Raw genomic sequence first — 54,831 nt, 5'->3', positions numbered from 1 at the left:
CAGCATGTCGTGTGCCTCCTGGCGGGATGAGCAGGGAGGCATGTGCTTCAACTGGTTCAGCAGGGTGAAGAACCGTTCCTCTGCGCTGATTTCGAGTGCCATGTCTGCCTCCTGTGTGCCTGGATATGCATCAAAGTGTAGGCAGGCCCGGTTCCGCGAAGGCGCGGCGTTTGGCGACAGCGCCGGTGGCGTTTTTTCCTGCGTGTTTGCAGGATTTCTGCCTGGGCGGCTGTCATGGCCCATGCCAGCCGTGTCAGTGCGACTGCATGCCCATGAGATTGCACGACATGGCGCATTGCTGGCAGGCTGCCGCGCAGGTCTGGCAATGGTCGTGGGAATGCTTGCTGCATTCGTCGGCGCAGGCCTGGCAGATCTGGGCGCACAGGCGGCAGATGTCCGGCGCATGCGGGCTCTGGCGCGCCATTGCGGCCACGGCCAGTTCACAGATCTGCGCGCATTCCAGGTCCTGGGCAATGCAGGCGGCCATCATCTGGACGTCTGACTCCTCCAGGCAGGCGGCGGCGCAGGTATTGCAGGCAATGACGCAGGCCTGGCAGGCGTCCATGCAGGCCTTGTAGTCGATGGCAGGTGGGGTGGTATTCATGGCAGTTCTCCAGGAATGAGGGAGTGAAGTTGCGCAGGGCGTTCTTCCTTGGCCATTCGCTGGCAGCTATCCGCACCAAAGAAAACGCCCCGCGAACGGGGCTGTGTCAAAGACCGCAAGGGTCGGGATTTACAGGTAGGGCACGCCGTAGTAATCGTTCACGCGGCGGCCATATTCATCGGTGTATGCCGGAGCCGTATCGCGCTCGTAGCGTGGAGCGTTGTCCAGTTGCTCGCGCGTCAGCGACACCACGTAGCCATTCATGTTGGGCTCGTACTTGAGGGATTCCCAGGGCAGCGGATAGCGATCCGTTCCGATGCCCAGGAAGCCGCCGAACTCCATGACGGCATAGCGCACCTTGCCGGACAGCTTGTCGATCATCAGCGTGTCTATGGTCCCCAGCTTGTCGCCTGCCGGGTTGTAGACATTGGTGCCGCTGACGGTTTCGGAAGAAATGACGCTCGATGCGGTGTTGGGTGTGACCATGACGTTCTCCAGTGAGTGGGTTTGTGCTGACCCGCCAGCGCGGTGCGTCTGGCGGCTGAGCGATGCGGCTTTGAATGGGCGCGGTAGCCGGCCTGTCAAGAAAACCTGTGCATCGCCTGGCGAAGTCGAAGCCTGTGTGCTTCTGGGTTCTAGCTTAGGACGGCATCTGCGGGCACCGGGTAGTCGGGCCGCCGCGACGGGCGTAGGAGGTGCCTTGGGCGGCGGAGGCCAGTTCCTACGAGCCCCTGTAGTCAAGGTCGGCGGGGCTGCGGGCCTTGGCTGACGCGGGGCAGTAGCCTGGGCCGGCTGCGGCGCGGCAGGGCGAGGCGTACAACAAAAACGACAGGGCAATGAAGCGCAGGCAGTCCCGCATGCGTGTGGCATGCCCCGAAGGAGAGCCCCATGAATGCAAGCAACAAGCCATCCATCCAGCCCATCCAGCCGGTGTCCACGGATGCCCCCGAGGATGAAGACCTTGCCGAGCAGGCACGCCCCGGCCACGGTGTTCCTTCGCAGGACCCCGATGCGTCCGCGCAGTTCGAACTGTCGCCCGAGGATGCAGAGCGCGAGTCGCGCTCGGTATTCATAGGCGGCGGCGTGCTGGCCGGAGCCGCTGCAGGCGCTGCGGCGGGTGCTGCGATTGCCGGCCCGGTGGGCGTGGTGGTCGGCGGCACGGTAGGCAGTGTGGCCGGTGCGCTGGGCGGCGCGGCCGCTGGCGCCGTGGCACCTGCGCAGGGCGCGGAAAAACCGTCGCACCCCGGCAACAAGTCTTCCGGGTGACAGGGAAGGGGTGGTGGCAGGCCCTGTGTAGCGCAGCGGCAATGGACGGGTGTGGGTGCATCCCGTATACAGAGGCCTGTCCACTTTCTTCCCACCCCAGATGGCCAACGTACTCATCGGCATCGTCGCCGCAATCCATGTCTACATCCTCGTGTTGGAGATGTTTCTCTGGGACAAGCCGGCCGGACGCCGCGCGTTTGGCCTGACGCCCGAATTTGCCCTGCAGACCAGGACACTGGCCGCCAACCAGGGCCTGTACAACGGCTTTCTCGCCGCCGGGCTGATCTGGGGGCTGGCGCAGGGGGCCGATGGCCTGAGTTTCAAGTACTTCTTCCTGATCTGCGTGCTGGTGGCCGGCGTGTATGGCGCCGCCACGGCCAGCCGCAAGATCCTCTGGGTGCAGGCCGTGCCGGCTGCTGTGTCGCTGATTGCGCTGTACCTGGGCCTTTGAGCGCGCCCGAAGCGCCCAAATCGCCCAAAGCTCCCAAAGCGCTCAGGGCGAGCTGGCCGTGAAGGTGACCTGCCCGGTGTAGGTGCCTGCCCTGCGGGAGGCCAGGTTGGCATAGGACAGGGTCCAGTTCGCCGTGCGCTGGGTGACCAGCCCCGCAAAGGCGGTGGCCACCACGTTGACCGCTGCGCCCGTTCCCGTATTGGGTATCAGCGGTGCGGGCAGGTTGCTGTCGCTGGTGGCGATGGTGATCTCCGACAGCGGGATGGTATTGGCCCCGCTGGCCAGCGCCGTGGTGGCGGTGGCGCGCAGCGTGACCTGGCCTGCGTTGCTGCGCACCTCCACCGGCAGCACATTGCCGCTGGGCGTGATGCTGAAGCTGGGGGCCGCGCCGCTCCAGTTCACCGAGGTGTTGCTGCCCGCCACGGGCGTGGTGGGCACGCCAGGGATGGACGGGGCGAGCACAAAGGCCACGCTGCTGGTCGTGCCGCCGGGCGTGGGCCAGGTGCCGTCGCCTATGCGAAAGAAGATGAACTTGTCGATGGCGATGGTGAAGTCCAGGTTCACTGAGGTGCTCAGCGGCACCAGCAGGCTGGGGCCTGTGGTGCTGGACGCCGCATGCACGGTGTGGCCCAGGCCGCCCAACGCCATGGACAGGGCCAGCCACGCGATCGGCCTGGTTGCCATCACTTCAGTTCCACATCGATCTTGAAGCTGCCTTTTTCCCAGTCCAGGCTGCCCTTGGCCTTGACCGGATACGCGGGCGGCGGGGCGGGCTGGCCGTCTTCGCCCTTGGGCATGAGGGCCAGTGTGCGTGTCTGGCCGGGCAGTATGGGCGTGCCTTCCGGCACCAGTTCGAAGCGGCGGCCCTTGTTGTCCACGGCGTCCAGGCTGCCTTCCAGCCGGCCATGGGCATCGCCGGTGTTGCTGACGGTGACCAGGGCGCGGCGCGTCTTGCCGTCTTCGGCCATGGAAAGCTGGCGAATGTCCAGCTGGGGCGCAGCACCTCCCAGCGTCACGTAGACGGCCACCGCGATGCGGCCCGTGACAGGCAGGCTCAGGCTGGCGCCGCCGCTGCGTATGACGGTCTGCTGCGCGGGCTCCACGCCTTCGATGGCGATCATGAAGCGGCATTCGCCGCGCGGCGCATCGGCAGGCGGCTCCACCTGGAAGCGGAAGGCCTTCTTGCTGCGGCCTGCAATCGTGACGCTGCGCCGCTCCAGCAGCACCCAGGGCCGGCAGCTGCCGGGCAGCAGTTCGTCGTGGTAGGTGATGTCGCCCGTGTCGGAATAGGTCCAGTCGATGGTGCGCATTGCCACCTCGGTGGGTGCCGAGGCCAGGTTGTGGATGTCCAGCGATTGGCCCGTGCGCGCACCCGGCTTGGCCGACAGCTCGAAACGCGAGGGCGCCACGGCCAGCTCGAACGGTGCGGCGGCGGCGCCGCTGCAGGCGATCAGCAGGGCCAGTGAAACGGCGATGGGAGGAGCTTTCATGGCAGGGTCTCGATCTCGAAGTAGGACTCGAAGCTCAGTGCCGAGCCCCGGGTCAGGCGCAGCTCGGCAGGGTCGATGTGCAGCGTGAGGTCAAAAACCTCGGCCATCCAGGGCGTGCGGACCATGCCGTTCCAGACCTGGACCCGGTCGCCGGGCCGGCCCGTGCCGCCCGCAAAGACGCCGTTGCCGCGCCACTGCACCTGCATGCCCGCAGGCGAGCGCAGGCCCGTGACCAGGGCGGGAATCACATAGAAGATGCGCGCCGTGCGGCCGACATGGGGCGCCATGGCCAGCCGGTATTCGATGCGTCCCATGGGCAGCTCCAGCAGCCGCTCGCCGACGACCCTGGCCCGGGCGAAGTCGCTGCGGACCTGGGACCGGGGCGAAGCCGAGTCGTCCAGCCGCGCCACTTCGGCATGCGCCGCGAGGGCCGTGGCCCAGGCCAGCGCCATGCACAGGAGCGGCCACGCCAACCGCCTCATACCATCGATGCCGTGAAGCGCACGGTGCCCTTGTAGTTGCCGCCCGGGTAGACCACGTCGTTGTCGTAGGTGAACTGCAGCACGGTGCCGGTCAGTTGCCGTGACTGGACGGTCCAGCCAGCGACCGGGCACAGCGCGCCAGAACAGACGGATGCGTTCGCGTTGTAGCTGGCGATGGATTGGCCGGCGCTGGCGGTGAAGCGCCCGTTCTGTATGTCGCCGGACGCAGCATTGCCGTTGTTCGATGCCACCCAACTGATCTTGCTGAACGGAATGGTCGCGCTGCCGCAGCCACCCGACTGGCAGGAAAGTGCGGTGGATGAATCGACGACCAGGGTGACTGGCCGGGCCACGGCGGTGCCCAGCGCGGGACGTGTGGGAGACACCGAGACACTGATGCTGGGCGTGCCCGTCACGGCCACGGGCGTGAGGCCGGCGTTGGCTCCCGTCACGCTGAAGGCCACGGTGTCCACGGTTGCCCCGGTCGTGCCCACGCGCAGTGTCAGGCTGTAGTTGAGCAGGTCTGTGTCGGTCACGATGGTGAACACGGCCTGCGCGGGCGGCTGCACAACGCAGAGGGCCGCTGCGGCCAGCAGGCGAGGCAATGCCTTGTCCATCAGATGCCCTGGGCCGTATACGTGATGACGTTGGTATAGGTATTGGCAGCCCAGCTGGCCGGCGTACCTCCCAGCGCATATGCCCAGGTTCCCGTAGCAACCACGTTGGAGGGGAACGAGGTGGATGCGCAGGCACCCAGATTGGGCCCGGGGTGGGGCAGGGTGCCGGTGGTCGTGACGGTGAAGTCCGCGTTGGCGGGGCCGCCCGTGGCATTCCAGGCGCCGACCGCGCAGTTGATGGTGCCGGCGCCGGCATTGGTCCAGGCATAGACCGTGAGCGTGGCGGCAGCCGAGGCGGTGGCCACGGTGGGCGCGGCGCCGTTCCAGTCCACGTTGGTGTTGTTGACCGAGGCCAGCGGCGTGGTGGGTACGCCTGGGATGCTCAGCGTCGAGGTCCAGGTCACCGTGTCCACCGTGGTATTGGTCGAGCCCACGCGCAGCAAGATGAGCTTGGGCACGGTCACGCTGAGGTTGACCTTGGCCTGGGCCGTGATGGTTCCGGTGCCCGATCCGTACTGGCTCTCGGCCATGGCAGGCAACGCGGTCAGGGCCAGGCCGAGGCCGCCGAGCGATGCGGCCAGCAGGCGTTGGGCGATGGGTGTTCGTTTCATGGAATCTCCTTGGATGGAACGGGTTGCCTGGGAAGCCTGTGCGCCTTGATCAGTCATTCATTCACTCATTCACTCATTCACTCACTCGCCCACCTTGACCACGGCAATCGACGCCGAGGCCTGGCCGCGCAGGGGCACGTGCACGCTGCTGGTGTTGTCGCCGGAGGCGCCCCAGGGCAGCGGTACGCTTTCCTGGGTGAGCGACAGCCGGTGGTGGCCGGTGGGCACCACCGGGAATTCGAACTGGCCATCGCGGTCGGTCACCGTGCGGTAGCGGCCGTCAAGCACCACCTCGACGCCGGCCACGCCCACCTCGCCCGCCTGCTGTTCGCCGTCGCGGTTGGCGTCGTAGAACACGCGGCCGGACAGGCTGCCGCCGCCCACGCCTTCACCGGGTGCGCCTGCGGCCGCATAGGCCGTGCCCGCGCTGCCTTCCCAGCGCAGGTAGACATAGGCGGTCTTATCGTCGCTGCGGTAGAGGTTGGGCAGGGAAGAGGGCGTCGGCAGCAGCGAGGACCGGGCCTGGTTGAAGTGCGCCATGACGCCCATGCGCCAGCCCCGGCCCAGTTCCTTCTCGGCCGACAGCGAGCCCGACAGGCCCCGGCTGGTGTAGAGGCTGCCGCTTTGCGAGGTGTAGCGCAGGTTGCCGGCCAGCTGCAGCCCGCTTTCCAGCCAGTAGCGCCATTGCAGCCCGGCCGTTGGATAGTTGCGCGACATGCCGCCGCTGCGGTCGCGCGCATAGCCCAGCGTGGTGGTGAGCTCGGACCGCAGCGTTGCCTGGCGTGCACCGGCCCAGTCCTGCTCCCACTGCACCTCCTGGCCCGTGGCGGAGGAGTCGCCCAGCACGATGAGCTCGTTGCGCCGCACGGTCAGCATGAAGCGGCTGCGCGGCCAGTCGAAAAAGCGGGTCTGGTAGAACGCGCTGCCATAAAGGCTGCGCGATTGGCCGCCGCCTGCGGTGCCCGCATCGTTGCGCGTCTGGTAGGCGCTGAAGCTGCCGCCCACGGCCGTGTGCCGGTCGAACTGGTATTGGGCATTGCCATTCGCTCCCAGGCGGCGGTAGCCCGACAGTTGAAAGCCTGCATCCTGCGCCGTGGTTTGCGGCGTGCGTTCGTAGTCCAGCCCCATGCCCCAGCTCAGGCGGGTGACATGGCGGTCCACGCGCCAATAGGCGCCGCGCGCCGCGCTGGACAGCGCGTAGTCGCCAAAGTGCAGCTGGGGCTGGGCTGCATGCAGGCCGAATTCATGGCGGTAGGCGCCAGCGCGCGCGCTGGCCTCGATGAACAGGCCATGGGCGCTGCGGCCCTCCGTGCCGGCGGTGCCTGCCGCTGGAGAGGACAGGGGCGCGCTGGTACGGCTGCCCAGCAGCGTGGTGCGGAGCCTGAAGTCGCCATCGCGCAGCACGCCGCGCCCGTAGCCCAGCGAGGCGGCCCAGCTGGTCACGCGCTTGCTGCCCAGGCCCAGGGCGGAGCCGGGGTCGTATTGCGTGTCATCGCCGGGGTAGTGCCTGGGACTGTAGTAGGCGGGAATATCGTCGGCCTGGTCCAGCTGGAAGGCGGCAAACCAGGGGCCATCCAGCCGCACGGTGGCGCCCAGCCAGCCCAGCGTGCCCTGGTTTTTCTCGAACCCGGGGTAGGGCCCTCCCGTGAGAAGGCCGCGCTGGCCGTAGCCCGCGCGCAGGTCCAGATCCGGGCGGAAGATGCGCGCCGAGGCGCCGCGCACCGTGGTCGAGCCCAGCGACAGCCGGTAGTTGCGCGCCAGGCCATCGGTCAGCTCGCTGTAGAGGTCGCCCACGGCCGTGTCGGCGAAGGTCTGCGTGGTCAGCGGAAAGCCAAGGTTGCGCAGCGTGAAGCGCTCGCTCGTGGCTTGCCGGGCATAGCCCAGGCCGCCAATGCTCAAGCCACCCATACCCAGGCCATTGCCAAAGTTGTCGCCGCTCAGGTGCCGGCCTTCGGCCTGCAGGGTGAACTCGCCGTAGTTCAGTGTCTCGCGGCGGTATTCGAGGCGCTGGCCGATTTCTGTGGCGCGCTGGCGGCCATGGCCGGTGGTGCGGGATTCGCCCAGGCCCAGGCGGCTTTCCACCACCCAGGCGCGAAAGCCCTCGGGCTGCTCGGCTTCGGGCTCGGCGGCAGCGGACTGTGCGATCTCGTCCGGATCCATGAAACGGTCCTGGTAGGCGGGGGCGGCCCCTTCGGAGAGTGCCTTGAGCCGGGCCTGCTCGGCCTGGTCGCGGTCCAGGGATTCGATGCGTGCCTCAGCCATGGAGGTACCGGCAACGGCCGCCGAAGAAGGTGTTTGCGCCTGTGCGCCGCACAGGAAGACGGGAGCGGCTGCCAGGCTCCATCCAAGGCACGCGAGCGGCAGGCGCGACCAGACTCCAGCGGGGCCGGCAACGGTCCGCGGCAGCGTTCGAATCATCAACCAAGATCCCTGCTTTATTCATCGGATGCCAAGCCATCTGGCCAAAACAACTGATCACAAAACTGCGGAAAATGGCTGAATGCGTGCAGCCATCGATTGGTCCCTGCAAATACCGGCGCTGCACTTCAAAGACCGGCCGTTGTCAATGGTGTGCCGAATGAGAGGTATTCAGGGTGAATATCATCGTTCCCTAAATGGCATGGTTTATCCAGTAGGACGACATGCTGCCGGATGGTAGGGGAAAGAGTGATGCCATTCGATGTTCATCTGTAGCGCTGCGGTGCCTGGCTGGCAGTGCCCAGAGGGCAGTTGGCAGGCTTTGCTTTTTTGGCCATGGATGGATTTCAGGTTTTCTATTGATAGCAATGAATCATTTGTTTTCATGCGGCAATATAGGCTGCTGGGCGTTATCTCCGTATTCAGGCAATGCATCTGTTGGAAAACGAGGGTTCTCATCAGATTCCGGCTGCTGGAGAATCAAGGAATGGCGCAACTGAAGTGCGCCAGGTTCTGATTGGTTTTTGGACTGGTATCAGGCCAGGTTCATTGATGCAGGCTAAAGCACCTGCACCAATGCAAGCTGCCGCAATCATTTGCCCTGTCTTCATGAACTCTCAGGCGCATCACAGGCAAGGCCAACGCAGGCCCCGGGCACCCTGGAGGGCGCTCGTGGTCATGGCGTTGGCTGTCGTTGTGACCCTGGTGGCAGGCCTGTACCCCTGGAATGCCCCGCAGCATGGCAAGGCGGCAAGCCGCATGGAAGGCTTTGCAGGCGGCGCGTCCCTCATGGCCAAGAAGCGCCAGTTCCATGTGGTCCAGCGGCTGAAGACCCACCGCCTGGCCGAAGCCGAGCGGCGCCAGTTGCTGGCCCGTGACACCGGCGCGCGGAATGTGCGGGAGGCGTGGCAGGCGCGAGAGTTGCGGGAGGTGCGCGCGATGGCCGGCCCGCTCTCAGTCCACCAGCGCCTGTATGGCCTGCAACTGCGCCGCCAGCCCGGGCCGCGCGGCTGGAAAAGTCTCCTCGAAGGCGGCGGTGCCTACCGTGAAACCCGCGGCACCGCTGGCAAGCACGGCCGCGATGCGTTCGCTGCGATCAATGGAGCCGGCCACGACCACGGGCTTGTCCACCGCATCGCAGACCGCCTTGATCAGGGCCGGCACGTCGCCCCGGAAACGGTAGGCCAGCAGGTCCAGGCCATGAACGCCCTCCAGCCCCGCGATGCGGCGCGCGCTGGCCACGATGTCCTCGGCCGGCCCTGAAAGCACGCTCGGATGCCCGCTGATCCTGCCGGGAAACGGATAGTAGGCAATGCCGCTGCCGCGCAGCACGGGCAGCACTGCCTCGGGGCGCGTGCCGCCCATGAGAACGTCCACACCGAGCTCGACCGCCGCGCGGGCCGAAGCCACCTCGCTGGCCTCGTCCAGGCTGACGACTTCCAGATAGACCCTGGCACCGCCCGCGCGGATGTCCCGGGCCAGCTCGCGCAGCTGGGGCAGGGGCAGGCCTATGTCCTTGAAGCCCACATGGCGCACGCCCTGGGCCAGCACTTCGCGCAGCCGCTCGCGCGCATCGGCAATGGTCTTGTCCTGCTGCGTGAGCATGAAGATGAAGTCCGGGCGCTGCGCCTGCCCGCTGGCGCCGGAGCGGCCCGCCTGCACCATGGCCGCCGCCTGGCGCAGCGCGCAGGCCAGGCTGGCATGGTCAGCACGGCCCGTGCCGGCGATGTCGAAGGCCGTGCCGTGGTCCACCGAGGTGCGCACGAAGGGCAGGCCCACGGTAATGTTCACGCCCTGCTCGACGCCCAGGTACTTCACGGGAATCAGCCCCTGGTCATGGTATTGGGCGACCACCACGTCGAACTCGCCCCGGCGTGCCCGCATGAAGACCGTGTCGCCCGGCCAGGGGCCGTTGGCGTCTATGCCCTCGGCACGTGCGGCCGCAATGGCGGGGATGATCACCGAGCGGTCCTCGTCCCCGAACAGCCCGTTCTCGCCGGCATGCGGATTGAGGCCCGCCACGGCCACACGGGGCCGGGCGATGCCGAACGCCCGGCAGGCCCGGTGCGCAAGGCGGATGGCACGCAGTTCGTTGTCCGGCGTGACTGCGGCAATGGCCTGCTGCAGCGGCACGTGGATGGAGACCAGCAGCACCCGCAGCTCGTCATTGGCGAGCATCATGGCGAAGTCGCGCGTGCCCGAGCGCTCGGCCAGCATCTCGGTATGGCCGGGGTGGGGGCAGCCCGCGGCGCGCAGCGCCTCCTTGTGGATGGGGGCGGTCACCAGGCCTGCGACTTCGCCGGCCAGGGCCAGGTCAATGCCGCGCTGTATGTAGGCATGGCAGGCGGCCCCGGCGCGCGCATCGATGCGTCCCCAGGCCAGGTCCTCGGGCAGCCGGTCCCCGGTCTGGAGCACGAAGAGGGTGGCGGTTGGCACGGTGGCGGGAACCTGGGCCGGCGCATCGATGGCTTGGATGCGCGGGTGCACGCCCAGCATGTCGGCTGCCCGCTGCAGCCGCCCCGTGTCGCCGATGACGAAAAAAGGCGCATGGGGCCGGGCAGGGTCCATGGCCAGTTTGACGATGATCTCGGGGCCTATGCCCACGGGATCGCCCATGGTGATGGCCAGGGGTGCGGGGGCGATGGCGGGGGCTTCGTTCATGGTCATTGCTGAAAGCTCAATCGATGGAGGTACTTTGCATGAAAATCGCACTGCAGAAAATCGATATGGATTCAGTATTCAGTTGATCAAAAGTCAATTGAAATCTCTCCCCACGCCCTTTCTTCGATGTGTCCGATGTGTCCGATGCCGCCCTCCAGTCCCATGGCCCCACCCACCCATATGCCGCCGCTGTCCGCCCTGCGTGCCTTCGAGGCCACGGTGCGCCACGGCAGCGTTTCCAAGGCCGCGCGCGAGCTGCACCTGACCGATGGCGCCGTGAGCCGCGCCGTGCGCGACATGGAAGAGGCGCTGGGCTTCGCGCTGTTCCAGCGCAGCAACCGCAGCATCATTGCCACCCCCACGGCGCGTGTGCTGGCCGAGGAGGTGGCCCTGGCGCTGGAGCGCCTGCGCGGCGCGCTGGGCCGTGCGCGGCAGGCCGCCGGGCCGGACCGGCCGCTGGTGCTGTCCTGCGAGCCCACCTTTCTGATGCGCTGGTTGATTCCCCGCCTGGGCGGTTTGCAGGAAGCGATCGGCACGCAGCGCGAGCTGCGCCTGGTGTCGGCCGGCGGCTCGGTGCCCTTTGCGCGTGAAGGCATCGATCTGGCCATACGCCGCGCGGATTTCGACATGGGCGCCGATGTGGTTGCCGAGCCCTTTTTGCAGGAGCACGTGGGCCCCGTCTGCAGGCCTGCACTTGCGAAGACGCTGGCACGCTCCGGGCCGCTGGGCGGCGTGCTGCTGCACACGGCATCGCGCCCGGACGCATGGCGGCATTGGAGCGAGCTGACCGGCGTGCCGCTGCAGCCCGGGCGCGAGGCCCGCTTCGAGCATTTCTACCTGAGCCTGCAGGCCGCCGTTGCCGGGGCGGGCATTGCCATCGGGCCGCTGGCGCTGGTGGCCGACGATCTGGCCAGCGGCACCCTGTGCGCGCCGCGCGGCTTTGTGGCCGACGGCTCGCACTACGTGCTCATGTCACCCAGGCCGGTGCATGACGAGGCCCGCTTCGCCCTGGTGCTGGAGTGGCTGCGCACGCAGACATTGCCGCTGGCGCGGGCCGATGCATGACTTGCGCCTGCCCGGCTTCACTGGTCGTGCTCGGACAGCTCCCGCCAGTGCGTGCGGGTGAATGCATAGACGGTTTCCAGCGCCGGTGACAGGCTGCGCGCGCCCATGCGCGCCATGCCGTAGCGGCCGCAGCGCCGGGGATCGGCGGGCAGGGGCACTTCGGCCATGGTGCCGCTGGCGCGCTCCTGGCGCGTGATGGACAGCACGCCGAACAGCAAGGTGTCCGTGGCCAGGGTCACGCTGCGCAGCAGTTCCAGGTTGTTGCAGTGCAGGGTGAACAGCTTGTCGGGCTCGGCTCCCTCGCCCCACAGCTCGGCCAGCTGCCGCGCCATGGCCGTGCTCAGCGTGGTGGTGGCCAGGGGGTAGCGGCGGATCTCGTCCATGCCGGGGTTTTGCAGCACGGGGTGGCCCGCGCGGCAGACCAGGCCGGCGGGCAACTCGCCCAGCAGCTCCATGTCCACGTCCTCGGCGGCGCGCAGCACATAGGCGTCGCCGACGATGGCGTCTATCGACTCATTGCGCAGCAGCTCCAGCAGGGCGCTGGTGGCGCCCATCTCGGTGCGCACCTTGATGCGCGGATGCGCCTGCGCCATGTGGATCAGAAAGGGCTTGAGCAGCAGTGCGGCCGGGGCCGGCGCCACGCCTATGGCCAGTGCGCCCTCCTGGCCGCCGCGCAGCAGCTCCAGGTCGCGTCGCAGCTGGGTTTCCTCCAGCCGCATGCGGCGTGCGCGCTCGGCCACCAGTTCGCCGAAGACCGTCAGCCGGGCGCGCCGCGCGCCCCGGTCGAACAGCTGCGCCCGGAGCTCGTCTTCCAGCGCGCGGATGCTGCGGCTCAGCGCCGGCTGGGTCAGGTGCACGGCGCGCGCCGCGTCCGAAAAAGTGCCGTGCTCGACGATGGCCAGCAAGTGCCGCAGCTTCTGGGTATCCATGCGTGTTCCTCATGGTTTGTTAGCAGATTTCTCATTTGAATTATAGGTAGGCACTTCCTAAGATCGCATCCATGGACATTGAAACGTCCTATAGAGCGGCCACAACCGCCAACTCTTTCATCGGAGCAAAAGGAGACAAATCATGCTCAAGCTGTTCATCGGCATAGGCATCCCGTACATCGCGGTGATCGGCCTGCTTCCCTGGGTCGCGTCCGTCGATCGCTTCGTGTTCGGCGTGCCCTTCATCTACCTGTGGATCTTCATGTGGTTCGTGCTGACGTCGCTGTGCATGCTCGTGTGCTGGCTGATGTTCGACCGCCACGAAGCCGACGACGTGCAGTCGGCCTGAACGGAGCACCGCCATGACCACCGCAGTCTTTCTGGGCTTCATCGCACTGTCCCTGTACCTGGCCATCCGTTCCCGCACCGGCAAGGGTGCGCAAAGCGTGCATGACTTCTTCGTCGCCTCGCGCCAGTTCGGCGCCTACCTGGTGTTCTTCCTCGCCGCCGGCGAGATCTACAGCATCGGCACCATGGTCGGCTTTCCGGGCGGCATCTACGCCAAGGGGCCGACCTATGGTGTCTGGTTCCTGGGTTACATCCTGCTGGCCTATCCGCTGGGCTACTTCCTCGGCCCCATGATCTGGAAGGCCGGCCTGCGCCACAACGCCATCACCCTGCCGGACCTGTTCAAGGGCCACTTCGGCAGCCGCGCGCTGGAGCTGATCGTGGCCGGCTCGGCCATCCTGTTCCTGCTGCCCTGGGGCCAGCTGCAGTTCACGGGGCTGGTGGCGGCGCTCAAGGGGCTGGGCTGGAACTTCCAGCCGCTGCACCTGCTGCTGATCTCGGCGGGCCTGGCCTTCACCTACATCGCCATCTCGGGCGTGCGTGCCTCGGCCTATATCGCCATCCTCAAGGACATCCTCATGGTGGTGGCCATCATCGCCACGGGCGTGGCCGTGGGCTGGCATGCCGGGGTGGGCGATGTGTTCGCCGCCGCCAGTGCCAAGGTCAGCAACCACATGACCGATACGCAGCTGCGCTTTTCCATGAGCACCATGCTGTTCCAGGCGCTTGGCTTCTACATGATGCCGTTTGCCGTGCAGAACTTCTTCACGGCCAAGAGTTCGCACACCATCCGCCGCACGCAGATCGCCATGCCGCTGTACATGCTGATGTACCCGTTCCTGGTGCTGGCCTCGTACTACGCCATCAGCCAGAACCTGGAACTGGCATCGCCCAACGAGGCTTTCTTCGCCGCTGCCGTGCGCCTGCTGCCCGACTGGCTGCTGGGCCTGGTCGCCGCAGGCGCCGCGCTGTCGGGCCTGCTGGTGCTGGCGGGCATCTGCCTGGCCATCGGCCCCATCGTGGCGCGCAACCTGCTGCCAGGCCTGCCCGAGGCCAAGCAAAAGCAGGGCGCCAAGGTGGTGATCGTCATCTACCTGCTGCTGTCCATCGTGATGACGCTGCTCACCCCCAACCTGATGCTGACCCTGATCAACACCACCTACTACGGCGTGACGCAGTTCTTCCCGGGAATGATGGCCATCCTGTTTGGCTGGCGCATCCGGCCCCTGGCCATTGCCCTGGGCATCGTCTGCGGGCAGGCGCTGGCCATCGTGCTGTACCTGCAGCAACCGGACTTCGGCGGCATCAACCTGGGCTTCATCAGCCTGGCGCTGAATCTGCTGGTCACGGCCATCGTCCACTGCCTGCCGCGTGCGGCGCACGTCAAGACCGCCTGAGGGAAACATCCCCATGAACCACGAAACCAGCGAGCGCGTGCGCATCTTCGCGGCGCGCACCATCCTCACCATGAACCCGGCCCAGCCACAGGCCACCCATGTGGCCGTGCGGGGCAGCACGGTGCTGGCGGTGGGCGGGGAGGCCGACATGGCCGCCTGGCCCGATGCCGAGCGCATCGACCACCTGCGCGGCAAGGTGCTCATGCCCGGCCTGATCGAGGCCCACAGCCACCTGATGGAAGGCGCCATGTGGGATGCGGTCTACCTGGGCTACTTTGACCGCCGCGATCCCGACGGGCGGCTGTGGCCCGGCCTGCGCACGCTGGACGCCGTGCTGGCCCGCCTGGCCGAGGCCGAGCGTGCCCTGCCCGACGCGCAGGCCACGCTGCTGGCCTGGGGGTTCGATCCCATCCTCTTTGGCAGCAGCCGGCTGTCGGTGCGCGAGCTGGACCGCGTCTCGCGCACGCGGCCCATCGTCATCCTGCACGCCAGCGTGCACCTGATGAATGTGAACTCGGCCATGCTGGCGCTGGCCGGCATCGACGAGGACACCGATATCGACGGCATCCACAAGGACGCCGAGGGCCAGCCCACGGGCGAGCTGCAGGAGTTCGCCGCCATGTATCCGGTACAGAAGGTGATCGGCAGCGCGCTGTCGCTGGCCGCTGCCGAGCAGCGCGAGGCGATCTGGAAGTTCGGCCGCGTGGCCCAGCTCGCGGGCGTGACCACGGCCACCGACCTGGTCAGCGATCTCTCGCCCCAGGGCCTGGCCGCGCTGCGCGAAGTGACGGGCGACGCGGCCTATCCGCTGCGCATCGTCCCGGCCTTTGCGCCGCAGCGCAACCCGGAAGGCGGCACCGCGCGCGTGCACGCCGCTGCCGCATCGTCGGCCAGCGACAAGCTGCAGTTCGGCCCCGTCAAGTTCATCGTGGATGGCTCCATCCAGGGCTTCACCGCGCGCCTGCGCGCTCCTGGCTACGCCGGCGGGCAGCCCAACGGCCTGTGGCTGATTCCGCCGTCGCAGCTGCCCGCGCTGTTCGAGCCCTTCCACCTGGCCGGGCTGCAACTACACATCCACACCAACGGAGACGAGGCCACCGAGGTGGTGCTGGATGTGATCGAGGACCTGCTGGCCAGGCACCCGCGCGCCGACCATCGCCACACCCTGCAGCACTGCCAGCTGGCCAGCAGCGCCCAGCTGCAGCGGGCCGCGCGCCTGGGAATGTGCGTCAACTTCTTCTCCAACCATCTCTATTACTGGGGCGATGCGCACGCCGGGCAGACCGTGGGTATCGAGTGGGCGTCGCGCATGAATGCGGCGGGCACGGCACGGCGCCTGGGCATGGACTTTTCCATGCACTCCGATGCACCCATCACCCCCATCAACCCCTTGTTCACCGCCTGGTGCGCCGTGCAGCGCGAAACCGCTTCAGGCCGCGTGCTGGGCGAGGCCGAGCGCCTGTCGGTGGACGATGCCTTGCACGCCATCACCATGGGCGCGGCCCGCACCCTCAAGCTGGAGCAGCGCGTGGGCAGCATCGAGCCCGGCAAGCTGGCGGACTTCGCCGTGCTGGAGGACGATCCCCGCGCGGTGGCGCCAGCGACGCTCAAGGACGTGAAGGTCTGGGGCACCGTGCTGGGCGGCCGCATCTTCCCCGCGCCCGGGTCCCAGCCATGAGCACGCCGGCCGCCGCGGCGCAGCGGGCGCCCATTCCCATGGTCGTCGTGGGCGGCTACCTGGGCGCGGGCAAGACCACCTTGCTCAACCGGCTGCTGGAGCGCGCCGATGGCCTGCGCGTGGCCGTGCTGGTCAACGACTTCGGCGAGATCAACATCGACGCCGCCCTGATCCGCACACGCAGCAGCGACGTGCTGCAGCTGGAAAACGGCTGCATCTGCTGCTCCATCGGCGGGCGGCTGGCCGAGGCCCTGGCCGCCGTGGGCGCGCGGCCCGACCGTCCGGACCTGCTGGTCATCGAGGCCAGCGGCGTCTCCGACCCCGTGCGCATCGCCCAGGTCGGCATGCTCGACCCCGCGCTGCAGCTCAACGCCATCCTGGTGGCGGTGGATGTCCAGGACGTCGATGAGCAACTGTGCGACCCGCTGGTCGGCGACATGGTCCGCCGCCAGATCGCCGGCGCGACGGCGCTGGTGCTGACCAAGACCGACCTGGCCAGCGCGCCGATGATCGGCAAGGCAAGGCAGCGCCTGGCCGAGATCGCCCCGCACACCATGGTGCTGACCGCACAGGGCGGCGAGATTCCCCTGGCCGTCTTCCTGGACGCTGTGCCCCTGCCACGCCAACCGCAGCACCCGCAGCGCCTGCTGGGTGCGCTTGCGGGTGAAGGTGGCGCCTGGAAGAGGGCCGTGGATGGCTCGGCAGGTCTCGCCGGGATGGCAGGAATCACCAGTTTCTCGTACACCACGCACCGGCAATTCGACAAGCAGCGCCTCAGGCAGGCACTGCGCGCCCTGTCGGTGCCGCTGCTGCGGGCCAAGGGCATCGTGCGGCTGCGGGGGCAGCAGCCTTTGCAAGAAATCCATGTGGTGGGAGGCCGGCTGCGCGTGGCGGATCTGGGCGCGGCGCAGGTGGCCGGGTCCGCCTTTGTCTTCATTGGCTGCTTCACGGCGGCGGGGCAGCAGGCGATTCGTGGCCAGCTGGATGCCGCGTTGGCGCCGGAATGATTGAAGAACGTTTTGGACCAAATTTTCTGAATTTTGGATTTCGGCCCAAAAAAACGTATTAGAATTTACGTCTTCTAGGGGAGTCGCCAAGTTGGTAAAGGCACCGGATTTTGATTCCGGCATGCGAGGGTTCGAGTCCTTCCTCCCCTGCCAGATAGACAAAAGCCCTGACAGTTCTGCTGTCAGGGCTTTTTTGTTTTCAGGCCGTGGCCTGCTGCGGGCTGGAGCGCGCACCTGAACCCGCGCCCGCCCTGGCGGCATCCAGCGTGGCGCGTATGCCCTGGGCGTAGGGGGTCTTGGCAATGGGGCCCAGCAGGGCGTGCAGGGCCGAGTCGTCCATGATCAGCGGATCGGTCAGCAGGTAGTGCATCTCGGCCAGTTCGCGCATCAAGGGGCTGAACAGGCCGGCCAGGCGCAGCGCGGTCTTGCCCGCGATGCGCAGTTTCAACGGCCTGCCGCTCAGGCGTTCGATCTCCGAGACGATGTCGCGCTGCGTGGTCGCCCCCGCGCCAGCCAGGTGCCAGACCCTGCCGAATGCCTGCGGTGTGTCGATGAGGCGCGCCACGACGGGGCCCACATCAGGCACATAGACAAACTCGTGCGGCCTGTCCAGCGGGCCGATCATGTCGGCCCGGCCGCCGTGGGCCGCCGCCTCGAAGGCGCCGTGCAGCAGGCTGTTGTGCACTCCGGGGCCGTAGAAGTCGGGCAGGCGCAGCACGGTGGCCTCGATGTGGCCCTGTGCATGGGCTTGCAGCAGCAGGTCCTCCTGGGCTTTGCGCATGCGGCCCTTGAAGGTATGGGGATCGCGCGGATGGTCTTCCGCCACGGGCAGGGTGCGGGCCTTTCCGTAGGGATAGACGGTGCCGATCAGCACGATGCGGCGCACGCCCGCGGAAATGGCGCCTTCCAGCGTCTTGCGCATCAGTTCGGGATGCAATTCAAACTGCCAGTAGTTCACGCCCACCAGGTAGATCAGCGTGTCCACGCCGTGGGCGGCAGCCTCGATGGAGCCGGCGACATCCGGGGTCCAGGTGGCGATCTCGGCCAGGGGATCGGCGCCGAAGGTCTGGCGCAGGCTGGCTGCGTTGCGGCCGACCACGCGATAGGCGCGGCCCTGTTGTCTGAGCGCGGCGGCCAGGCTCTGGCCGATGGCGCCTGCGGCGCCGAAAAGTGCAATGGATGGCATGGTGCGGGTCCTGTGTTGACCATGCCAGTGTCCGCAACACGCTGCAAAAGGAAAATTGCCTAGAATCTTCTGGTGTCCATGCATAAATGAATGGATCAGTGATGTCGGAACCCCATTGGGAGTGGTATCGCAGCTTTTTGCAGGTGCTGGAGTCCGGGTCGCTGTCAGCGGCAGGCCGGGCCATGGGCTTGGCGCAGCCAACCGTGGGCCGGCACATCGACGGGCTGGAGTCGGCGCTGGGCCTGCAACTGTTCACCCGTTCGTCCGATGGCTTCGCACCCACCGAGGCGGCCTATGAATTGCAGCCCTATGCGGCCAGCATGGCCGCGACGGCTGCCGCGCTGCGCCGCGTGGCGGCCAGCCATGGCGCGGGCGTGCGCGGCACGGTGCGCCTGACGGCCAGCGAGGTCGTGGGCGTGGAGCTGCTGCCGCCCGTGCTGGCGCAATTGCGCGCGGCCCATCCTGAATTGCGCATTGAACTGGTGCTGTCCAACGCGGTCGATGACCTGCTGCGCCGCGAGGCCGATGTGGCCGTGCGCATGTTCCGGCCGCAGCAGGAGGCGCTGGTGGCTCGCCATATCGGCGCCATCGAACTGGGGCTGCATGCCCATGAGAGCTATCTGGCCAGGCATGGCGTGCCGGCTTCGCTGCAGGAGCTGGCCGGGCATTCGCTGATCGGCTTCGACCATGAGAACGCCTTCATCCGCAGGTTTCAGCAGCAGTTTCCGATGTTCACGCGCGAGGCCATGGCGCTGAGCTCGGACAGCGACCTGGCACAACTGGGCGCCATCCGCGCTGGCTTTGGCATCGGCATCTGCCAGTCGGCGCTGGCGGCCAGGGACGCGGGCCTGGTGCGGGTGCTGCCGCAGGCATTCTCATGGAAGCTCGATACCTGGGTGGCCATGCATGAGGACCTGCGCAAGAGCGAGCGCTGCGCCGTGGTCTTCAAGGCGGTCGCGCAGGCGCTGACGGCCTATGCCAGCAGCGGTGCCTGACGACCCGGACGCCTGTGTTTCATTGGGCGTGCAGCAGGCAGCAGCGCGCGAGATGGCGCAGCATGGATTTCCTGCGCTGGGATGCAACAAACGCCTGGCAGTTGTGGGCGATGTAGCCCGCCATGACCCCGGTCAGACCGGCGACGGCCCACAGCGGGATGGGCACCAGGGAGTCCAGCAGCACGGCGCAGCCGGCCAGCAGCAGCAGGCACGGAAGCAGCCGCAGCAAGGCAGCTTGCAGGGGTTGTTGCCTGCGCAGGAGGGCGAGGACCTGGATGGCAGTGCGTCTGCGGAATCTGCCGGCTTGCTTGCGAAGAACGTTCACGGCTCGTGTCGGGCGTTGATGTGCGTCAAAAAATTGTGTGCAAATGTATCACCTCGCTGCGTGAACATCAAATGCGCCGGTTCCATGAGAAATGAAAAGGGCCCGCGCATGGCGGGCCCTGGAAAACTGCCGTGTTGCGCCTGGGCTCACCGCATCTCGAACTCGATGGCGATCAGCACGAAGGCCGCCATCCACAGCGTCTCCACCACCAGCAGTGCAAAAGGCCGCCAGCCGGCCTGGGCCAGTTGCTGGAACGAGGTCTTCAGGCCCAGGGCCGCAATGGCCAGCACCAGGCAGTTGCGCGACAGGTCGCTCAACTGGTGCTGCAGGCCCGGCGGCACCCAGCCCAGCGAGTTGATGGCCACCAGCGCGACGAACACCCACAGGAACCAGGGCACCAGGCCCGGCTTCTTGCCGTGGTGCTGCTCGGCCGCAGCCTCGCGCTGGCGCTTGAACAGGGCCGAGACCATGACCACCACCACGGCCAGCATGGACACGCGGAACAGCTTGACGATGGTGGCGTAGTCCCCGGTGGCCTGGTCGATGGTGTAGCCCGCGCCCACCACCTGGGCCACATCGTGGATGGTGCCGCCGATGAACAGGCCCGCCAGCTCGGGCGGCAGGTGCAGTGCGCGCGCCACCAGCGGGTACAGCACCATGGCGGCCGTGGACAGCACGGTGACCGTGACCACCACGGTGAGCGTGAAGCGGTCGCTGTCCTTGTCGCGCGGCAGCACCGACGAGATGGCCAGCGCCGCCGAGGCGCCGCAGATGGCCACCGCGCCGCCCGACAGCACGCCCTGCGGCCGCGTCAGGCCCAGGCGCCGGCCCAGCAGCGTGCCGCACAGCAGCGTGGTGACCACGGCCGCGATGACGATCAGCGCCGTGGTCCAGCCCAGGCCCGCGATCTGCGTGGCCGTGATGCGCGCGCCCAGCAGGCCCACGCCAAGGCGCAGCACGCCGCGTGCACAGAACTCGATGCCCGGCTTGGCGCGCGCGTCCTGGCTCAGGAAGTGGAAGGCCACGCCGAAGAACAGCGCGAACAGCAGCTGCGGCCCGCCGTGCAGCGTGGAGACGAAGGTGGCTGCCAGCGCAATCACGCCCGACAGGCCCGTGCCGGGCAGGAGCTTCAGCCATTGCAGCATGCGCGGCACGGGCGGCTGTGCTGCCAACGGGGCTTGAACCTGGCTCATGGCTGCTCCTTGCCGCCCGCCGCATCGGCCAGCACGGCCAGCGCGCAGGACGCGATGCGGCTGGCCACCGAGTCCGAACGGCTGGTCAGCACGATGGGCACGCGCATGCCCAGCACCAGGCCCGCGCACTCGGCATCGGCCATGTAGACCAGCTGCTTGTAGATCATGTTGCCGGCCTCCAGGCTGGGCACCAGCAGCACGTCGGGCTGGCCGGCCACATCGGAGACGATGCCCTTGTGATGCGCCGAGCGCAGCGAGATGGCGTTGTCGTAGGCCAGCGGCCCGTCGAGGATGGCGCCGCTGATCTGCCCCCGGTCGGCCATCTTGCACAGCGCGGCCGCGTCGATGGTGCCGGGAATGGCGGGGTTGACCGTCTCCACCGCCGAGAGCACGGCCACGCGCGGCCGGGCGATGCCGATGGCACGGGCCAGGTCGATGGCGTTCTGCGCAATGTCGCGCTTGTCCATCAGCGTGGGGAAGATGTTGACCACGCAGTCGGTCATCAGCAGCGGGCGCTCGAAGCCCGGCAGGTCCATCACGAACACATGGCTGGCGCGGCGGCTGCCGCGCAGGCCGGCCTCGCGCGCCACGGCAGCGCCCAGCAACTCGTCACTGTGCAGGCTGCCCTTCATCAGTGCGCGGGCCTGGCCGCTGCCGCACAGCGCCGCCGCCTGGGCCGCCGCCGCGCGCGGATCGTCGGCGGTGGAATGGATGGACGCGCCCGCCAGATCCAGCCCGGCCGACTGGGCCGATGCCCGGATGCGTGCCTCGGGGCCCACCAGCAGCGGCGTGATCAGGCCCGCCTGCGCGGCCTGCATGGCGGCCTGCAGCGAGCCCGCATCACAGGGATAGGCGACGGCCACCGGAATGGGGCCTTGCGCCTTGGCCTGGTCGAGCAAGTGCTGGAGATGGGGACGGGGCGTGGCGGGCGCATCATCGGCGGCCACGGCGAGTGAAAGTGGGGGCATGGGAGAACTCCTGGCTGCAAGGCTGGAAACCCGCGTTGTGCGTGGAGAAGCCCGGGGGGCAAGGCCCCGGGCCGTAAGCGCAGCCTGCGCAACCGGCGCGGCCCAGGCGCGAGACAGCGAGCAAGGGCCGCCCCGCCGCGAGGCTGTCGTCCCCCTTTCAGGGGGAAGGCGCGCAGCGCCTCAGGGGGTATCAGACGGCGTCAGACGAAGTCTTTGTACTTTTCGAGGAAGCGCACGGGCTTGGCCAGCGCATCGCGGCGGAACGGGTCGCCCAGTTCGCGCGTGCACATCACCTCGATCACGCAGGTCTTGCCATGGTTCATCTGCAGGTCGATGGCCTTTTGCAGCGCCGGGCCCACGTCCTCGATCTGGTCGACCACGATGCTCTCGGCGCCCATGGCGCTGGCAATGGCCGCGAAGCTCTCGCTTTCCAGCTCGCCGGCCACGAAGCGGCGGTTGTAGAAGTCCACCTGGTTCTTCTTCTCCGCGCCCCACTGGCGGTTGTGGAAGACCACGGCCGTGACGGGAATGTCATGGCGCACGGCGGTCATGATCTCCACCATGCTCATGCCCCAGGCGCCGTCGCCGGCGTAGGCGATGGCCGGACGGTCGGGCGCTGCGCACTTGGCACCGATGATGGTGGGCAGGGCATAGCCGCAGTTGCCGAAGCTCATGGGCGCGAAGAAGCTGCGCGGCTCGTCGAAGCGCAGGTAGCTGTTGGCCACGGAGTTGATGTTGCCGATGTCGGTGGAGACCATCACGCGCGGCGGCATGGCCTTCTCCAGCTCGCGCAGCACCTGGCGCGGGTGCAGGTACTGGCCGCCCGTGGGCGTGCGCTCGCCCTTGGCCTCTTCGATCATGTCCAGGCTGTAGGGGTCGCGCTCATGCGTCCACTCGTCCAGCTCCTTCTCCCATGCGGCCTTCTCGGTGGCGATGGTGTCGGCGCGCGCGGCCTTGGTGGCGTCGCAGGCCAGGGTCTGGCCCTGCAGGCGGCGGCCCAGCTCGCGTGCCACGGCCTTGGCGTCGCCGTGGATGCCCACCGAGATCTTCTTGACCAGGCCCAGGTTGGTGTGGTCGGCCTCGACCTGGATGATCTTGGCGTTCTTGGGCCAGTAGTCCATGCCGTGCTGGGGCAGGGTGCCGAAGGGGCCCATGCGCGAGCCCAGCGCGATCACCACGTCGGCCTGGGCGATGAGCTTCATCGCGGCCTTGGAGCCCTGGTAGCCCAGCGGGCCGGCCCACAGCGGGTGCTTGGCGGGGAAGGCGTCATTGCGCAGATAGCCCGTGACCACGGGTGCGCCCAGGCGCTCGGCCAGCTGCCTGCATTCCTCGACCGCATCGCCCATGACCACGCCGCCGCCGGCCAGGATCACGGGAAACTTGGCCGTGGCCAGCAGTTCCGTGGCGGCCTGCAGGCTGTTTTCGCCGCCCGAGCCGCGCTCCACGCGCATGGGCTTGGGGATTTCGCACTGCACTTCGCCGTAGAAATAGTCGCGCGGAATGTTCAGCTGGGTGGGACCCATCTCGGAGATGGCGCGGTCGAAGCAGCGGGCCGTGAACTCGGCCATGCGCTTGGGGTTGCAGACATGGCCCTGGTACTTGGTGAACTCCTGGAACATGGGCAGCTGGTTGGCTTCCTGGAAGCCTCCCAGGCCCATGCCCATGGTGCCGGTCTCGGGCGTGATCATGACCACGGGGCTGTGGGCCCAGTAGGCGGCGGCGATGGCGGTCACGCAGTTGCTGATGCCGGGGCCGTTCTGGCCGATCACCACGCCGTGGCGGCCCGAGACGCGCGCATAGCCGTCGGCCATGTGGGCGGCGCCCTGCTCGTGCACCACGGGGATCAGGCGGATGCCGGCGGGCGCGAAGATGTCCATGGCATCCATGAAGGCCGAGCCCATGATGCCGAACATCTCCGTGACGCCGTTGGCCACGCAGGTCTCCACAAAGGCTTCGGAAGGGGTCATCTTCTGGACGCCTTCGACCACCGTACGATTGTTGGCTGCAGTCATGTTGTCTCCTTAAAAATGGAACTTAATGTTCCGAAAAAAGAAATTACGGCGCAAGTCTAGGACCGACTTCGCCTGGATGTCAAACAAATTTCTTTTTTCGGAACAAATTGACTCGAAAAATTGAAAAACATATGATGACCAACACCATGAACACCCGTGACCCCATCCCTGCCCGTATCGATGGCGACACGCCCAACCTGCGGCTGTTCGCCCTGCTGGAGGCCATTGCCCAGAAGAACGAGCCCTTCACGCTGCAGACCATGGTCGAGGAGACAGGCCTGCCCAAGCCCACCATGCACCGCATGCTCCAGCAGCTCGAGGGAGCGGGCATCCTGCAGCGCGAGGGCAATGGCCGGCACTACGGCACGGGCCGGCGCCTGATGCGGCTGGCCGAGAGCGTGCTGCTCAACAACACCACGCACGGCGCACGCCATGCGGTGCTGGCGCAACTGGTGCGCGACATCGGCGAGAGCTGCAACATCACCGCCTTCTCGGGCAGCGAGGTGCTCTACCTGGACCGGGTGGAGACGCCCGCGCCGCTGCGCTTTTATCTGCACCCGGGCTCGCGCGTGCCGGCCCATTGCTCGGCCACGGGCAAGCTGTTCCTGAGCCAGATGGCGCCTGCGCAGCGCAGGCGGCTGCTGTCGGCCGTGCCGCTGGAAGGCTTCACGGCCAACACGCTGACGGCCTTTGACGCGCTGGACGCCGAACTGGACCAGGTGCGCGCCCAGGGCCATGCCTTCGACAACGAGGAATTCCTGCCCGGCCTGCTGTGCCTGGGCGTGCTCGTGCCCTCCATCCAGGGCGGCCCCTCGAACATGGGGCTGGCCGTGCAGGCGCCCATCATGCGTTTCACGCGCGAGCGGGCGCTGTCCTTTCTTCCCCAACTGCGCGCGGCGGCCGAGGCGATTGCGCGCATCAACGACGAAGTCCCCCCGGGAGCCCCTGACGATGACTGAGCTGACCCTGATGCATCCCACGCGCACGCTTGGCGTGCGCGAGACCTTCGGCCTGGACACCGACATGCAGGTGCCGGCCTTTGCCGAGCGCAGCGAGCATGTGCCGGCCGTGGACCCGGCCTACCGCTTCAACCCGCAGGCCACGCTGGCCATCCTGGCCGGCTTTGCACACAACCGGCGCGTGGTCATCCAGGGGCTGCACGGCACGGGCAAGTCCACCCATATCGAGCAGGTGGCGGCGCGGCTGAACTGGCCCTGCGTGCGCGTCAACCTCGACGGCCACATCAGCCGGCTGGACCTGGTGGGCAAGGACGCCATCGTGCTGCAGGAGGGCCGCCAGGTCACGCAGTTCCAGGAAGGCATCCTGCCCTGGGCGCTGCAGCGGCCCGTGGCCCTGGTCTTCGATGAATACGACGCGGGCCGGCCCGATGTGATGTTCGTCATCCAGCGCGTGCTCGAACGCGAGGGCAGCTTCACCCTGCTGGACCAAAAGCGCGTGCTCCAGCCGCATGCGCAGTTCCGCCTCTTCGCCACCATGAACACTCTGGGCCAGGGCAACCTCAGCGGCCTGTACCACGGCACGCAGATGCTCAACCACGCCCAGCTCGACCGCTGGAACCTGGTCACCAGCCTGGACTACCTGGCGCCTGCCGAGGAAGCAGCCATCGTGCTGGCGCGCGTGCCGCAGTTGGCCACGCCGCAGGGGCGCGAGCAGGTGGCCGCCATGGTGGCGCTGGCTGCGCTCACGCGCAAGGGCTTTGCCGTGGGCGACCTGTCACTGCTGATGTCGCCGCGCACCGTCATCACCTGGGCCGAGAACGCGCAGATCTTCCACGACCTGCGGCTGGCCTTCGAGCTGTCCTTCCTCAACAAGTGCGAGCCGGCCGAGCGGGCCATCGTGGCCGAGTACTTCCAGCGCTGCTTCGGCCAGGAACTGGCGCTGCGCGACGAGCCCGCCCATGCCTGCTGAGGCATCCCCCTCGCTGGCGCGCATGGAGGCCTGGGGCGGCGCGCTGCTGCGCGCCATGGCGGGCGACGCCTCGCTGCAATGGAGCGGGCAGACGCTGTACCGGGGCACGGCGCCCGTGGTGCTGGCAGCGGCCCACCAATCCGATGTGCCGGCCCGATTGGCCGACCAGCGCGGCCTGCTCGACGGCGCCAGTTTGCGCCTGCGCCTGAGCGATGCCGCGCTGCACGCGCGCCACCTGCCCAGCGACCCGGTGGAGCGGCTGGTGTTCGAACTGCTGGAGCAGTTGCGCGTGGAAAGCCTGGCGCCCGAGGAATGGCCCGGCGCACGCGCCAACCTGCATGCGCGCTTTGTGCACTGGAGCCAGGCCTTTGCCGATTCGGGCCTGACCGAAAGCAGCCTGGGCATCCTGCTGTTCACCGTGGCGCTGACCGCCTGGAGCCGCCTGAGCGGCCATGAGCCGCCCGATGCCCTGGCCGACCTGGCCGAGGCCACGCGCGCCGGCCTGTCCGCGCAACTGGGTGCGCAGTGGGCCCTGCTGCGCCGCCACCGGCAGGACCAGCAGGCCTTCATTGCGCCGGCCCTGGCCATCAGCCGCTGGGTGGGGCAGGCCGTGCGGTCAGCCCAGGAAGAGGCGCCGCGCGGCGCTGGCGGGCCGCGCCGGCGGGGCAGCTTCGCGCTGCCGCTGCACTTTGAATCGCAAAGCCTGGATGCGCCGCCCGTGGCGCTCAGCGGCGACAGCCGCGCCTGGGCCGGCTCGGCCCACAGCTACCGCGTGTTCACGCGCGCCTATGACCGCGAGGCGCAGGCGGCCGAGCTGATCCGCGCAGCGCAACTGGCCGAGTTCCGCGGGCAGATGGATGACGAACTGGCGCGCAGCGGCTTGCACGCGGGCCGGCTGGCCCGCCACCTGCAGCAGCGCCTGGCCGTGCCGCGCCACGACGGCTGGCAGTTCGGCCTGGAGGATGGCCACCTGGATGCAAGCCGGCTGGCGCAACTGGTCAGCGATCCGCAGCAGCGCGCCATCTTCAGGAACGAGCTGCCGCGCCCCGTCAGCGATGCGGCCGTGGCCCTCCTGCTGGACTGCTCGGGCTCGATGAAGGCGCATGCGCGCCCGCTGTCCCTGCTGGTGGACCTGCTGGGCCGCGCGCTGTCCATGGCCGGCGTGCCGGTGGACGTGCTGGGCTTTTCCACCCAGGCCTGGAACGGCGGCCGCGCCCGCCGCGACTGGCAGCGTGCGGGCCAGCCCCACATCCCGGGCCGGCTCAACGAGCGGCTGCACATCGTCTTCAAGGACGCCGCCAAACCCTGGCGCCACGCCCGCCACGGCATTGCCGCGCTGCGCAGGCCCGACCTCTTTCGCGAGGGCGTGGACGGCGAGGCCGTGGAATGGGCCTGCGAGCGGCTGCTGGCGCGGCCCGCGCAGCGCCGCATCCTGCTCGTCATCTCGGACGGCTGCCCCATGGACACGGCCACGCACCAGGCCAATGACGAGCACTACCTGGACCAGCACCTGCGCCAGGTCATCGCCCGGCACGAGCGCGCGGGCGACGTGCAGATCCGCGCGCTGGGCGTGGGGCTGGACCTGGGCGTGTTCTACCGGCGCAGGCTGGCGGTGGACCTGCGCGAGCAGATCGATGAAGCCCTGCTGATGGACGTGGCGGAGTTGATCTGTCGGCCGTGATGTCGACGGCCGTGATGCCCTCCGCGATAGCGACTTCGCTCAGTCCCCATCCCGCCCGGCTGGGACTGCAGATCTAGCGGACCTGCGCGACAAAGTCGCTCACCAACTGCGCAAACTCCACGGGCATTTCCACGGCACTCAAATGCGCGGCGGGCAGCGACACCAGCTGCGCGCCCGGAATCTGCGCCTGCATGTCCTCGGACAGGGCAGGCGGCGTGGCCTCATCGCGACTGCCCGCAATGAGCAGTGCGGGGCAGGCGATGCGCCGGTTGCTCTCGCGAAAATCGATGCCGCCCACGGCCGCACAGGCGGCCGCATAGGGCTTGGCCGCCAAAGCCTCCAGCCCAGCGCGCAAGGAGGCCACGCGGGCCGCCTGCCCGGTGCGGAACTCGGGGGTGAACCAGCGCTGCATGGCGCCGTCGGCAATCACCGCCACGCCCTGGTCGTGCACGGTGGCAATGCGCGCCTGCCAGCCTGCGCGCGCGGCCTCGTCGTAGTAGCTGGCCGAATTGGCGATGGTGATGCTGCGCACCAGCGCCGGATGGCGCACGGCCAGGGCCTGGGCCGTCATGCCGCCCATGGACAGGCCCACGAAGTGCATCGGCCCCTGGCCCAGCGCCTCGATCACGCCGGCTGCGTCGTCTGCCAGGTCGTTCATGTCGAAAGCCTCGCCGATGGCGGGCGAGCGGCCGTGGCCCCGGTGGTCGTAGCGCACCACGGTGAAGCGGTCTTCCAGCGCCTGGGCAACGCCGTCCCACATCTGGAGGTCACAACCGAGCGCGTGGCTCAGAACGAGGGCCGGGCCTTGGCCCTGCTGCACAACATGGAGTTTCGACATGGCGGTCACTGCTTGGGGAAAAGGCGATTATGGGATGGCCCATGCGGGCGGGCGGCTACGGATACCACGCATATCCGGCATCTCAGCCCCATAATCCCCAGCCATGCACGCCCTGCGCAACTCCGTCTCGTTGGCCCGCCTGGTCATGGCGTGGTTCGCGTTGACGCTGGGCCTGGCCATTGCATCGCCCCTGGTGCACCCGCAGGCCATGGAGCTGGTCTGCACGGCTGGCGGCAGCGTCAAGCTGGTCGTGGTCAACGGTGAAGAAGGGCAGGCGGTGTCGGCCCAGCATTCGCTGGACTGCCCGCTGTGCCTAGCGGTGACGCCGCCGCCCGCGCATGTCTCCCCCTCCTGGGCGCAACCGCAGCCGCTGGGCCGCGCGCTGCAGCCCATCGTCTCTGCCCGCATTGCCTCCCTGGTCGGCGCGCCGCTGCCGCCGCGCGGGCCTCCCTTGCTGCTGCTGATCGCCTGAGCTCTCGGCTGCTGTGCAGCGCTGTCCCGCGCTGTCTGGCCGCTGGCCTGTCTCAGAACATTGCCGCACCGGCCGGGCGCAGCCTTGGCGGTGCGGCTTCGCCAAGATTCCATGCAGGGATGCCATGTTCCGTTCCGATTGCCATGCGGCGCCGCAGCGCGCCGCCGATTTTTCTTCGACCCTCCCATCCGTTGCTTGCGTTGCCCTGTCTCGCCGTGCCTGCCTTGGCGGCGGCCTGGCCGCACTGGCGCTGCTGGCCGGCTGCAAGCCCGCCACCGTGCCGTTCAAGGGCATCGACCTCACCGGCGCGCAGTACGGCCGGGACTTCCGCCTGCGCGATGCCGATGGGCGCGAGCGCACGCTGGCCGACTTCAAGGGCCAGGCCCTGATGGTCTTTTTCGGCTTCACCCAATGCCCCGATGTCTGCCCCACGGCGCTGACGCGCGCGCTGGAAATACGCGAGCTTCTGGGAGCCGATGGCGCCCGCCTGGCCGTGGCCTTCATCACCATCGATCCCGAGCGCGATACGGCCCAGGTGCTCAAGGCCTATGTGGGCGCCTTCGACCCCGGCTTTGTCGCGCTGCGCGGTGACGAGGCGCAGACGGCCGAGATCGCCAGGGAGTTCAAGGTCTTCTACAAGAAGGTGCCTACGGGGGCGTCCTACACCATGGACCACTCGGCCATCACCTATGTCTTCGATCCCGAGGGCCGGCTGCGCGTGGCGTTCCGCCATGAGCAGGACGCGCAGGACTGCGCGGCCGATCTGCGCCAGATCCTGGGGGCTGCATGAAGAGCTTTGCACTTTCTCTGGCCGGCGCCGCAGGCCTTTGCGCCGCATCCTCCGCCCTGGCCCAGGCAGAACCTGTTCTTGCGGATGTGGAGGTGCGCGCCCGCGGCGCCGCCGCCACGCCCGAGGCTCGCGCCGCGCAGGCCGTGCAGGCTGCGCGCGATGAGCTGTCGCAGCGCGCAGGCGGCACGGCCGTCGTCGATGCAGCCAGCTACGCGGCCGGGCGTGCCAGCACCGCCGCCGATGCACTGGCCTACGCGCCGGGCGTGCTCGCACAGACGCGCCACGGCCCGGAGACGCGGCTGTCCATCCGGGGCTCGGGCGTGCAGCGCGGCTACCTGATGCGCGGCATACAGCTGTACCAGGACGGCATACCGCTGAACCAGGCCGATGGCGCGGCGGACTTCCAGTCCATCGACCCCATGGCGGCCCAGCATGTCGAGGTCTGGCGTGGCGCCAATGCGCTGGAGTACGGCGCCAGCAGCCTGGGCGGCGCGATCAACTTTGTCTCGCCGACCGGGTTGACGGCGCCTGCCGCATCGCTGCGGCTGCAGGCCGGATCGTTCGGCCAGCGGCAGGCCCAGGCCCAGCTGGCGGGTCGTGGCGAGCGGGTGGATGGCCTTCTGAACATCGGCCGCAGCGAGCAGGACGGCTGGCGCGAACAGTCGGCCTGGCGCACGCAGCGCCTGTCCGGCAATGTGGGCCTGCAGCTCACCGATACGCTGGAGCTGCGCGCCTTCCTGTCCCATGTGGATGCCGACATGCAAATGCCCGGAAGCCTCACGCGCGCGGCCATGCTGGCCAATCCGCGCCAGGCCGCGCCCGGCTATGTGGCGCAGGACGCCGGCAACAACTACCGCCAGACGCGCGGCGCCCTGCGCATGGACTGGCAGCCGCGCGAAGGCCTGCGCTGGACCACCTCGCTGTTCGCCGCGCAGCGCGACCGCTTCCACCCCATGACCATGGGCATCGTCCAGCAGGACATGCGCGACACGGGCCTGGACTCGCGCCTGGTGGCCGAGCTGGGGCAGGGCGGCGGCCTCACGCGCAGGCTGGTGCTGGGCTTTTCCAGCGCGCAGCTCGATGGCGATGAATGGCGCTACACCAATGCGGGCGGCGCGGCCGGTGCGTCCACGGGGCGCACGCGCGTGAAGGCGCAGCAGGATGTGGTCTATGGCGAATACAGCCATGGCCTGAGCACCCGCTGGACGCTGCAGGCCGGCCTGCAGTTCGTGCGCGCCCAGCGCCGCCAGGACAATCTGCTGGCGCCCGCCTCCAGCTACGACGTGGATTTCAGCCACACCTCGCCCAAGCTGGGCCTGCTGTTCGCGGCCACGCCCACGTCGCAGTGGTACGCCAACATCAGCGGCAGCTTCGAGGCTCCGCCCATTGGCGAGCTGGTCTACCAGCCTTCGCTGCCGCTGGGGCGCGCGCAAAGCGCAACCACGGTGGAGGCCGGCTGGCGCGGCCACGGCGAGGCCCTGGCCTGGGACGCCGCCATCTACCACTCGCGCGTGCGCCGCGAACTGCTGGCGCTGACCGACGCCAGCGGCGCGGCCCTGGGCACCACCAATGCCGACCGCACCATCCACCAGGGGCTGGAGCTGTCCATGCAGGCACGGCTTGCGCCGCGCTGGTCGCTGCGCACCCAGTACCTCTACAGCGACCTGCGCTTTGACAACGACGCCGTCTACGGCCGCCGCCGCCTGGCCGGCATTCCACCGCACCTGTTGCGGGCCGAGCTGCAGTGGAAGGCCACGCAGCAGGTCACGGTCGCGCCCGGCCTGGAGTGGCTGCCCTCGCGCACCTGGGTGGACCATGCCAACACCGTGGCCTCCGATGGCTATGCGCTGCTCAACCTGCGCTTGAGCGGGGCGCTGGGCGATGGCTGGAGCTGGTTCGTCGAAGGCCGCAACCTGACCGACCGGCGCTATGCCGCGACCACGGCCGTACAGGCCAATGTGCGCGGCGTGGACGGTGCCTATTACTTTCCCGGAGATGGCCGGGCCGTGTACGCGGGCCTGAGCTGGCGCATGCCCTGAGCAGGCCGGGCGCAGCGCCGAAAGGCGCCGCTGCCATGGCGTGCGACCTGGCATGGAGTGCTCCTGCCTTGTGCTAAAAATGGGCCGGTCCATCCACCCCGATGCCCATCCAGCAAGTAGGAAAGGGACACCCGGCGCCATGAAGAGGCTTCTTTCCGACAAGGTGCTCCGGCGCCTGGTGCTCGGCAACCTGCTGGTGGCCGGCCTGCTGGGCCTGGCCACCTGGTTGAGCCTGCGCGCCAACCACCAGGCCGACCTGGACCTGGGCGTGGCCGTCACCCGGAACCAGGCCCGCAGCCTGAGCCTGGAACTGAACGCCGAGATGCGGCTGGTGGACAACGCCCTGGCCACCGTTGCGGGCCGCTACCGCAGCCGGAGTCTGGAAGGCGCGGACGTGGCGGCGCTGGCCCTCTATGAAATCCTGCAGGAGCAGCGCGCCCTCGTTCCCTTCGTCACGGCGCTGCGCGTCACCGACGCCAATGGCCAGGTCCTGCAGAGTGCGAACGAGGAGGAGCCGGCATTTTCCGTGGCCGAGCGAGGCTACTTCGACCGGGCGCGCAACACCGACCGCATGGTGGTCTCCGACCCGCTGGTCAGCCACTCCTTCAAGAAATGGGCCATCGTGCTGGCGCGGCGGCTGCAATCCGGCGACGGGGATTTCCAGGGCATCGTCTACGCGGTCGTCGCGGCCGAGCATTTCCAGTCGCTGTTCCGCCGCCAGGCCTTCGGGCCCGACAGCGCCATTGCGCTGCGTTCGGACAAGGATCTGCTGGTGGCCCGCTACGCGGCCGGCGATCCCCAGCCCATGGCCGGCATCGGCGGCTCGGAAGTCTCGGGCGAGTACCACCGGGCCCTGGCCGATGACCGGGAGCTTGGCTGGTACATCACGCCCACGCTGCTCGATGGCGTGGAGCGCATCACGGCCTACCAGCGCCTGGCCGGCTATCCGCTGACCGTCTTCACCGGCCTGGGCACGGAAAGCTACCTGGCGGGGTGGCGCGCATCGGCCTGGCGTGCCTGGGCGCTCACGGGCCTGAGCATCGCGCTGATCGCGCTGGGCTCGGTCAGCCTCTATCTGCTGCAGCAGCGCGAACGCGTGGCGCGCATCCGGCTCGCCGAGCTGCTGCGCCAGCAGGAACTGTTCATGGACAACGACCTCATCGGCATCGCCCGCCTGCGCGAGCGCCGGCTGCTGTGGACCAACCAGGCCCTGCAGCGCATGCTCAAGCGCCCGGCCGGCGAGCTGCTGGACCACTCGGCGCGCATCCTCTACCCGGACGAGGAAACCTACGAACGCTCCGGCGAACTGGCCTATGGCGCACTGCGCTCCAGCGGCAAATGCCACGCCCAGATGCAGCTGCAGACCAGCGATGGCAGCCTGCTCTGGGTCGATGTGAGCGGCGCAGGCCTGGCCGATGGCGAATCGATATGGGTCTTCGTGGACATCGACGCGCTCAAGCGCGGCGAGCAGGCGGCCCAGCACCAGGCATTGCACGACGTGCTGACTGGCCTGGCCAACCGTCGCGCGCTGCAGGCGCGGCTGCAGCGCGCGCTGGCCCAGGCCAGCGGCCCCGGCCAACTGGCCGTCTGCTTCATGGACCTGGACGGCTTCAAGCAAGTCAACGACACCGAAGGCCACGACGCCGGCGATGAAGTGCTGCGCATCATCGCCCGCCGCCTCACCACCCAGGCCCGCGAAACCGACTGCGTCGCCCGCCTGGGCGGAGACGAGTTCGTGCTGCTGCTGGACGAACTGGCCTCGGCCGACGACGCCCGGCAGATCATGCAGCGCTGCCTGGCCTCCATCCGCCAGCCCATCCGACTGCACAGCGGCGCCACCGTGCAGGTCGGCGCCAGCATGGGCATCGCCCTCAATGCCTCCCGGGAAGATGCCACCCAGCTCCTGCAGCGCGCCGACGAGGCCATGTACGCGGCCAAGCGCGCGGGCAAGGGGAGGATTGTGCTGGCGGGCGGGTAGGGACTTGGGGGCTATGCCGCCGCTGTGATTGCGGCAGTTGTCTGGGCGGAGGGGGCCGTGGGCTCAACAAGGCAAGGCCTTGAATGCCGAACCAAAAGTCACCGCCGGGGCGGTCACCAAAGGCCGGGCGGCAGACCCGGCCTTTTCTTTCCTTGCATTCGTTTTTCAGCGCTCTGCTTTTTCAATCCATATCCGGATCCTCGTCGCAGCCCGAGCCATTGACGGAGCACATGGAACCTATCTTGATTTTCCGCATGGGCTGCTTGGCCAGCCTTTCACAGCGCGACATTTGCTCGGCATACATATCGTCCATGTGCGTGCCGTCAATCATGATCACCCCATTGCGAATGATGGGCTTTGCCTGACCATCGGCAAGGGTGAAGGCCATTTTCCTGAGAAGAAAACCGGCATGGTGGCAAGGGCCCAGGGCCATGGCAATCCTGGTCATTTCAGGATCAGGAACCCGATTTTTGGCCTGCGTCAGGCTGTCCATCTTTTCCATGAAAGCCCCATCGTTCTGCGCGATCTGCCCCACCAGCTTGGTCATGCCCGCCTGATTGCGCTTTTTCACAAGATCCGCGATCTGGTCCTCCAGGCGTCTTGCCGCAGCGGCATCACCGAATGCAGCCAGAGAGGCAGATAGTGCATCGTTCTCGGCCGCCGATGCTACGTTCGGCACACACAGTACAGCGCTCGCAGCCATCAAGGCGGCCATGATCCGGCGAGTCCGGATTGCGCCTTGCGGCCGCAGGCGTCCTCCCAATGCAATGGTGTTCATGTTCTTTGAAGATGGATTGAAATGAAAAATCTCCATTGCGCAGGTGCAGTGGAGAAGAAGGGCTTGGGCGGGAATGGCCAAGCCGCCGAACTCTATCTCAATATGCGAATGGATAGCCAGGCATCTGCCAGTCAATTGCTTTATCGCACCACCAGCTCATAACCCAGATCCACGCTTGGCGATTCCCCGGCCTCTGCGCGCATCCATTGCAGCAGCATGCGCGCACCTTCGGTGCCCACGCGGCCAAGCGTGCGGGCAGGGGGCGGATTGTGGTGGCGGGTGGGTAGGGCTATGGAGGCCGTGCCGCTGCTGTGATCGGGGCAGTTGCCGGGGCAAGTGGGGCCGTGGGCTCAACAAGGCAAGACCTCGAATGCCGAACCAAAAGACGATGCAAGGCCGTTGATGGCCCGTGTACACACGCGTGCCTGGTTGAATGCGATGTCGCACAGCAGCGCGATGGCAAAGGCCAGATAGGCCAGATAGGCCATGTAGGCCAGGCCGATGTAGCTGCCAAACGCCGGCCAGGGCCAGAAACACCAGCGCATTGGACGCAGTGAAGATCCTGAACTCCCGCCCCAGGCTGGCCGTGGTTCGCATGCGCAAGCGGTGCCGTGGCTTGTCAACCCTTGCGCGGCGCCATGCCCAGCGTGGCCAGCAGCCCCGCGCAGGCGTCTTCCACCAGGTCCAGCACGTCTTCGAAACCCCGGTCGCCGCCGTAGTAGGGGTCGGGCACTTCGCGCGCGGTGTGCTCGGTGCAGAAGTCCGTCAGCCGCTGCACGCGGTGCCATTCGGACTCGGGGCAGATCCTGCGCGCTGCAGATTCGTTGGCGCCATCCATCACCAGCACCTGGTCGAATGCCGTGAAGTCCTCGGCCCGCAGTTGCCGCGCGCGCTGCTGCGAAAGGTCGTAGCCGCGCCGCGCGGCATGGGCCTGGGAGCGGCGGTCGGGTGCCTCGCCCACGTGGTAGCCGTGCGTGCCTGCGGAGTCCACTTCGATGCGGCCCGCCAGGCCCGCTTCGGCCACCATTTTTTCAAGCACGCCGTGGGCCGTGGGGCTGCGGCAAATGTTGCCGGTGCAGACCATGAGGATTCTTTTTCTCTTTGTGGCTGGCCTGCTGCCAGCTGACTGTTCCCGAATCTGTTCCATAAACCTCCCTGTGGGTAACGGGCTTCACGACATCTCGATGGCCTGCGATGCCAAGGCGCTCGCCGGCATTTTCCACGCCCCGCACCTGATCTGCCGGGCCGCTTATGCTGCGCCCATGGTGGAACTGCTTTGTTTCTGGATGACCCGGGTGGGTGCGGCCCTGCTGGAGTTGCGGTTGCTGCGCAGCAGCGACGGCGGCTTCAGGGTGATGCTCATCACGGCGGCCATCGTGGTCATCGTGTGCCTGGCGTTGCTGTCCTTCTACGCCTGAGCCCGCAGGGCGGGCACGGGCAGGCGCCCTGCGGGCGGATTTCATGGTGCCGCGCCGCCGGCATGGTACGTGGCTGAACTCAATGCAGCGCCATCTTGCACGCCAGTGCGGATTCTTCGGTCACGGCGGAATCGATGCATCAATCATGTGCGGCCCGGTGATCTTCTGCGACGGGATCCAGACCAGGTAGGACCTCCACATGCCCCGATCATTGCAGTACACAAGGTACTCGCCTGGGTCCAGGCGGCTCTCCCGGTATTGGAATTGCACGCAGCCGATAGCTTGGTTCTTGCCCAGCGCGATGGCGATGTCTCGGCTGAAATCAGTTTTCCACGGACCGGGATAGCGCTCGGTGAGCGGCACACTTTTCGGCGCAGGCACAAGGAAGGCAACGGCCAAAAACGCTGCGGCGATCACTGCCGCTGCTCTCAGTTTGTTGTTCATCTCTGTCTTGATCGGGCCTCTGCAGTCAAACAATGCGCAAGGACATACCCGCCTTTTTGGGCAGCAGGGAGGGTTCGAACCCATAGCGGCGATAGAACTTCGGCGTGCCGTGGTCGGCCATGAGGCTGACATAGGCCGTGGGCAGGGCATTGCCGTGGATGTACTGCATCAGGCGCTGCATGATGAGGTGGCCCAGGCCCTTTTTCTGGTGCTCGGGGATGACAGCGATGTCCACGATTTCGAAGAAGCAGCCGCCGTCTCCGATCACGCGGCCTATGCCAACCGGCGTTGCATCGGCATAGACGACCACGCTGAACAGGCCGTTTTTCAGGCCGATGGCGGCCGCCTCGGGCGACTTGCGGCTCAGGCCGGCAGCCAGCCGGATCTGGATGTAGTCCTGGACGGCGGGGACGTGGTCTTCAATGCGGTAGTTCATGGATGGTGAGGGCGCCAGGGGCATATCGGAGGATCGGCAGAGCGCCATCATAGGCAGGCGTCTGCCGAGAGGGAGGGCGGATCGCCGCGCTCAGTCCCAGCGATCGATCGTGTAGGCCTGGGTCCATCCATTCGAGACGACTCGCAGCGATGCGGGATAGGCATTGCCCTGGTCGCGCAGGTCAATGCCCACGGCAGAGCCTTCGGCCAGGCCGGCCATGGTGACTGCGTTGGAGTGCGCCTCCACCGTGGCGCGCACGCCGTGCAGCTCGGCGCGCAGCAGGCTGGGGAACAGCGCGGCACCCACGTTGCGGGTTTCGCGCGCGCCGTCCAGCAGCAAGATGATGCCGTCGCCCTGGTGCTTGAAGCGTTCGCCGTCATCGTCCCAGCGGGCCGGCAGCCGGGTGATACCCGCCACGCTGACCCAGCCTTCACTCAGGCCGAACTGGGCCGCGGGGGAGCCGCCGCTCCACACATACCAGGAGAACGGGTGGTCCCACTGGAACAGGCGCGGCGCGTCTTCGTTCACCGCCGTGGTGATGCCGATGAAGGGGTTGGCCGTGGCGCGGATCTGTACCTCGATCTGCTCGGCCGTGGGGATGATGGTGCGCACGAATTTCTGCAGCGTCATGGTGATGGCGGGCGTGGCCATGCCTGACTTGGGCTGTGCGGCGCCTTTGGGCAGAACATGCGCAAAAAGACCGCTGCCCGTGCGTGGGGCGGGCTCGCGCCTGCGCGGCGTCCAGGTCTTGGGCACTTCCTCGAATCGGGCCATCCGGCGCGGCAGGGCAGGTGCCAGGCCCAGCTGCTCGAACACTTTCTCTGCCTGCGCAATGCCGCCGGCGGTGGGTGCCGCCTGCGGGCGCTGGTAGCGCAGCGGGTGCATTTTTGCGGCGAACGCGCGCGAGACGTCGGCGTAGCTCTTGCCCGCCGCGATGTCCTCCAGCAGCGTGCCGATCATGGAGCTGCGCGGATGGCAGAAGCCGGCCGGCGCCGAGGCAATGGCGCGCCACAGAATGTTGTCGGCTGCCTGCGGGCTCCTGGCCTGGGCGCGGTCCGTGTGCAACTGGTGCAGGAACTCGGCCTGGCCCAGCACCCGTTCGGCGCTGTAGAGCTGGTCGGAGCGCAGCAGCTGCAAGGCGGTGGCCACATGGTCGCTGTGGAAGTCGCCAAGGGCGCGCTCCATGGTGCTGAAGTCTTCGCGCCTTTCCGCCATCTTCTGGCCTGCGGTCAGCAGCGTGCGCTTGAATTGCAGCGCCTGCGGCACCGTGACGTGCATGTGCGGATGTCCGCCCGCCTGGGGCCGGCCCCACAAGGCAGGGGTGGCGAGGAAGACGCCACGCACGGTAGCGCGGCGCACGGCGGCGGCCATGGCCGCCACACCGGCACGGTGGATGCCGGGCGCATCATCGCCCCACAGCAGCGGCGTCTGGCGGCCGTCGGCCGCAAGGGTGACCAGGCCGCCAAAGCGGCGCACGAAATTCTGGCAGCAGCTGCAGGTATGGCGCTGGCGCAGTTCGGCAGGCAGGGCGGCCAGATAGTCGTCGAACAGGCCGGTGGCCGTGGTGTCGAAGACCTGGTCGCCGCCCTCCTTGAGTCTGGCCTCGAATCGGGCCTGCAGGCCGTGGAGAAAATCTGCGTAGCTGTGTTCGTCGCCCGCGTTGTGGGCTGCGGCGTCCGGATTCCCTGCGTTCATATCCACCCTCATGCATCTGTCGAGGCGGCAATGATGCCCGACCGGCAAAGGTGGAATGCAAGGCAGATGGTTCTACCGCGCCATCACGGGACGCGGGGAACCCCTCCCCATGTTGATCTGACCGAGACCTCAGTGCAGCGCCACCATCAACTGCCCGTTCTCATTGCGCACCGCATGCACGCGCACGGAGTGCTCGGGCGCCTCCAGGCATTCGCCGGTGGCCAGGTCGAAGTGGTGCTTGTAGATGGGCGAGGCGACGACGACGCGCTCGCCCAGGCTGCCGACCAGGCCGCGCGCGAGCACGCTGGCGCCGCAGCGCGGGTCCACGTTGTCTATGGCGTAGAAGCGGTCTTCGCCAAGGCGAAAGACCGCCACATGCCGGCCTTCGACCAGGGCGCAGACCCCCGTGTCGGGGACGATGTCGCGGGTGGCGCAGACGGGCATCCACTGTTCTTGGGCGGGGTGTGTCATGGCGGTGCCTTGTCGGTGGTGTGGGTGCGGGCCTGGATCAGACCAGGGCCTCGCTGCGCTCTTCGCTGCGCGCCGGGCGGATCTGGCCGCGCTCCTGCACGAAGACGATGTGCTCGTCGGGCTGGTCGCTGTTGATGAAGCTGCGAAAGCGCTGGCGCACTTCGGGCGTGGTGACGGCGGTCTTCCACTCGCACTGGTAGGTGTCCACCACATGCTGCATCTGGGCCTCGAGTTCGGCGCCCAGGCCCAGGCTGTCGTTGACCACCACGTCCTTGAGGTAGTCCAGGCCGCCTTCCAGGTTTTCGCGCCAGGTGCTGGTGCGCTGCAGCCGGTCGGCCGTGCGCACGTAGAACATCAGGAAGCGGTCGATGAGCTGCAGCAGCCTGTCCTTGGAAAGGTCGGAGGCGATCAGCTCGGCATGGCGCGGCTTCATGCCGCCGTTGCCGCAGACGTAGAGGTTCCAGCCATTGTCGGTGGCGATCACGCCCACGTCCTTGCCCTGGGCCTCGGCGCATTCGCGCGTGCAGCCCGAGACGCCGAACTTGATCTTGTGCGGTGCGCGCAGGCCCTTGTAGCGGTTTTCCAGCTGCACGGCCAGGCCCACGCTGTCGTCCACGCCGTAGCGGCACCAGGTGGAGCCCACGCAGCTTTTGACGGTGCGCAGCGACTTGCCGTAGGCATGGCCGGACTCGAAGCCGGCCGCGATCAGCTCCTCCCAGATCAGCGGCAACTGCTCCACGCGCGCGCCGAACAGGTCCACGCGGGCGCCGCCCGTGAGCTTGGTGTACAGGCCGTATTTCTTGGCCACCTGGCCCACGGCGATCAGGCCGTCCGGCGTGACTTCGCCGCCGGGCATGCGCGGCACCACGGAGTAGCTGCCGTCCTTCTGGATGTTGCCCAGGTAGTAGTCGTTGCTGTCCTGCAGGCTGGCCAGCTGGGGCTGCAGCACGAACTCGTTCCAGCACGAGGCCAGGATGCTGGCCGCCAGCGGCTTGCAGACATCGCAGCCCAGGCCCTTGCCGTGGCGGTGCAGCAGCTCGTCGAAGGTCTTGATGCCGCCTACGCGCACCAGGTGGTACAGCTCCTGGCGCGAGTGCGGGAAATGCTCGCAGACATGGTTGTTGACGGCCATGCCGCGCCGGGCCATCTCGGCCTTCATGACCTGGGTGGCCAGGGGCACGCAGCCGCCGCAGGTGGCGCCTGCCTGGGTGCAGGACTTGAGCTCGGCCATGGTGCAGGCGCCTTCGCCCACGGCCGCGCAGATCTGCGCCTTGGTGACGTTGTTGCACGAGCAGATCTGCGCCGTGTCGGGCAGGGCGTCCACACCCAGGCCGGGCTTGGCCTTGCCGTCGCTGGAGGGCAGGATGAGGAACTCGGGCTCCTCGGGCAGGGCGATGCTGTTGAGCGTCATCTGCAGCAGCGTGCCGTACTCGTCGGCATTGCCCACCAGCACGGCGCCCAGCAGCTGGCGGCCGTCCTCGCTGACCACGATCTTCTTGTAGACCTGCTTGCGCTCGTCGATGAACTGGTAGTTGCGGCTGCGCGGCGTCTTGCCCTGGGCGTCGCCGATGCTGGCCACATCCACGCCCATGAGCTTGAGCTTGGTGCTGAGATCGGCCCCGCCGAAGGCGGCCTCGGCCTCGCCCGCAATGTGGCGTGCCGCCACGCGCGCCATGTCGTAGCCGGGTGCCACCAGGCCGAAGGTCTGCTCGCGCCAGGAGGCGCATTCGCCAATGGCGTAGACGCTGCGGTCGCTGGTGCGGCAATGGTCGTCCACGGCCACGCCGCCGCGCGGGCCTATGGCCAGGGCGCATTGGCGGGCGATCTCGTCGCGCGGGCGGATGCCGGCGGAGAAGACGATCATGTCGGTCTCCAGGTGCGTGCCGTCGGCAAACACCATGCGGTGGCGCGCCGTGGCGCCGTCGGTGATCTCCAGCGTATTGCGGCCCGTGTGCACCTGCACGCCCAGGTCCTCGATCTTGCTGCGCAGCACGCGGCCGCCGCCGTCGTCCACCTGCACGGCCATCAGGCGCGGGGCGAACTCGACCACATGGGTCTCCAGGCCCAGGTCGCGCAGGGCCTTGGCGCATTCCAGGCCCAGCAGGCCGCCGCCCACCACCACGCCGGTTCTGGAGCGCGCGGCCGATGCCTGCATGGCTTCCAGATCCTCGATGGTGCGGTAGACAAAGCAGTGCGGCCGGTCGCGCCCCGGCACGGGCGGCACGAAGGGCGCCGAGCCTGTGGCCAGCACCAGCCTGTCGTAGGCGATGACTTCGCCATCGGCCGTGGTCACGGTGCGCTCGCGCCGCTCCACGGCTGCCGCCCTGGCCGCCAGGCGCAGCGTGAAGCCGCTGGCCTCGAAGAAGCCGGGCGCCACCAGGCTCAGGTCCTCGGCGCTTTTGCCGGAGAAGAATTCCGACAGGTGAACACGGTCGTAGGCGGCGCGCGGCTCCTCGCACAGCACGGTGACGTTCGCGTCTGCCACGCCCAGGGCATGCAGCTGCTCGAGAAATTTGTGGCCCACCATGCCGTGGCCGATCACAACGATGTTCATCTGGCGTCCTGCGTTGCGCATCCAGTGTTTTGCGGGCCGCAGGCCAGGGCCAGCGGGTCAGGGCAGCCAATGCAAGTGCCGTGCCAGCACCGCGGCGCGGTGCCTGCCCGTGGTGCACGCTGTCTGGTGCGCAGACAGCGTGCACCGCAATGCGCCCGCCGCACCGTGCAGGGGCGGGGTGCGCCGTGGTGGTGCGTCAAGTGCGATCAAGTGCGCCAGGAACGCCAGGAACGCCAGGAACGCCAGGAACGCCGGGTGCGTCAGGCGCGAGGCAGTCCCTGCGCGCGGCTGCGCCAGGACTCGGGCGCGCAACCGAATTGCGCGGCGAACCAGCGCGTGAAGGCGCTGTGGCTGGCATAGCCGAGCATGGACGCGATCTGGCCCACGCTGTAGTGGGGATGGTCCAGGTAGCGCAGGGCCAGTTCGTGGCGCACTTCGGTCAGCAGCTCGCTGAAGCTCAGGCCTTCGCGGTCCAGTTCGCGCTGCAGCGTGCGCAGGCTGCGCCCCATGCCCTGCGCCACGCCTGCGCAGGTGGCGTTGCCCGAGGGCAGCAGCAGGTAGATGACCCGGCGCGCCTGGTGGCCCACGGAGGCGGCACGGTGGGCTGGCATGGCCTCCACCAGCCGCAGCGCATAGCGCGCCAGCGCGGGGTCGGCCAGCGGGTTGGGCTCGTCCAGGTCGGCGGCGCGGCAGGCGATGCCGTTGAACTCGGCGCCGAACGTGATGCGGCAGCGGAACATGCGGCGGTGCTCGGACAGGTCGGCCGGTGGCGCGTGGCTGAAGCTGACGCCCTGCGGCCGCCAGCGCTCGCGCAGCAATGCCTCGCACATGCGCCACAGCACGCCCATGGCCAGTTCCACGGACTGGCGCATGGCGCCGTGCAGGACGAAGTCCTCGCGCAGGATGACGATGTCCCCTGCATCCTCCAGGTGGATCAGCAGCGATTCGTTGACCAGGTGCATGTGCGCGACCAGCGTGTCCAGCGCATGGCGCAGCGTGGGCTGGTGCAGCAGCAGCAGGCTCACGGCGCCGAAGCTCGACAGCTGGCGGTGCCGGGCCATGCGCAGGCCCAGGGACTCGCAGCCCGTGGACTGGGCCGCGTCTTCCAGCAGGCGCGCGACGATGGCCACGTCGATCAGCTGGTCCTGCTCGCGCAGCAGCGCGGGCCGCAGGCCGGCCTGGCGCAGTGCCTTGTCGGGGTCGCCGCCCAGTTCGCGCATGACGTCCGAAAAATGGGTCAAGGCCGCCGCGCGCACCATGGTGACCATGCTTGCCCTCCTGTCAGTCCGTGGCGTGGTGGCACGAAATGCAAAGAGGATGGCATGGCTTGCATAGTCCGCGGAACCGGGTTTTCCTACATTGCAGAGACCGGCCCCACGCCGGGCGGACCGTGCCGCCACGGGCCTTCACAACAATGACAGGAGACAGGCATGCGCATAGAGCCCATGACATGCGCCATCGGCGCCGAATTGCTCGGCGTGCGGCTGGCCGACGCGGTGCGCGACGACGCGCTTTTCTCGGAGATCCGGGCGGCGCTGCTGCGCCACAAGGTACTGTTCCTGCGCGACCAGGGCCTGGCGCGCGCCGAGCACGTGGCCTTTGCGCGGCGCTTCGGCGAGCTGGAGGACCATCCGGTGGCCGGCAGCGACCCCGAGCATCCGGGCCTGGTGCGTATCTACAGGACGCCCGAGCAGCCCAACGACCGCTACGAGAATTCCTGGCACTGCGACGCCACATGGCGCGAGGCGCCGCCCATGGGCTGCGTGCTGCACTGCGTGGAATGCCCGCCCGTGGGGGGCGACACCCTGTGGGCCAACATGGCGCTGGCCTACGAACGCCTGCCGGAGGCCGTCAAGGCGCTGATCGCGCCGCTGCGCGCGCGCCACAGCATCGAATGCACGTTCGGTGCGGCCATGCCCATCGAAAGGCGGCTGGCGCTCAAGGCCCAGTACCCCGATGCCGAGCATCCCGTGGTCCGCACCCATCCCGAGACCGGCGAGAAGGTCCTGTTCGTGAACGGCTTCACCACGCATTTCACCAATTTCCATACGCCCGCCAATGTGCGCGTGGGCCAGGACTTCACGCAGGGCGCCTCCGGCCTGCTGCAGTACCTGATCGGCCAGGCTGCCATACCCGAGTACCAAGTGCGCTGGCGCTGGCGGGCGGGCAGCGTGGCGATCTGGGACAACCGCGCCACCCAGCACTACGCGGCCATGGACTACCCGCCCAGCCACCGGAAGATGGAGCGCGCGGGCATCGTCGGCACGCCGACCTTCTGAACCACGATCACGACACAAGGAGACATGCCATGAACTTTCTCGACGGCCACCTGTTCCCCGAAAACCAGCAGCCCCTGATCATCACGGCCGCGCCCTATGCGCCCTCGTGGCTGCCCTCGGACTTTCCCGGCGAGATCGCCGTGACCATGGACGAGCAGATCCAGAAGGCCGTGGACTGCTACAACGCCGGCGCCACCGTGCTGCACCTGCATGTGCGCGAGCTGGATGGCAAAGGCAGCAAGCGCCTGTCCAAGTTCAACGAGCTGATCGCCGGCGTGCGTGCGCGCGTGCCCGAGATGATCATCCAGGTGGGCGGATCGATCAGCTTTGCTCCCGAGACGGATGGCGCGGCCGCCAAGTGGCTGTCCGACGACACGCGCCACATGCTGGCCGAGCTGGAGCCCGTGCCCGACCAGGTCACGGTGACCGTCAATACCTCGCAGATGAATTTCCTGGAGCAGTTCGATGCGCGCGACATACGCGGCACCTCCATGGAGGACCCGGCCGTCTTCAATGCCTACAGGGAGATGACTGTGCCCGCCCAGCCCGGCTGGGCCGAGGAGCACATCCGGCGCCTGTCGGCCGCCGGCATCCAGAGCGCCTTCCAGTGCTACAACATCAACAGCTTCGAGTCCGTGGAGCGGCTTATGCGCCGCGGCATCTACAAGGGCCCGCTGGTGATGAACTGGGTGGCGATTGGCGGCGGCATGGATGCGCCCAGCATCTACAGCCTGGCCAACTTCGTGCGTGCCGTGCCCGACGGCGCCGTGCTCACCGTGGAAAGCTCGGTGCTCAACGTGCTGCCCGTGAACATGATGGGCATCGCCATGGGCCTGCATGTGCGCTGCGGCACCGAGGACAACCTCTGGAACCAGCGCCGCACGGCCAAGATGGGCACGGTGGCGCAGATCGAGCAGCTGGTGCGCATCGCAGGCGAGTTCGGCCGCCCCATCGCCACGGCGCAGCAGGCGCGGGAGATCTGCCGGATCGGCCAGTTCTACGGCACCGTGGAAGAGACGCTGGCGGCCAACGGCTTCGCGCCCAACCGCAACGGCGCCCAGCAGGGATTTCTGCGCAAGGCCGCCTGAACCGGGAGCCCACGATGCAACGCATGCCCCCCTGGACGGCCATCGCCCTGGCCGCCTCGCTGCTGGCCGGTGGCGCCCACGCCTTCGGCGACAAGCCGGTCCGGCTCATCGTGCCGGCGCCGCCCGGCGGCACCATCGATGTGTTCGCGCGCATCATCAGCGACCAGCTGGCGCAGGAGATACGCCAGCCCGTCATCGTCGAGAACCGGCCCGGCGCCGGTGGCGCCATCGCCGTCAAGCACATGCTGTCCCAGCCGGCCGACGGCAGCACGCTGCTGGTGACGGTGACCAACATCCTCACCGAGGTGCCCCATGTGCTCAAGGTCGGCTTCGACCCCATGAAGGACGTGCGGCCCGTGGCGCAGATGGCGCGCTCGGTGATGCTGTTCATCGCCTCGCCGCAGTTTCCCGCGCGCGACGGGGCCGAGGCCATCGCCTACGTGAAGGCCCACCCGGGCACGCTGTCGTTCGCCTCGTACAGCCAGGGCACGGCCTCGCAGTACGCGGGCGCCATCCTCAACAGAAGGGCCCACCTGGACATGGAGCATGTGGCCTTCCCGGGCTCGGCACCCGCGCTGGCCCAGGTCATGGGCAACCAGATCCCGCTGATGTTCGACGGATCGGTCACCTCCAAGCCGCTGATCGCGGGCGGCAAGGTCAGGCTGCTGGCCGTGGCCTACAAGAGCCGGCTGCCCGACTACCCGCAGGTGCCCACGCTGGCCGAGCTGGGCTATCCCGAGGTGGATTTCAGCAACTGGAGCGGCGTGTTCGCCTCGGCGCAGACGCCGCGCCCGCTGCTGGAGAAGATCCACGGCGCGCTGGCCCGGGTCAACGCCCGCAAGGCCGTGCGCGAACGCTATGCGGGCACGGGCTTCGAGCCCGTCGAAGGCGATCGCTCGCTGGAGCAGATGTCCACCGACCTGCGCGCCGAGTTCGACCGCAATGCCGAGATCGTCCGGAACTTCGACATCCGGCTCAACTGATGCAAGGCGCCCCACCCAGGCGCTACACAAGGAGACTCCATGGCAAAGGCCATACGCTTTCATACCACCGGCGGCCCCGAGGTGCTCAGGCTGGAGCATGCCGAGGCCGGCGCGCCCGGACCCGGCCAGGCGCGCGTGCGCCACAGCTTCATCGCCGTCAACTTCATCGACATCTATTTCCGCACGGGCCGCTATCCGCTGGCCCTGCCCAACGGCCTGGGCTCGGACGCCGTGGGCGTGGTCGAGGCCGTGGGGGAGGGCGTGACCGAAGTGCGGCCCGGCGACCGCGTGGGCTACCTCATGGGCCCGCAGGGCGCCTACAGCGATGTGCGCGTAATGCCGGCCGAGGTGCTGATCCCGCTGCCCGACGGCATCAGCGACCGCACGGCGGCCACGCTGATGATGAAGGGCATGACGGCGCAGTACCTGTTCCGCCAGGTCCATCCGCTGCAGGGGGGCGAAACCATCCTCTACCACGCGGCGGCCGGCGGCGTGGGGCTGATCGCCTGCCAGTGGGCGCGGGCCCTGGGCGTGACCATGATCGGCACGGTGAGCACCGACGAGAAGGCCGCCGCCGCGCGCGCCAACGGCTGCGCCCACGTCATCGTGACCTCGCGCGAGAACACCGTCGCTCGCGTGATGGAGATCACGGGCGGCAAGGGCGTGCCCGTGGTCTATGACTCGGTGGGCAAGGACACGCTCATGGATTCGCTGGACTGCCTGCAGCCGCGCGGCCGGCTGATCAGCAACGGCACCTCGTCGGGCTCGGTGGTGGTGGACTCCCAGCTGCTGGCCTCCAAGGGATCGATCTGGATGACGCGGCCCGCGATGGTGCACTACATCCAGCCGCGCGCCCACATGCTGGAGATGGCGCGCGAGCTGTTCGACCATGTGCTGGCCGGGCGCATCGCCAGCGAGCCCCAGCAAAGCTTTGCGCTGGCCGATGCGGCCCAGGCGCACCAGGCGCTGGAGTCGCGCCGCACCACGGGCGCGACGGTGCTGATTCCCTGAAATGGACCTGCCATGCAGACCCCTGCGCTCCATGCCATCGGCACCGTGGCCGCAGGCCGCAGGCCCGTCACCTGCGGCCTTATCCGCAGTGCCAGCCTGCATGGCTATGCCGACCTGGTGAAAAGCCTGGGCCATGATCCCGCCGTCCTTGTGCGCGCGGCGGGACTGTCGGCGCGCCTGCTCGACGACCCGGAGACGCTGATTCCCATCCATGCCGTGCGCGAGCTGCTGGAGGTGGCCGCGCGCACCACGGGCACGCAGGATTTCGCGCTGCGCCTGGCGGCGCGGCGCAGCCTGTCCCACCTGGGCCCCATCAGCCTTGTGCTGCAGCAAGAGCCCACGCCGCGCCAGGCGCTGGACACGCTGTGCCGCTACCTCAAGCTGCTGAGTGCGGGCATGTTCGTACGCATCGAGGACGCGGGCTCCGGGGTGCTGGTGCGCCAGGACCTGGTGCCCATCGCGGGCATGGCCATGCGCCAGTCCATGGAGCTGGCGGTGGGCGTGATGTTTCGCGTGCTGCGCGAGCTGATCGGCGCCCAGTGGCGCCCGCAGCAGGTCAGCTTCGTACACCGCGCACCGGCCGATGCATCGGCACACCGTGCCTTCTTCGGCGTAACCCCTTTGTTTGACCAGCCTTTCAACGGCATGGTCTGCCGCCTGGCGGATCTGCAACTGCTGCGCGAATGCGGTCAGGGGCAGGGCTCGGGCGTTGCGCGCTTTGCGCGAAGCCATCTGGAGCAGGCGCTGCGCAGCCGGGGCGAAGGCATGCAGGCGGCCTGCAGGGAGCTGATCATTGCACTGCTGCCGGGCGGCCGCTGTACGGCCCAGCAGGTGGCACGCCAGCTGGGAATGGATCGCCGCACGCTGCACCGCCGCCTGCTTGCGGAGGGGCAGACTTTCTCGGCGCTGCTCGACACCCTCCGCAGGGAACTGGTGCTGCGCCATCTGCAAGACGGTGGCCAGCCCCTGGGCGAGGTGGCGGGCCTGCTGGGGTTTGCCGCGCCCAGCGGCTTTTGCCACTGGTTCCGGGCCGCTTTCGGCGCCAGCGTCTCGGACTGGCGCAGGCGGGGGCAGGGAAGGGTTGGCGAGGCCTAGTGCGTCAGGCGGTCTTGCGCAGAAATCCCTGCTGGGCGCCGTTGCGGTTGGGCGCGAAGCCGTTGGCCGCCAATGTCTCTTCGGGGGTGTCGTAGAACACGCCAATCTTGCTGATGGCGCGCGCCTGTTGCGCCGTGGCGATGGGGCGGCCGAACTCGCGCGCGATGCGCACCAGCTGTTCGATCTGGGAGACCGTGCTGGCCTTGGCGCTGCGCGACTGGTTCCACAGGCAGTCCTCGGTGCCGCAGCGCACGTGCAGGCCCATGGCGATGCCCATCATGTTCACGGGCAGCACGTTGCGCACATTGCTTTCCACCGTGAGCACGGCGCCATCGGGCACGGCGCGCACGAAGTGGGCCAGGCTGTAGATGCTGGGCGCGTCCATGCCGCCGCCAATCGCCACCCAGTTCATCACCAGCGGGCCCTTGTAGATGCCGCGGCGCATGAGCCGCTCCACGGACTCGAAGCTGTTGATGTTGTAGCACTGGAAGGCGCTCTGGATGCCGGCGGCCGACAGGCGCCGGATGTGCTCCTCGGCCCAGCCGGGCTGGGCGGGCACGGTCATCTCCTTGTAGGCGTCGAAGATGGCGGGCTTCTCGCGCGAGGTGCCCCTGAAGTCAGCGTCCTCGGCCTGCTCCGTCACGTTCATCTGCGAGGTATTGACGGTCACCGTGACCTGGTCGGGCACGGGCTCCAGCTCGGCCAGCATGTGGCGCGTGTCGTCGGACAGCCACTTGGCGGCCGCGCCTTCGGTCTCCGGCGCGAAGCTGATGGAGCCGCCCACCTGGATGATCATCTCGGGCACACGCGCACGCACGCCGGCGATCAGCTCGTTGAACTTCGACAAACGCTTGCTGCCTTTGCCGTCGAGCTCGCGCACATGCAGATGCAGTACGGTGGCGCCGGCGTTGTAGCAGTCCACGGCCTTCTGGATCTGCTCTTGCATGGTCACGGGAATGTCTTCGGGGAAATCGCCGGGCAGCCAGCCCGGCGCATAGGGAGCTGCCGTGATGATCAGGGGCTGCTGGTTTTCGGGGAACAGGTGGCCATCGAGAAAATTCATGGGACGCTCCGGTGGGTGGGGGTGAGGGGTAGGTGTGGAAAGAGTCTGTGCAGGGCCTCAGCGCGGGATGTCGCCGACGATGCCCGCGCGCTCCATGCGGCGGGGCGCCGGGTAGTAGTCGTTGAGCGCGTAGTGCTGGGTGCTGCGGTTGTCCCAGACGGCCACGTCGCCGGGCTTCCAGGACCAGCGCACCTGGTATTCGGGAATCGTGGCGCGGCTGATCAGGTAGTTCATCAGCAGCGCGGCGCCGGGCGCCTTGTCTATGCCGTGGCGCACGTTCTCGGGCGTGCTGTAGTTGACGAAGTGGGTGCTGAAGCCCGCGCCCACGAACAGCAGCTTCTCGCCGGTCTCGGGGTGGGTGCGCACCACGGGATGCTCCACGGGCGGGTGCTCGCTGGCCAGCCGCGCGCGCGCCTCGGGCGCCATCACGGCGCCGAAGGTGTGCTCTATGCCGGCCTTGGCGCGCAGGCCGTCGATGCTGCGCTTGATGCTCTCGGGCAGCTCCTCGTAGGCCTTGACCATGTTGACCCAGATGGTGTCGCCGCCGATCGGCGGGCACTCTATGCAGCGCAGCACCGCGCCCATGGCCGGGTTGGGGCGCCACAGGCCATCGCAGTGCCAGGTGTTTTCGTAGCTGTGCGGATCGTCGCTGCGGTAGATGCGCACCAGGCCAGGGTGCTCGGGATCGCTGCCTGCCACGGGATGGTCCTCCAGTGGGCCGAAGCGGCTGGCAAAGGCCACATGTTCGGCGCGCGTGATGTCCTGGTCCCGGAAGAACAGCACGCGATGGGTCAGCAGCGCGGCGCGGATGTCCGCGAACAGTGCGGCGTCGCGTGCGGCATCGCCGAGATGGATGCCGGAGATTTCGGCGCCGATGGCGGGGGTGATCTGTCGGATCTGCATGGTCGGTGTTTCCCTGGAAGTCAGTTCGCGGTGATCTGGTATTTCTTCACGATGCCGGCGTTGCGCTCGGACATCTGGCGTGTCTCGCGCTGCAGCGCGGCGGTGTCGGTGAGCACCTCGGGCTCCAGCCCCACGTCGGAGAGCTTTTGCTGCACGGCCGGCGCGCTGGCGGCTTTCCCGATGGCGGCGCGCAGGCGTTCCATGGTTTCGGGCGGCAGGCGGGCCGGCGCGATCAGGCCCACCCAGCCGCGAAACTGCAGCTCGGGGTAGCCGAGTTCGGCGGTGGTCGGCACCTGGGGCAGATGGCGCGAACGCCGGGGGCCGGAGAACGCGTAGGCACGCAGCTTGCCGGCCCTGATCAGGGGCACCGAGGTCAGCATGCCGTCGAACATGACGTCCACCTGGCCGCCCAGCAGGGCCTGCACGGCCGGCGGCGAACCCGCGTAGCCCACGTGCTGCAGGTCCAGGCCCGCCTTGTCGCTGAGGATCAGGCCGGCGTAGTGCGACACGGTGCCGGGGCTGTAGCTGGCAAAGCTGGTCTGGCCTTTGCGTGCCTTGAGCTGCGCGAGCAGCTCCTGCAAGTCCTGGGCGGGCTGGCTGGCCCCGGCCACCAGCACCACGCCCGAGCGGGCCAGCGAGGCCAGGGGCACCAGGTCCTTGAGCGGATCGAAGGGCATCTTGATCACATGGGGGATCTCGGCCAGCAGGTTGCTTGCGCCCACCAGCAGCGTCTGTCCATCGGCGGGCGCCTGCAGCAGGGTCTGCATGCCCAGCAGGCCGCCCGCGCCCGGGCGGTTGTCTATCACCACGGCCTGGCCTGTTTCAGACGCGAGCTGCTGGCCCACGACGCGCGCCACGATATCCATGGTGCCGCCCGGCGGTGCGGGCACGATGAGCCTGAGCGGCTGGCGGCTCCAGGCCGTACCGGCGATGGCGATGGCGCAGCCCGCGAGCAGCGTGGCGATGGCGTGGGGCAGTCTCATATCCGTGTCTCCTTGTTCCGTGTTCTGGCATCCAGTATCGAAAGCCCGCTTTCCCGGGACTTGCCATTGGGGGACAGGCATTTGCCTTGTTGGGACAAATCCATGGCAACCCTGACCAGGGCAACCCGCGCATGTCGTGAATTGCAAAGCCGTTGGCATGAACTGCCAAGAAGCGGCGCGATGGCTTTCCTAGAGTCGATTCGTGGCGCAGGACCGCGCCAGCCCCACGACGAACAGGAGACCCCCATGCCCCGACTTCACCCCCATCCCTGCGGCCTGCACGCGCTGGGCCTGCTGTGTCTGACAGGCGCGGCCGCCGCCCAGGCGCCCACCTCGGTCACGCTGTTCGGCGTGATGGACGCCGGCATCAGCCGCTACAGCGTGCGCAGCGAATCCTGGGACGCGGGCCCCGCGCGCTCGGCGCGGCAAAGCACCTGGGCGCTGTCGCCTTCGGGCAACCTGGCCAGCCGCATCGGCATACGCGCCAGCGAAGACCTGGGCGGCGGCCTCATGGCCGGCCTGTGGCTGGAGGCGCCGGTGGCCAATGACACGGGCGGCGGCGCGCTCAACTTCGGGCGGCGCGCCACCATCAGCCTGTCCGGCCGCCTGGGCGAGCTGCGCATGGGGCGCGACCACACGCCTTCGTTTCTGAACGACTGGGCCTTCGACCCCTTCACCGTCAACGGCGTGGGCACCAACCTGATCGCCGTGGTCAACAGCAACCTGGCCATCGCCCGTGCGCTGGCCACGGGCGGACTGCTGGGCGGCGGGCTGTCGGCGGGCACGGACACCTATCTGCGCGCAGGCAACTCCATCGGCTACTTCCTGCCGCCAGGCCTGGGCGGCGTCTACGGGCAGGCCATGTACGCCTTTGCCGAGAACAGCTCGAAGCGGGGGCGCTACGCGGGTGCCCGCATCGGCTGGGCCATGGGGGCGGCCGATGTGGCGCTGGGCTATGGCGAGAACACCCTGGGCACCTCGGGCGCCGGCGCGGAAAAGATCCGCTCGCTGAACCTGGGCGGCTCCTATGACTTCGGCCCGGTCAAGCTGTTTGGCGAATGGTCCGGCGTGCGCAACGAGCGGCGCGACGCCGGCACGCTGGCCGCCATCAACGACCGCTACCTGGGCGTGCTGGCCGGCGTGAACATCCCCGTGGGCCAGGGGGCGCTGCGCGCCTCCTATGCGCGCGTGCAGTTCAGGAATGGCCAGGGCCTGGCCGACGGCGATTCCTCGGTGAACAAGCTCGCCCTGGGCTATGTGCACCCGCTGTCCAAACGCACGGCGCTGTACGCCACGGTGTCGCGCATCAGCGTGGGCAACGGGCGCAACAACCCGGGCGTGATGGGCGTGACGCCGCTGGTGGTCAGCAACCCGGCCATCCTGCCCCAGCCCGGCTACCTGACTACGGGCGGCATGCAGCCGGCCGGCGCGCTCGGGCTGGACCTTGGCCTGCGGCTGATGTTCTGAACGGCCGCGCCAATCGTTCTGAACGGCCGTGCCAATAGCCGTGGCGCCCGGGTGCCCATCTTCGCCTGCGCTAATCTGCGCGGCATGAATGGATCTTCTGCATGGACCCTGGGTTGGCGCACCCTGTGGCGCGACCTGCGCGCGGGCGAGTTGCGCCTGTTGATCGTCGCCGTGATGCTGGCCGTGGCCGCGCTCAGTTCGGTGGGCTTTTTTGCCGACCGGCTGCAGGCGGGGCTGCAGCGCGATGCGCGCCAGCTGCTGGGCGGCGACGTGGTCGTGGTGGGCGACAACCCCACGGCGCCGGCCTTTGCCGAGCGCGCACGCGCCGAAGGGCTGCAGGCCCTGGAGACATCCAGCTTCCCGACCATGGCGCGCGCCAGCGACGCGCAAGGCGGCATGAGCCGCCTGGTGGCGCTCAAGAGCGTGCCCGAAGGCTATCCGCTGCGCGGCAGCCTGCGCGTGGCCGATGCCCCCGGCGCGGCCGACCGGGCCACGCGCGAGATACCGGCGCGGGGCGAGGCCTGGGTCGATGCGCCGCTGCTGGAGTCGCTGGGCATAGGCGTGGGGGACATGCTGCTGCTGGGCGACGCCCAACTGCGCGTGGCGCGCATCATCTCCATCGAGCCCGACCGGGGTGCGGGCTTCATGAACTTTGCGCCGCGCGTGATGATCACCTCCGCCGACTTGGCCGCCACGGGCCTGGTGCAGCCGGCCAGCCGCATCACCTACCGCCTGGCCGTGGCCGGCGCGGGTGATGGCTCCGAGTCGGCCGTGCAGCGCTACCGCGTCTGGGCCGAGCAGCAGGCCAAGGCGCCCGGCGTGCATGGCGTGCGCGTGGAGTCGCTGGACAGCGGCCGCCCCGAGATGCGCCAGACGCTGGACCGCGCCGAGAAATTCCTGAGCCTGGTCGCCCTGCTGGCGGCGCTGCTGTCGGCCGTGGCCGTGGCCCTGGCTGCGCGCGGCTTTGCCAACAGCCACCTCGACGCCTCGGCCATGCTGCGCGTGCTGGGCCAGAGCCAGCGGCGCATTGCGGGCGCCTACACGGTGGAGTTCGTGCTGGTCGGCCTGGCCTCCAGCGCCGCGGGCGTGCTGCTGGGCTGGGCCATCCACCATGTGTTCGTGCTGCTGCTGGCCGGGCTGGTGGAAACCGCCTTGCCCGCACCAGGCCTGTGGCCTGCGGCCTTCGGCGTGGGCATGGGGCTGACCCTGCTGCTGGCCTTTGGCCTGCCGCCCGTGTTGCAGCTGGCGCGCGTGCCGCCGCTGCGCGTCATGCGCCGCGACCTGGGCGCGCTCAAGCCAGCCTCGGTGGTGGTGCTGGCCGTGGGCGTGGCAGGCTTTGCGGCCTTGCTGCTGGCGGCCAGCCGCGACATCAAGCTGGGCTTGATCGCCGTGGGCGGCTTTGCCGTGGCCGTGCTGCTGTTCGCGGCCCTGGGCTGGTTGGCCGTGCAGGTGCTGCGCCGCCTGGTGCACGAGAGCACGGCGCCGCGCTGGCTGGTGCTGGCCACGCGCCAGATCGCCGCGCGCCCCGCCTATGCCGTGGTGCAGATCAGCAGCCTGGCCGTGGGGCTGCTGGCGCTCATGCTGCTGGTGCTGCTGCGCACCGACCTCATCGGCAGCTGGCGCCAGGCCACGCCGGCCAATGCGCCCAACCGCTTCGTCATCAACGTGCAGCCCGAGCAGGCCGACGGTTTCCGCGCGGCGCTGGACAAGGCTGGCGTCACCTCCTATGACTGGTTCCCCATGATCCGGGGGCGTCTGGTCACCGTCAACGGCAAGCCGGTCAGCCCCGACGACTTCAGCGAAGACCGCGCCAAGCGCCTGGTGGACCGGGAGTTCAACCTCTCCACCACGGCGCAGGCGCCCGCACACAACCTCATCACGGCGGGCACCTGGACGCCTGGCGCCAAGGGCGAGATCAGCGTGGAGGACGGCATTGCCGAGACCCTGGGCCTCAAGCTCGGCGACACGCTGGGCTTCGACGTGGGCGGCGTGCCCAGCGAGGCGCGCATCACCAGCCTGCGCAAGGTGGACTGGGGATCGATGCGTGCCAACTTCTTCGTCATCTATCCCGTGGACCACCTGGACGACGTGGCCGTAAGCTACCTGGCCGCCTACCGCGCGCCCGACGTGGCGGGCTTCGACAACGCCCTGGTGCGCGAGTTTCCCAACATCACCAACGTGGACCTGAGCACCACGCTGGCCCAGGTGCAGCGCGTGCTGGACCAGGTGATACGCGCGGTGGAATTCCTCTTCGGCTTCACCCTGGCCGCCGGCCTGGTCGTGCTCTTCGCCGCCGTCACCGCCACGCGCGAGGAGCGCGCCCGCGAGTACGCCATCATGCGCGCCGTCGGTGCCCAGGCGCGGCTGCTGGCGCAGGTGCAGCGCGCCGAGCTGGCTGGCGTTGGCCTGCTGGCGGGTTTCCTGGCCAGCTGCGCGGCCGGGGCCGTGGGCTGGGCCCTGGCGCGCTGGGTGTTCGAGTTCAACTGGACCGTGCCCTGGTGGGCTCCGCTGGCGGGGGCCGTTGCCGGGGCCTTGCTGGCCTGGATGGCGGGGTGGTGGGCGTTGCGGGAGGTGTTGAGGAGGCCTGTGATGGATACGTTGAGGCAGGTGGCTGAGTAGGTCTTTGTGTTCTGTTTTTTGCCCCTGCCGGGTGGTTGTTTTTCGAGGCCGGGGTTCGGCCCGGCGGCCGACCTACTTTCTTATCGCGCGATAAGAAAGTAGGCAAAGAAGCGC

Annotated in this window: 52 protein-coding genes and 1 tRNA gene (1 of these 53 only partly in view); 24 read left to right on the top strand and 29 right to left on the bottom strand. The window is 68.3% G+C overall.

Annotated elements, in window-relative coordinates:
* The 3 genes from ACUTR7_RS28655 to ACUTR7_RS28645 form a co-directional block, all read right to left on the bottom strand.
* Positions 1-102, bottom strand: the 5' end (the start) of a protein-coding gene (locus ACUTR7_RS28655; RefSeq protein ID WP_012203894.1) for a hypothetical protein. 258 nt of this gene lie to the left of the window's left edge; the window shows 102 of its 360 coding nt (coding positions 1-102); the start codon lies at positions 100-102; the stop codon falls past the left edge of the window.
* Between the two features lie 151 nt (positions 103-253).
* A complete protein-coding gene (locus ACUTR7_RS28650; protein WP_034390859.1) occupies positions 254-604 on the bottom strand; it encodes a four-helix bundle copper-binding protein in 351 nt (116 codons plus the stop codon).
* Between the two features lie 129 nt (positions 605-733).
* On the bottom strand, positions 734-1,090 hold the full coding sequence (locus ACUTR7_RS28645; RefSeq protein WP_013803850.1) for a PRC-barrel domain-containing protein: 357 nt from the start codon (positions 1,088-1,090) through the stop codon (positions 734-736).
* A gap of 402 nt (positions 1,091-1,492) precedes the next feature.
* Here ACUTR7_RS28645 and ACUTR7_RS28640 point away from each other — a divergent pair, with 402 nt between their 5' ends.
* Both ACUTR7_RS28640 and ACUTR7_RS28635 read left to right on the top strand, forming a co-directional pair.
* Positions 1,493-1,870 (top strand): bacteriocin, encoded by a 378-nt coding sequence (locus ACUTR7_RS28640; protein WP_088166290.1) that lies wholly within the window; start codon positions 1,493-1,495, stop codon positions 1,868-1,870.
* Positions 1,871-1,970: 100 nt separating this feature from the next.
* Positions 1,971-2,321 carry a DUF1304 domain-containing protein gene (locus ACUTR7_RS28635; protein WP_445610362.1) on the top strand — a complete coding sequence of 117 codons (351 nt, stop codon included), beginning with the start codon at positions 1,971-1,973 and terminating at the stop codon, positions 2,319-2,321.
* 42 nt (positions 2,322-2,363) lie between these two features.
* Here the strand turns inward: ACUTR7_RS28635 and ACUTR7_RS28630 are convergent, their stop codons facing one another.
* The 7 genes from ACUTR7_RS28630 to pdxA form a co-directional block, all read right to left on the bottom strand.
* On the bottom strand, positions 2,364-3,005 hold the full coding sequence (locus ACUTR7_RS28630) for a hypothetical protein (RefSeq protein ID WP_043824811.1): 642 nt from the start codon (positions 3,003-3,005) through the stop codon (positions 2,364-2,366).
* A complete protein-coding gene (locus ACUTR7_RS28625; protein ID WP_180317872.1) occupies positions 3,005-3,811 on the bottom strand; it encodes a hypothetical protein in 807 nt (268 codons plus the stop codon). The genes ACUTR7_RS28630 and ACUTR7_RS28625 overlap by 1 nt, the downstream gene beginning before the upstream one ends.
* Positions 3,808-4,293 (bottom strand): hypothetical protein, encoded by a 486-nt coding sequence (locus tag ACUTR7_RS28620; protein ID WP_445610361.1) that lies wholly within the window; start codon positions 4,291-4,293, stop codon positions 3,808-3,810. The genes ACUTR7_RS28625 and ACUTR7_RS28620 overlap by 4 nt, the downstream gene beginning before the upstream one ends.
* Positions 4,290-4,910, bottom strand: coding sequence for a hypothetical protein (locus ACUTR7_RS28615; protein WP_013803844.1), 621 nt, complete (start codon positions 4,908-4,910; stop codon positions 4,290-4,292). Before ACUTR7_RS28615 ends, ACUTR7_RS28620 begins: the two co-directional genes overlap by 4 nt.
* Positions 4,910-5,521, bottom strand: coding sequence for a hypothetical protein (locus ACUTR7_RS28610; protein WP_180317870.1), 612 nt, complete (start codon positions 5,519-5,521; stop codon positions 4,910-4,912). The genes ACUTR7_RS28615 and ACUTR7_RS28610 overlap by 1 nt, the downstream gene beginning before the upstream one ends.
* Before the next feature lie 81 nt (positions 5,522-5,602).
* Positions 5,603-7,783, bottom strand: a complete 2,181-nt coding sequence (locus ACUTR7_RS28605; RefSeq protein WP_445610360.1) for an SdrD B-like domain-containing protein — start codon at positions 7,781-7,783, stop codon at positions 5,603-5,605.
* A gap of 1,110 nt (positions 7,784-8,893) precedes the next feature.
* Entirely contained in the window at positions 8,894-10,606 is a 1,713-nt protein-coding gene (gene pdxA, locus ACUTR7_RS28600; RefSeq protein ID WP_445610359.1) for a 4-hydroxythreonine-4-phosphate dehydrogenase PdxA, read from the bottom strand.
* A 156-nt stretch (positions 10,607-10,762) separates the two neighbouring features.
* Here pdxA and ACUTR7_RS28595 point away from each other — a divergent pair, with 156 nt between their 5' ends.
* A complete protein-coding gene (locus ACUTR7_RS28595; protein ID WP_063327993.1) occupies positions 10,763-11,665 on the top strand; it encodes a LysR family transcriptional regulator in 903 nt (300 codons plus the stop codon).
* A 17-nt stretch (positions 11,666-11,682) separates the two neighbouring features.
* Here the strand turns inward: ACUTR7_RS28595 and ACUTR7_RS28590 are convergent, their stop codons facing one another.
* Positions 11,683-12,594: a LysR family transcriptional regulator gene (locus ACUTR7_RS28590; RefSeq protein WP_034390875.1), complete on the bottom strand. Its 912-nt coding sequence runs from the start codon at positions 12,592-12,594 to the stop codon at positions 11,683-11,685.
* A 142-nt stretch (positions 12,595-12,736) separates the two neighbouring features.
* On the opposite strand from ACUTR7_RS28590, the gene ACUTR7_RS28585 reads away from it, so the two are divergent.
* From ACUTR7_RS28585 to ACUTR7_RS28565, 5 genes are all read left to right on the top strand, one after another.
* Positions 12,737-12,943: a DUF3311 domain-containing protein gene (locus tag ACUTR7_RS28585; protein ID WP_034390877.1), complete on the top strand. Its 207-nt coding sequence runs from the start codon at positions 12,737-12,739 to the stop codon at positions 12,941-12,943.
* A gap of 13 nt (positions 12,944-12,956) precedes the next feature.
* Positions 12,957-14,339 (top strand): sodium:solute symporter family protein, encoded by a 1,383-nt coding sequence (locus ACUTR7_RS28580; RefSeq protein WP_013803838.1) that lies wholly within the window; start codon positions 12,957-12,959, stop codon positions 14,337-14,339.
* Positions 14,340-14,352: 13 nt separating this feature from the next.
* Entirely contained in the window at positions 14,353-16,017 is a 1,665-nt protein-coding gene (locus tag ACUTR7_RS28575) for an amidohydrolase (protein ID WP_445610358.1), read from the top strand.
* Positions 16,014-17,024, top strand: a complete 1,011-nt coding sequence (locus ACUTR7_RS28570) for a CobW family GTP-binding protein (RefSeq protein ID WP_445610357.1) — start codon at positions 16,014-16,016, stop codon at positions 17,022-17,024. Before ACUTR7_RS28575 ends, ACUTR7_RS28570 begins: the two co-directional genes overlap by 4 nt.
* A gap of 76 nt (positions 17,025-17,100) precedes the next feature.
* Positions 17,101-17,177 (top strand) — tRNA-Gln (locus tag ACUTR7_RS28565).
* 46 nt (positions 17,178-17,223) lie between these two features.
* Here the strand turns inward: ACUTR7_RS28565 and ACUTR7_RS28560 are convergent.
* A complete protein-coding gene (locus ACUTR7_RS28560; protein ID WP_445610356.1) occupies positions 17,224-18,210 on the bottom strand; it encodes an NAD-dependent epimerase/dehydratase family protein in 987 nt (328 codons plus the stop codon).
* Between the two features lie 101 nt (positions 18,211-18,311).
* Here ACUTR7_RS28560 and ACUTR7_RS28555 point away from each other — a divergent pair, with 101 nt between their 5' ends.
* A complete protein-coding gene (locus tag ACUTR7_RS28555; protein WP_071954562.1) occupies positions 18,312-19,205 on the top strand; it encodes a LysR family transcriptional regulator in 894 nt (297 codons plus the stop codon).
* 19 nt (positions 19,206-19,224) lie between these two features.
* On the opposite strand, the gene ACUTR7_RS28550 is transcribed toward ACUTR7_RS28555, so the two are convergent.
* The 4 genes from ACUTR7_RS28550 to xsc form a co-directional block, all read right to left on the bottom strand.
* Entirely contained in the window at positions 19,225-19,434 is a 210-nt protein-coding gene (locus ACUTR7_RS28550) for a hypothetical protein (protein WP_012203914.1), read from the bottom strand.
* 242 nt (positions 19,435-19,676) lie between these two features.
* Positions 19,677-20,723: a YeiH family protein gene (locus ACUTR7_RS28545; protein WP_013803832.1), complete on the bottom strand. Its 1,047-nt coding sequence runs from the start codon at positions 20,721-20,723 to the stop codon at positions 19,677-19,679.
* A complete protein-coding gene (locus ACUTR7_RS28540; RefSeq protein WP_445610355.1) occupies positions 20,720-21,691 on the bottom strand; it encodes a bifunctional enoyl-CoA hydratase/phosphate acetyltransferase in 972 nt (323 codons plus the stop codon). Before ACUTR7_RS28540 ends, ACUTR7_RS28545 begins: the two co-directional genes overlap by 4 nt.
* A gap of 200 nt (positions 21,692-21,891) precedes the next feature.
* Positions 21,892-23,703: a sulfoacetaldehyde acetyltransferase gene (gene xsc / locus ACUTR7_RS28535; protein ID WP_065346922.1), complete on the bottom strand. Its 1,812-nt coding sequence runs from the start codon at positions 23,701-23,703 to the stop codon at positions 21,892-21,894.
* Between the two features lie 131 nt (positions 23,704-23,834).
* Between xsc and ACUTR7_RS28530 the strand changes: the two genes are divergently transcribed.
* Genes ACUTR7_RS28530 through ACUTR7_RS28520 form a run of 3 tightly spaced genes read left to right on the top strand, consistent with a single transcriptional unit; the run spans position 23,835 to position 27,313 of the window.
* The gene (locus tag ACUTR7_RS28530) at positions 23,835-24,662 is read left to right on the top strand and encodes an IclR family transcriptional regulator (protein WP_012203918.1); all 828 of its coding nucleotides are present in this window, start codon (positions 23,835-23,837) and stop codon (positions 24,660-24,662) included.
* Positions 24,655-25,632: an AAA family ATPase gene (locus ACUTR7_RS28525; RefSeq protein ID WP_013803829.1), complete on the top strand. Its 978-nt coding sequence runs from the start codon at positions 24,655-24,657 to the stop codon at positions 25,630-25,632. Before ACUTR7_RS28530 ends, ACUTR7_RS28525 begins: the two co-directional genes overlap by 8 nt.
* A complete protein-coding gene (locus ACUTR7_RS28520) occupies positions 25,622-27,313 on the top strand; it encodes a cobaltochelatase CobT-related protein (protein WP_445610354.1) in 1,692 nt (563 codons plus the stop codon). Before ACUTR7_RS28525 ends, ACUTR7_RS28520 begins: the two co-directional genes overlap by 11 nt.
* Before the next feature lie 73 nt (positions 27,314-27,386).
* Here the strand turns inward: ACUTR7_RS28520 and ACUTR7_RS28515 are convergent, their stop codons facing one another.
* On the bottom strand, positions 27,387-28,151 hold the full coding sequence (locus ACUTR7_RS28515) for an alpha/beta fold hydrolase (protein ID WP_180317858.1): 765 nt from the start codon (positions 28,149-28,151) through the stop codon (positions 27,387-27,389).
* Positions 28,152-28,254: 103 nt separating this feature from the next.
* Here ACUTR7_RS28515 and ACUTR7_RS28510 point away from each other — a divergent pair, with 103 nt between their 5' ends.
* From ACUTR7_RS28510 to ACUTR7_RS28495, 4 genes are all read left to right on the top strand, one after another.
* Complete coding sequence (locus tag ACUTR7_RS28510) at positions 28,255-28,623, top strand: DUF2946 family protein (RefSeq protein ID WP_012203922.1); 369 nt, start codon at positions 28,255-28,257, stop codon at positions 28,621-28,623.
* A gap of 124 nt (positions 28,624-28,747) precedes the next feature.
* Positions 28,748-29,413, top strand: a complete 666-nt coding sequence (locus ACUTR7_RS28505) for an SCO family protein (protein WP_445610353.1) — start codon at positions 28,748-28,750, stop codon at positions 29,411-29,413.
* Entirely contained in the window at positions 29,410-31,452 is a 2,043-nt protein-coding gene (locus ACUTR7_RS28500) for a TonB-dependent receptor family protein (protein WP_445610352.1), read from the top strand. The genes ACUTR7_RS28505 and ACUTR7_RS28500 overlap by 4 nt, the downstream gene beginning before the upstream one ends.
* A 139-nt stretch (positions 31,453-31,591) precedes the next feature.
* Positions 31,592-33,430 (top strand): sensor domain-containing diguanylate cyclase, encoded by a 1,839-nt coding sequence (locus ACUTR7_RS28495; protein ID WP_034390955.1) that lies wholly within the window; start codon positions 31,592-31,594, stop codon positions 33,428-33,430.
* A gap of 181 nt (positions 33,431-33,611) precedes the next feature.
* On the opposite strand, the gene ACUTR7_RS28490 is transcribed toward ACUTR7_RS28495, so the two are convergent.
* The 3 genes from ACUTR7_RS28490 to ACUTR7_RS28480 all read right to left on the bottom strand — a co-directional run bounded on the left by ACUTR7_RS28490 (position 33,612) and on the right by ACUTR7_RS28480 (position 35,355).
* Positions 33,612-34,289 carry a hypothetical protein gene (locus ACUTR7_RS28490; RefSeq protein ID WP_445610351.1) on the bottom strand — a complete coding sequence of 226 codons (678 nt, stop codon included), beginning with the start codon at positions 34,287-34,289 and terminating at the stop codon, positions 33,612-33,614.
* Positions 34,290-34,558: 269 nt separating this feature from the next.
* On the bottom strand, positions 34,559-34,696 hold the full coding sequence (locus ACUTR7_RS28485; RefSeq protein WP_445610350.1) for a hypothetical protein: 138 nt from the start codon (positions 34,694-34,696) through the stop codon (positions 34,559-34,561).
* 131 nt (positions 34,697-34,827) lie between these two features.
* A complete protein-coding gene (locus tag ACUTR7_RS28480) occupies positions 34,828-35,355 on the bottom strand; it encodes a low molecular weight protein-tyrosine-phosphatase (protein WP_445610349.1) in 528 nt (175 codons plus the stop codon).
* On the opposite strand from ACUTR7_RS28480, the gene ACUTR7_RS28475 reads away from it, so the two are divergent.
* A complete protein-coding gene (locus tag ACUTR7_RS28475; RefSeq protein ID WP_249320783.1) occupies positions 35,291-35,626 on the top strand; it encodes a hypothetical protein in 336 nt (111 codons plus the stop codon). The genes ACUTR7_RS28480 and ACUTR7_RS28475 overlap by 65 nt on opposite strands.
* A gap of 120 nt (positions 35,627-35,746) precedes the next feature.
* Here the strand turns inward: ACUTR7_RS28475 and ACUTR7_RS28470 are convergent, their stop codons facing one another.
* The 6 genes from ACUTR7_RS28470 to ACUTR7_RS28445 all read right to left on the bottom strand — a co-directional run bounded on the left by ACUTR7_RS28470 (position 35,747) and on the right by ACUTR7_RS28445 (position 42,494).
* Entirely contained in the window at positions 35,747-36,070 is a 324-nt protein-coding gene (locus ACUTR7_RS28470) for a hypothetical protein (protein ID WP_063327002.1), read from the bottom strand.
* A gap of 25 nt (positions 36,071-36,095) precedes the next feature.
* Entirely contained in the window at positions 36,096-36,506 is a 411-nt protein-coding gene (locus ACUTR7_RS28465; protein WP_197942654.1) for a GNAT family N-acetyltransferase, read from the bottom strand.
* A 90-nt stretch (positions 36,507-36,596) separates the two neighbouring features.
* A complete protein-coding gene (locus ACUTR7_RS28460) occupies positions 36,597-38,201 on the bottom strand; it encodes a hypothetical protein (RefSeq protein WP_445610348.1) in 1,605 nt (534 codons plus the stop codon).
* 129 nt (positions 38,202-38,330) lie between these two features.
* A complete protein-coding gene (gene nirD, locus ACUTR7_RS28455; protein ID WP_012203928.1) occupies positions 38,331-38,672 on the bottom strand; it encodes a nitrite reductase small subunit NirD in 342 nt (113 codons plus the stop codon).
* 37 nt (positions 38,673-38,709) lie between these two features.
* Entirely contained in the window at positions 38,710-41,226 is a 2,517-nt protein-coding gene (nirB, locus tag ACUTR7_RS28450) for a nitrite reductase large subunit NirB (RefSeq protein ID WP_445610347.1), read from the bottom strand.
* Between the two features lie 260 nt (positions 41,227-41,486).
* Positions 41,487-42,494, bottom strand: coding sequence for an AraC family transcriptional regulator (locus ACUTR7_RS28445; protein WP_013803812.1), 1,008 nt, complete (start codon positions 42,492-42,494; stop codon positions 41,487-41,489).
* A 162-nt stretch (positions 42,495-42,656) separates the two neighbouring features.
* Here ACUTR7_RS28445 and ACUTR7_RS28440 point away from each other — a divergent pair, with 162 nt between their 5' ends.
* The 5 genes from ACUTR7_RS28440 to ACUTR7_RS28420 are packed head-to-tail and all read left to right on the top strand — an operon-like array spanning position 42,657 to position 47,682.
* Positions 42,657-43,505 carry a TauD/TfdA dioxygenase family protein gene (locus tag ACUTR7_RS28440; protein WP_445610346.1) on the top strand — a complete coding sequence of 283 codons (849 nt, stop codon included), beginning with the start codon at positions 42,657-42,659 and terminating at the stop codon, positions 43,503-43,505.
* A gap of 29 nt (positions 43,506-43,534) precedes the next feature.
* Positions 43,535-44,593, top strand: coding sequence for a 3-keto-5-aminohexanoate cleavage protein (locus tag ACUTR7_RS28435; protein WP_445610345.1), 1,059 nt, complete (start codon positions 43,535-43,537; stop codon positions 44,591-44,593).
* Between the two features lie 14 nt (positions 44,594-44,607).
* Positions 44,608-45,576, top strand: coding sequence for a Bug family tripartite tricarboxylate transporter substrate binding protein (locus tag ACUTR7_RS28430; RefSeq protein WP_063327991.1), 969 nt, complete (start codon positions 44,608-44,610; stop codon positions 45,574-45,576).
* Positions 45,577-45,615: 39 nt separating this feature from the next.
* Positions 45,616-46,587 carry a quinone oxidoreductase family protein gene (locus ACUTR7_RS28425; protein WP_034368767.1) on the top strand — a complete coding sequence of 324 codons (972 nt, stop codon included), beginning with the start codon at positions 45,616-45,618 and terminating at the stop codon, positions 46,585-46,587.
* A 12-nt stretch (positions 46,588-46,599) separates the two neighbouring features.
* Positions 46,600-47,682, top strand: a complete 1,083-nt coding sequence (locus ACUTR7_RS28420) for an AraC family transcriptional regulator (protein ID WP_445610344.1) — start codon at positions 46,600-46,602, stop codon at positions 47,680-47,682.
* A gap of 4 nt (positions 47,683-47,686) precedes the next feature.
* Here ACUTR7_RS28420 and ACUTR7_RS28415 read toward each other — a convergent pair whose 3' ends face one another.
* Genes ACUTR7_RS28415 through ACUTR7_RS28405 form a run of 3 tightly spaced genes read right to left on the bottom strand, consistent with a single transcriptional unit; the run spans position 47,687 to position 50,631 of the window.
* The gene (locus ACUTR7_RS28415) at positions 47,687-48,745 is read right to left on the bottom strand and encodes a 3-keto-5-aminohexanoate cleavage protein (RefSeq protein WP_445610343.1); all 1,059 of its coding nucleotides are present in this window, start codon (positions 48,743-48,745) and stop codon (positions 47,687-47,689) included.
* Between the two features lie 57 nt (positions 48,746-48,802).
* Positions 48,803-49,648 carry a TauD/TfdA dioxygenase family protein gene (locus ACUTR7_RS28410; RefSeq protein ID WP_016450763.1) on the bottom strand — a complete coding sequence of 282 codons (846 nt, stop codon included), beginning with the start codon at positions 49,646-49,648 and terminating at the stop codon, positions 48,803-48,805.
* A 20-nt stretch (positions 49,649-49,668) separates the two neighbouring features.
* On the bottom strand, positions 49,669-50,631 hold the full coding sequence (locus ACUTR7_RS28405) for a Bug family tripartite tricarboxylate transporter substrate binding protein (protein WP_445610342.1): 963 nt from the start codon (positions 50,629-50,631) through the stop codon (positions 49,669-49,671).
* Between the two features lie 246 nt (positions 50,632-50,877).
* Here ACUTR7_RS28405 and ACUTR7_RS28400 point away from each other — a divergent pair, with 246 nt between their 5' ends.
* Both ACUTR7_RS28400 and ACUTR7_RS28395 read left to right on the top strand, forming a co-directional pair.
* Positions 50,878-52,098, top strand: a complete 1,221-nt coding sequence (locus ACUTR7_RS28400; protein WP_445610341.1) for a porin — start codon at positions 50,878-50,880, stop codon at positions 52,096-52,098.
* Between the two features lie 84 nt (positions 52,099-52,182).
* Positions 52,183-54,717 carry an ABC transporter permease gene (locus ACUTR7_RS28395; RefSeq protein ID WP_192367041.1) on the top strand — a complete coding sequence of 845 codons (2,535 nt, stop codon included), beginning with the start codon at positions 52,183-52,185 and terminating at the stop codon, positions 54,715-54,717.
* The last annotated feature ends 114 nt before the right edge of the window (positions 54,718-54,831 follow it).

Source organism: Delftia sp. NA_296.1 (assembly GCF_052692095.1).
The sequence above is the reverse complement of the archived record's forward strand: the minus strand, read 5'-3'. Positions and strand labels throughout refer to the sequence as shown.

What these genes read in the sequence shown, in the direction of transcription:
- ACUTR7_RS28625 (WP_180317872.1), bottom strand. Translation starts at nt 3,811, where the DNA reads ATGAAAGCTCCTCCCATCGCCGTTTCACTGGCCCTGCTGATCGCCTGC.
- ACUTR7_RS28580 (WP_013803838.1), top strand. Translation starts at nt 12,957, where the DNA reads ATGACCACCGCAGTCTTTCTGGGCTTCATCGCACTGTCCCTGTACCTG.
- ACUTR7_RS28610 (WP_180317870.1), bottom strand. Translation starts at nt 5,521, where the DNA reads ATGAAACGAACACCCATCGCCCAACGCCTGCTGGCCGCATCGCTCGGC.
- xsc (WP_065346922.1), bottom strand. Translation starts at nt 23,703, where the DNA reads ATGACTGCAGCCAACAATCGTACGGTGGTCGAAGGCGTCCAGAAGATG.
- pdxA (WP_445610359.1), bottom strand. Translation starts at nt 10,606, where the DNA reads ATGACCATGAACGAAGCCCCCGCCATCGCCCCCGCACCCCTGGCCATC.
- ACUTR7_RS28485 (WP_445610350.1), bottom strand. Translation starts at nt 34,696, where the DNA reads ATGGCCTATCTGGCCTATCTGGCCTTTGCCATCGCGCTGCTGTGCGAC.
- ACUTR7_RS28420 (WP_445610344.1), top strand. Translation starts at nt 46,600, where the DNA reads ATGCAGACCCCTGCGCTCCATGCCATCGGCACCGTGGCCGCAGGCCGC.
- ACUTR7_RS28495 (WP_034390955.1), top strand. Translation starts at nt 31,592, where the DNA reads ATGAAGAGGCTTCTTTCCGACAAGGTGCTCCGGCGCCTGGTGCTCGGC.
- ACUTR7_RS28410 (WP_016450763.1), bottom strand. Translation starts at nt 49,648, where the DNA reads ATGCAGATCCGACAGATCACCCCCGCCATCGGCGCCGAAATCTCCGGC.
- ACUTR7_RS28515 (WP_180317858.1), bottom strand. Translation starts at nt 28,151, where the DNA reads ATGTCGAAACTCCATGTTGTGCAGCAGGGCCAAGGCCCGGCCCTCGTT.
- ACUTR7_RS28650 (WP_034390859.1), bottom strand. Translation starts at nt 604, where the DNA reads ATGAATACCACCCCACCTGCCATCGACTACAAGGCCTGCATGGACGCC.
- ACUTR7_RS28500 (WP_445610352.1), top strand. Translation starts at nt 29,410, where the DNA reads ATGAAGAGCTTTGCACTTTCTCTGGCCGGCGCCGCAGGCCTTTGCGCC.
- ACUTR7_RS28630 (WP_043824811.1), bottom strand. Translation starts at nt 3,005, where the DNA reads ATGGCAACCAGGCCGATCGCGTGGCTGGCCCTGTCCATGGCGTTGGGC.
- ACUTR7_RS28440 (WP_445610346.1), top strand. Translation starts at nt 42,657, where the DNA reads ATGCGCATAGAGCCCATGACATGCGCCATCGGCGCCGAATTGCTCGGC.
- ACUTR7_RS28505 (WP_445610353.1), top strand. Translation starts at nt 28,748, where the DNA reads ATGTTCCGTTCCGATTGCCATGCGGCGCCGCAGCGCGCCGCCGATTTT.
- ACUTR7_RS28615 (WP_013803844.1), bottom strand. Translation starts at nt 4,910, where the DNA reads ATGGACAAGGCATTGCCTCGCCTGCTGGCCGCAGCGGCCCTCTGCGTT.
- ACUTR7_RS28400 (WP_445610341.1), top strand. Translation starts at nt 50,878, where the DNA reads ATGCCCCGACTTCACCCCCATCCCTGCGGCCTGCACGCGCTGGGCCTG.
- ACUTR7_RS28605 (WP_445610360.1), bottom strand. Translation starts at nt 7,783, where the DNA reads ATGGCTGAGGCACGCATCGAATCCCTGGACCGCGACCAGGCCGAGCAG.
- ACUTR7_RS28545 (WP_013803832.1), bottom strand. Translation starts at nt 20,723, where the DNA reads ATGAGCCAGGTTCAAGCCCCGTTGGCAGCACAGCCGCCCGTGCCGCGC.
- ACUTR7_RS28520 (WP_445610354.1), top strand. Translation starts at nt 25,622, where the DNA reads ATGCCTGCTGAGGCATCCCCCTCGCTGGCGCGCATGGAGGCCTGGGGC.
- ACUTR7_RS28395 (WP_192367041.1), top strand. Translation starts at nt 52,183, where the DNA reads ATGAATGGATCTTCTGCATGGACCCTGGGTTGGCGCACCCTGTGGCGC.
- ACUTR7_RS28460 (WP_445610348.1), bottom strand. Translation starts at nt 38,201, where the DNA reads ATGAACGCAGGGAATCCGGACGCCGCAGCCCACAACGCGGGCGACGAA.
- ACUTR7_RS28645 (WP_013803850.1), bottom strand. Translation starts at nt 1,090, where the DNA reads ATGGTCACACCCAACACCGCATCGAGCGTCATTTCTTCCGAAACCGTC.
- ACUTR7_RS28475 (WP_249320783.1), top strand. Translation starts at nt 35,291, where the DNA reads ATGAGGATTCTTTTTCTCTTTGTGGCTGGCCTGCTGCCAGCTGACTGT.
- nirD (WP_012203928.1), bottom strand. Translation starts at nt 38,672, where the DNA reads ATGACACACCCCGCCCAAGAACAGTGGATGCCCGTCTGCGCCACCCGC.
- nirB (WP_445610347.1), bottom strand. Translation starts at nt 41,226, where the DNA reads ATGAACATCGTTGTGATCGGCCACGGCATGGTGGGCCACAAATTTCTC.
- ACUTR7_RS28575 (WP_445610358.1), top strand. Translation starts at nt 14,353, where the DNA reads ATGAACCACGAAACCAGCGAGCGCGTGCGCATCTTCGCGGCGCGCACC.
- ACUTR7_RS28465 (WP_197942654.1), bottom strand. Translation starts at nt 36,506, where the DNA reads ATGAACTACCGCATTGAAGACCACGTCCCCGCCGTCCAGGACTACATC.
- ACUTR7_RS28585 (WP_034390877.1), top strand. Translation starts at nt 12,737, where the DNA reads ATGCTCAAGCTGTTCATCGGCATAGGCATCCCGTACATCGCGGTGATC.
- ACUTR7_RS28620 (WP_445610361.1), bottom strand. Translation starts at nt 4,293, where the DNA reads ATGAGGCGGTTGGCGTGGCCGCTCCTGTGCATGGCGCTGGCCTGGGCC.
- ACUTR7_RS28525 (WP_013803829.1), top strand. Translation starts at nt 24,655, where the DNA reads ATGACTGAGCTGACCCTGATGCATCCCACGCGCACGCTTGGCGTGCGC.
- ACUTR7_RS28595 (WP_063327993.1), top strand. Translation starts at nt 10,763, where the DNA reads ATGGCCCCACCCACCCATATGCCGCCGCTGTCCGCCCTGCGTGCCTTC.
- ACUTR7_RS28555 (WP_071954562.1), top strand. Translation starts at nt 18,312, where the DNA reads ATGTCGGAACCCCATTGGGAGTGGTATCGCAGCTTTTTGCAGGTGCTG.
- ACUTR7_RS28560 (WP_445610356.1), bottom strand. Translation starts at nt 18,210, where the DNA reads ATGCCATCCATTGCACTTTTCGGCGCCGCAGGCGCCATCGGCCAGAGC.
- ACUTR7_RS28470 (WP_063327002.1), bottom strand. Translation starts at nt 36,070, where the DNA reads ATGAACAACAAACTGAGAGCAGCGGCAGTGATCGCCGCAGCGTTTTTG.
- ACUTR7_RS28435 (WP_445610345.1), top strand. Translation starts at nt 43,535, where the DNA reads ATGAACTTTCTCGACGGCCACCTGTTCCCCGAAAACCAGCAGCCCCTG.
- ACUTR7_RS28540 (WP_445610355.1), bottom strand. Translation starts at nt 21,691, where the DNA reads ATGCCCCCACTTTCACTCGCCGTGGCCGCCGATGATGCGCCCGCCACG.
- ACUTR7_RS28430 (WP_063327991.1), top strand. Translation starts at nt 44,608, where the DNA reads ATGCAACGCATGCCCCCCTGGACGGCCATCGCCCTGGCCGCCTCGCTG.
- ACUTR7_RS28405 (WP_445610342.1), bottom strand. Translation starts at nt 50,631, where the DNA reads ATGAGACTGCCCCACGCCATCGCCACGCTGCTCGCGGGCTGCGCCATC.
- ACUTR7_RS28590 (WP_034390875.1), bottom strand. Translation starts at nt 12,594, where the DNA reads ATGGATACCCAGAAGCTGCGGCACTTGCTGGCCATCGTCGAGCACGGC.
- ACUTR7_RS28415 (WP_445610343.1), bottom strand. Translation starts at nt 48,745, where the DNA reads ATGAATTTTCTCGATGGCCACCTGTTCCCCGAAAACCAGCAGCCCCTG.
- ACUTR7_RS28480 (WP_445610349.1), bottom strand. Translation starts at nt 35,355, where the DNA reads ATGGAACAGATTCGGGAACAGTCAGCTGGCAGCAGGCCAGCCACAAAG.
- ACUTR7_RS28510 (WP_012203922.1), top strand. Translation starts at nt 28,255, where the DNA reads ATGCACGCCCTGCGCAACTCCGTCTCGTTGGCCCGCCTGGTCATGGCG.
- ACUTR7_RS28570 (WP_445610357.1), top strand. Translation starts at nt 16,014, where the DNA reads ATGAGCACGCCGGCCGCCGCGGCGCAGCGGGCGCCCATTCCCATGGTC.
- ACUTR7_RS28530 (WP_012203918.1), top strand. Translation starts at nt 23,835, where the DNA reads ATGATGACCAACACCATGAACACCCGTGACCCCATCCCTGCCCGTATC.
- ACUTR7_RS28445 (WP_013803812.1), bottom strand. Translation starts at nt 42,494, where the DNA reads ATGGTCACCATGGTGCGCGCGGCGGCCTTGACCCATTTTTCGGACGTC.
- ACUTR7_RS28640 (WP_088166290.1), top strand. Translation starts at nt 1,493, where the DNA reads ATGAATGCAAGCAACAAGCCATCCATCCAGCCCATCCAGCCGGTGTCC.
- ACUTR7_RS28635 (WP_445610362.1), top strand. Translation starts at nt 1,971, where the DNA reads ATGGCCAACGTACTCATCGGCATCGTCGCCGCAATCCATGTCTACATC.
- ACUTR7_RS28425 (WP_034368767.1), top strand. Translation starts at nt 45,616, where the DNA reads ATGGCAAAGGCCATACGCTTTCATACCACCGGCGGCCCCGAGGTGCTC.